The following is a 42886-nucleotide window of genomic DNA, read 5'->3' as shown; positions in this document are numbered from 1 at the left end:
CCCCCCCCCCCGAGGGGGTCGCCGGCCGCTCCGCCGCGGCCGTGCGAGGGCCTGCGTGGTGCCCCCCGCCGGGCGGGTACGCCCGTCGACCCCCCGAGGGGGTCGCAGGCCGCTTCGGGGCGGCCGTGCGCTGGGCTGCGTGGTGCCCCCCGCCGGGCGGGTACGCCCGTCGACCCCCCGAGGGGGTCGCAGGCCGCTTCGGGGCGGCCGTGCGCTGGCCTGCGGACGCGATCGGCATCACAGCGGGCGGTTCTTGTCGGGGTCGGGCGGGCGGCGCTGGGGGGCGAGCAGCAGCACGGAGGCCACGGGCCACAGTGCGGTCTCGATCAGCGGCGCGATGAACAGCGACCAGCCGGGGAAGCTGTCGCCCACCGCCAGGCGCACCAGCAGCGACGCCACATGGGCGGCCAGGAACAGCGGCAGCACCTGCAGCATCTGCTGCGGCAGGGCGAACCACAGCAGGCGGCGGTGGATCATGGTGGCCAGGTAGCTGAGCACCGTGTAGGCCAGGGCGTGCTGGCCCAGCAGCGAGCCGGCGTGCACGTCCAGCAGCAGGCCGAACACGAAGGACCAGCCGATGCCCACGCGCCGCGGCTGGTGCACGTTCCAGAACACCAGCGTCAGCGCCACCCAGTCGGGCATGGCCGGTTGCCGGCCCACGGGCAGCAGGTTGAGGGCGAACGCCGCCAGCAGCGTGAACCACAGGAAGAACGGGTTGACCGGCAGCAGCAGCTGGCCGGCCCCACGCGGCATGATCATGCGCTGGCCCCCTTGGCCGGCCGCGTGCCGGCGCGCGGCCGCGCGGGCTCGGAGGCGGCCGGCTCGGGGCGCGGCGGCAGCTGCAGCGACAGCGGCTCCAGCACCAGCACGTGGCGCACGCCGTCGGGCTGGGCGGCCGGTGCCAGGCTGATGCGGGCGAAGGCCGAATCGGCGCGGCGGTCCACGCTCAGCACCTTGGCCACCGGCAGGCCGGCGGGGTAGACGCCGTCACCGCCGCTGGTGACGAGCTCGTCGCCGGCACGCACGTCGTCGTTGCCCGCCACGAAGCGCAGCTCCAGCGTGCCGCCGTCCCCGCTGCCGAAGGCGGCGCTGCGGTGCTGGGTGCGCGTGTTCACCACCGGGATGGCCGCGTCCTTGTCCACCAGCAGGGTCACCTCGGCGGACCAGGGGTACACGCGGGTCACCTGGCCCAGCACGCCCGCCTCGTTCACCACGGGCGCGCCGGCGGCCACGCCCTGCTGGCTGCCGCGGTCGAGGAACAGCTTGTGCGAGAAGGGGTCGGGCGCCTCGTACAGCACCTCGGCGGCCAGCGACTTCACCTGCAGCGCCGGGCGCAGCTCCAGCAGGGCGCGCAGGCGCGCGTTTTCCGTGGCGAGCTGGTCGGACCGGGCCGCCCGCTCGGCCTGCGCCGCCAGGCGGGCGCGCGCGGCGTCCTCGGCCGTGCGCGCGGCCTGCAGGCCGCCGAGGTAGTCCCCCGCGGCGGAGGTGGCCGCAACCGGCAGGCTGAGCACCTGCACCACCGGACGCAGCGCCGTGGCGGCGGCGGCGCGCAGCGGCTGCACCAGCGCCAGGCGCGTGTCGGCCGCCATGAGGAACACCGACAGCGCCGAGAACAGCACGAGCTTCGTCCGTGCGGGCAGGCCCTGGCGGAAGAACGGCGGTGGCGATCGGTCGAGCGTGCCGAGGGGCATGGCTCAGGCGGGGGGATGGGCGGGACAACCCTCCCGGAGGGTGGGCGAGGTACCCCGAGACCGGGTGTCCAAGTTACTCCGAGGTGAAGATGGAGCCCAGGCGCTCCATGCGCTCCAGCGCCATGCCGCAGCCGCGCACCACGCAGGTCAGCGGGTCCTCGGCCACCAGCACCGGCAGGCCGGTTTCCTCCGCCAGCAGGCGGTCCAGGTCGCGCAGCAGCGCGCCGCCGCCGGTGAGCATCATGCCGCGCTCGGCGATGTCGGCGCCCAGCTCGGGCGGCGTCTGCTCCAGGGCGTTCTTCACCGAGCTGACGATCTGGTTCAGCGGGTCGGTGAGGGCCTCCAGGATCTCGTTGGAGCTGATGGTGAAGCTGCGCGGCACGCCCTCGGAGAGATTGCGGCCCTTGACTTCCATTTCCTTCACCTCGCTGCCGGGGAAGGCCGAGCCGATGCTCTTCTTGATCGCCTCGGCGGTGGGCTCGCCGATGAGCATGCCGTAGTTGCGGCGGATGTAGTTGATGATGGCTTCGTCGAACTTGTCGCCGCCGACGCGCACCGAGCCCTTGTAGACCATGCCGCCCAGCGAGATGACGCCCACCTCGGTGGTGCCGCCGCCGATGTCCACCACCATGGAGCCGGAGGCCTCGCTCACCGGCAGGCCGGCGCCGATCGCGGCGGCCATGGGCTCCTCGATCAGGTAGACCTCGGAGGCGCCGGCGCCGAGCGCCGACTCGCGGATGGCGCGGCGCTCCACCTGGGTGGAGCCGCAGGGCACGCAGATGATGATCCGGGGGCTGGGCTTGAGCAGCGAGGCCGGGTGGACCATCTTGATGAACTGCTTGAGCATCTGCTCGGTGACGGTGAAGTCGGCGATCACGCCGTCCTTCATCGGGCGGATCGCCTCGATGTTGCCGGGCACCTTGCCGAGCATGGCCTTGGCCTCGTGGCCCACGGCCTGGATGGTCTTCTTGCCGCTGGGGCCGCCTTCGTGGCGGATGGAGACCACCGAGGGCTCGTCCAGCACGATGCCCTTGCCGCGCACGTAGATGAGCGTGTTGGCGGTGCCGAGGTCGATGGCGAGGTCGGTCGAGAAGTAGCGACGCAGGGGAGCGAACATGTTGGGTCGGTCAGGTGCCGCGGCGCAGCGGCCCCGTGGCGCACGGCCGGTGGCCGGCGAACGACGCGGCGGGGGCTCGGTGGCGCAGGGGCGGCATGGTGAAAGGCGCGGCGCGTGGGTGGGCGGGCGGGCGGCGGCGGGCGGTGGATGACCCGGCGCAGTGTCGGGCCGGATCACCGCGAACGGGGATTCCAAGGGTGTCCCACGACACCGCCTGTTTCGCGCGGCGGTGCGATTCACGAAGAACCGCACCGGGGCGCCGAGGATTCACGTGCCGGCGACGCCTGCGACGCAGGCCGCGACACGGGGGCTCCGGCGGCTTGTGGATAACCGGGGATAATAACGCAAGCCCCTCTCATGACCGCAGGAGCGGCGCCCCTATTTTTCGCGTCCGGCCGCGTGGCGCCGGTCGCTCCCGACCTCCCACTGCACACCCATGGCACTCACCTCCGAGGACGTGAGCCGCATCGCCGACCTGGCCCGGCTGGAACTGCCGCCCGCCGAGGCCGACGCGATGCTGGCCCAGCTCAATGGCTTCTTCCGCATCGTCGAGCAGATGAGCGCGGTGGACACCCGCGGCGTCGAGCCGCTGTACACCCCGCTGTCGGCGGTGCACGAGGTGGCACTGCGTCTGCGCGACGACGCGGTCACCGAGACTGTCGACCGCACGGCCAACCAGGCCAGCGCCCCCGCCCTGGAGGACGGCCTGTTCCTCGTGCCCAAGGTGATCGAATGAGCGACCCCACCCAGCGCCCCCTGCACGACCTGGGCGTGGCCGACGTGCTGCGCGGCCTGCAGGCCAGGGCCTTCTCCAGCGCCGAGCTGGTGGACCACCTGCTGGCCCGCGTGGCCGATGCACGTGAGCTCGGCGCGTTCCTGCACGTGGACGCCGACGGCGCCCGCCAGGCGGCGCGTGCCGCCGACGCCGCCCGCGCCGCCGGCCGGGCCGGCGCGCTCGCCGGTGTGCCGCTGGCCCACAAGGACATCTTCGTCACCCGCGGCCATCCCTCCACCGCCGGCTCGAAGATGCTGGCCGGCTACGCCAGCCCCTTCGACGCCACGGTGGTGGCGCGCCTGGCCGAGGCCGGCGCCGTGAGCCTGGGCAAGCTCAACTGCGACGAGTTCGCCATGGGCTCGGCCAACGAGAACTCGGCCTTCGGGCCCGTGCGCAACCCGTGGGACACCGCCCGCGTGCCCGGCGGGTCCTCGGGTGGCTCGGCCGCCGCCGTGGCGGCCGGCCTGGTGCCCGCGGCCACCGGCACCGACACCGGCGGCTCCATCCGGCAGCCGGCCGGCTTCACCGGCATCACCGGCATCAAGCCCACGTACGGCGTGTGCTCGCGCTACGGGATGATCGCCTTCGCGTCCAGCCTGGACCAGGCCGGCCCCATGGCGCGCTCGGCCGAGGACTGCGCCCTGCTGCTGTCGGCGATGAGCGGCTTCGACGAGCGCGACGCCACCAGCGCCCAGCGCCCGCCCCAGGACTACGCCGCCGCCATGCGCCAGCCGCGCGACGGCGCCACCGCCGCCCAGCCGCTCAAGGGCCTGCGCATCGGGCTGCCGCGCGAGTTCTTCCCCGCCGCGCTGGCCGCCGACGTGGAAGGCCGCGTGCGCGAGGCGCTGGGGCAGATGGAAGCGCTCGGTGCGACGCTGGTCGACGTGAGCCTGCCGCGCACCGAGCTGTCGATTCCCGTGTACTACATCATCGCGCCGGCCGAGGCGAGCTCGAACCTGTCGCGCTTCGACGGCGTGCGCTACGGCCACCGCGCGGCGCAGCACGGCGACCTGCAGGACATGTACCGCCGGTCGCGCTCCGAGGGCTTCGGGCCGGAGGTGAAGCGCCGCATCATGATCGGCACCTATGTGCTGAGCCACGGCTACTACGACGCCTACTACCTGCAGGCGCAGAAGCTGCGCCGCATGATCGCCGACGACTTCCAGGCCTGCTTCCAGCAGTGCGACCTGATCGCCGGCCCGGTGGCGCCTTCGGTGGCGTGGAAGCTCGGCGAGCAGGGCGAGGACCCGATCCAGGCCTACCTGGCCGACATCTTCACCCTGCCCGCGAGCCTGGCCGGCCTGCCCGGCATGAGCGTGCCGGCCGGCTTCGGCGCGCAGGGCATGCCCGTGGGCCTGCAGCTCATCGGCAACTACTTCGCCGAAGGACAGCTGCTGCACGCTGCGCACGCCTTCCAGCAAGCGACCGACTTCCACACACGCCGCCCGCAATGAGCACCGCCCCCCAACTCGTGCGCGGCTACGAGGTCGTGATCGGCCTCGAGACGCACGCGCAGCTGTCCACCGCGTCCAAGATCTTCTCCGGCGCCTCCACGCGCTTCGGCGCCGAGCCCAACACCCAGGCCTGCCCGGTCGACCTGGCCCTGCCCGGCACGCTGCCGGTGCTCAACCGCGGGGCGGTGGAGCGGGCCATCCGCTTCGGCCTGGCGGTGGGTGCCAAGGTGGCGCCGCTGTCCATCTTCGCGCGCAAGAACTACTTCTACCCCGACCTGCCCAAGGGCTACCAGATCAGCCAGTACGAGATCCCGGTGGTGCAGGGCGGCAGCCTGGCCTGCTACGTGGGCGATGCGGTGAAGACCGTGCGGCTGACCCGCGCGCACCTCGAGGAGGACGCGGGCAAGTCCATGCACGAGGGGCTGCACACGCCGGGTTGCTCGGGCATCGACCTGAACCGTGCCGGCACCCCGCTGCTTGAGATCGTGACGGAGCCGGACATGCGCTCGGCCGCCGAGGCCGTGGCCTACGCCAAGGCGCTGCACGGCCTGGTGGTGTGGCTGGGCATCTGCGACGGCAACATGCAGGAAGGCAGCTTCCGCTGCGACGCCAACGTGTCGGTGCGCCGGCCGGGCGAGCCCTATGGCACGCGGCGCGAGATCAAGAACCTCAACAGCTTCCGCTTCCTGCAGCAGGCCATCGAGGCCGAGGTGAACTGGCAGATCGACGAGCTGGAGGATGGCCGCGCCATCCGCCAGGCCACGGTGCTGTTCGACCCGGGTGCCAACGGCGGCCGCGGCGCCACGCGCGCCATGCGCACCAAGGAAGACGCGCACGACTACCGCTACTTCCCCGACCCGGACCTGCCGCCGCTGGTGATCGCGCCGGACTGGGTGGACACGGTGCGGGCCGGGATGCCGGAGCTGCCCGGTGCGATGGCCGCTCGTTTCGTGGCCGCCGACGGCCTGCCGGCCTACGACGCGTCCATGATGACGCAGAGCCTGGCCTTCGCGCGCTACTACGAGGCGGCGCGCGACGCCTGCGGCCAGCCCAAGCTGGTGGCCAACTGGCTCATGGGCGAGATCAGCAAGCGCCTGAACGCCGAGGACCGCGAGATCGACGCCGCGCCGGTGGCGCCGGCCACCCTGGCCGCGCTGATCGGCCGCATCCAGGACGGCACCGTCTCCAACAACGCGGCCCGCCAGGTCTTCGATGCCCTGTGGACCGGCGAGACCTCGAGCGTCGACGCGGTCATCGAGGCCAAGGGCCTGAAGCAGATGAACGACACGGGCGCGCTGGAGAAGATCGTCGACGAGGTGATCGCCGCCAATGCCAAGTCGGTGGAGGAGTTCCGCGCCGGCAAGGACAAGGCCTTCAATGCGCTCGTCGGCCAGGTGATGAAGGCCAGCAAGGGCAAGGCGAACCCGGCCCAGGCCGGCGAGCTGCTGCGGGCCCGCCTGGGCGCCTGAGGCGCCGATGCCGGGGTGTCAGCGGGCCGGCCGCGGGCTGGCGCCGGCCTCCGGCGAGCGCAGCACCAGGCGGCAGGCCAGCGGCGGCGCGTCACGCCGCTGCAGCTCGGCGTCGCTGCGGCGCAGCACGATGGCCACGCCGTCGCGGCCCACGTAGCGCGCCTCGCGGCCGCTGCGCACGCGCTGCAGCGTCCAGGCCTGCGGGCCGAGGCGGGCCTGCGCGGTGCGGGGGGTGAAGTCCACCGTGAGCACCTGGCCGTCGGCGCAGCGGTAGTCGGCCGGTGCCGCCACGGCCACGCCGGCCGGGCCCAGGCACACGCCGGCCCGCAGCACCATGCGCGCCACGCGGGTGAGCAGGCCGCGGTGCCGACTCACGGCGTCGCTCCCGAGGCGGCGTCGCGCGCGGGGGCGGGGGTGGCCGGGCCGGTGAGCGGCCCCATCGCGCCCGGTGCGGCGCCCGCCCACAGGGCGCGCAGCCGCGTCATCTCCAGGTCGAACTGCCGGTTCAGGCGGTCGCGTTCGGCTTCCTGGCCGCGCAGGATGGTGAGCTGGGCCTCGATGGCGCCCTCGTTGGCCGCCAGCCGGTGGCGCAGCGCCTGCGACACCGGCCGGGCGCCCAGCGCCTCGCGTTCCTGCTGCAGCTGCTCGCCCTCGCGCTCCAGCTCCTTGAGGCGGCGCTGGGCGGTCTCGATCTGGCGGGTGACGGGCTCCTGGGCGCGGGCGCGGGCCGCGTCGTGGGTGGCGGCGTCGGGGTAGCGGGCCAGCAGGGCGCGGTCGCGCCGGGCTTCCGCCTCGCGGGCGGCGCGGGCCTGTTCGACGGCCCGGCGTGCCGCCTCCTTCTTCGCGGCCTCCTCCGGGCTCATCGCGGGCGGCACCACGGCGCGCACGCTGCCGTCGCGGTTGAGCAGCTGCTGGTCCTTGGCCATGCACTCGGGAATGGGCCGGTCCGAGCTGAGCCGCCGGCCCTGGCTGTCGGTGCAGGTGTAGATGGTGGAGGCGGCCGGCGCCTCGCCCGGCTTGGGCCGGGGCGGCGCAGGCGTCGCCGCCGCGGGGCCGGCGAGCACCACGGCCAGGATCCCGGCGCAGGCGGCGTGCATGGGGCGCGCGCTCAGACGCCGTAGCGGGCGCGGTAGGCCGTCACCCGCTCGGCGTTGGCCTGCAGGGCGGGGTCGTCGCTGGCGGCCAGGAACTGCATCAGGTCGGCCAGGGTGGCGATGGACACCACGCGCAGGCCGAGGTCCTGTTCCACGTACTGCACGCCGGAGCGTCGGTCGGCGCCCTCGTCCTTGGCGCGCTCCTGGCGGTCCATGGTGATGGCCACCCCCACGGGCGTGGCGCCGGCGGCGCGGATCATGTCGGCCGCCTCGCGCTTGGAGCCGCCGTCGGTGATCACGTCGTCGATGATGAGCACGCGGCCCGCCACCGGTGCGCCCACCAGCGTGCCGCCCTCGCCGTGGTCCTTGGCTTCCTTGCGGTTGTAGGCGAAGGGCACGTTGCGGCCCTCGCGCGCCAGGCCGATGGCCACGGCCGCGGCCAGGGTGATGCCCTTGTAGGCCGGGCCGAAGAGCATGTCGAACTCGATGCCCGAGGCGATGAGGCGCCGTGCATAGAATTCGCCGAGCTTCGCGAGCTTCGCGCCGTCGTCGAACAGGCCGGTGTTGAAGAAGTAGGGCGACTGGCGGCCGGCCTTGGTCTTGAAGTCGCCGAAGCGCAACACCCCGGCTTCCACCGAGAACTGCACAAAGGCCTGCGCCAACGGGTCGGTGGGGGTCATGCTCGAGTTCAAGGACATCTCACCCATGGGTTTTCGGCTGGTCACGCTCAATCTCAACGGCATCCGTTCGGCGGCCACCAAAGGCTTCGTCGAATGGGCCGAGCAGACCCGGGCCGATTGTATGGGGGTGCAGGAGGTCAAGGCCCAGGCGGCGGACGTGGTGGGTCGATTCGACCGTGTCGCCGGCATGGACGGCCACTTCCACTTCGCCGAGAAGAAGGGCTATTCGGGCGTCGGCATGTACACGCGCCACGCGCCCAGCGACGTCATCACCGGCCTGCGCTGCCCCGAGTTCGACGCCGAAGGGCGCTATGTCGAGCTGCGCTTCGACAAGCCGGGCCGCCGGCTCAGCCTGATCAGCTGCTACTTCCCCAGCGGCTCGTCCGGCGAGGAGCGCCAGGCGGCCAAGTACCGGTTCCTGGAGGTCATCTACCCCCACCTGATGGCCCTGAAGGGCGAGCGGGAGTTCATCCTGGTGGGCGACATCAACATCGCCCACAAGGAGATCGACCTGAAGAACTGGAAAGGCAACCAGAAGAACTCGGGCTTCCTGCCCGAGGAGCGCGCCTGGATGACACGGCTGCTGGAGGAGGCGGGCCTGTGCGACGTGTTCCGCCGCCTGAACGACCGGCCCGAGCAGTACACGTGGTGGAGCAACCGCGGCCAGGCCTGGGCCAAGAACGTCGGCTGGCGCCTCGACTACCACCTGGCCACGCCCGGCGTGGCGGCGCACGCCGTGAGCGAGCACATCTACCTGGAGCGCCGCTTCTCCGACCACGCCCCGCTGGTGGTGGACTACGACTTCACGCTCTGATCCCCTGATGCCCTGAGGGGGCTGCCGTGGCCGCTCAGGCCACCGCCGTGCGCCAGCGCCGCGCCAGCAGCGGCACCAGCTGGGAGGCCAGGATGCACGCCAGGATCAGGCCGCAACCCAGCCAGCCGCTGGGCGTGAGCCGGTCGCCCGCCAGCCAGGCGCCGAACAGCGCCGCGAACACCGTCTCGCTGGACAGCAGCAGGGCCGCATCCGCCTCGCGGGTGTGGCGCTGGGCCACCACCTGCGCGGTGTAGCCCACGCCCACGGAGATGAAGCCGGTGTAGGCCAGGGCCCAGCCGGCGTCGCGGATCGCCTGCCAGCTCAGCGTCTCCAGCGCCGCCGCCACGGTCAGGCTGAGCACCGCGCACACCACGAACTGGGTGAAGGCCACCGTGTACGGCGCGCCGAGCCGCCCGGCCGTCCAGCCCACCAGCACCACGTGCAGCGCCCACGGCAGGCTGCTGGCGATCACCCACCAGTCGCCGGCGGCCATCTGCACCGGGCCGGCGCCGGTGAGCAGCCAGGTGCCCGCCAGGCAGCCCAGCGCGGCCGGCCACACCACCGGGTGCGGGCGGCGCCGGAACACGCCCCACGCCAGCAGCGGCACCAGCGGCACGTACAGCGCGGTGAGGAAGCTGGCGTTGGTGACGCTGGTCGTGAGCAGGCCGATCTGCTGCAGCGCGGCGCCCAGGAAGATGAGCCCGCCCAGGCCGAGCAGGAGCAGCGCGCGCGGCGGCCCGCCGGCGGGCACCACGGGCACCGGCTGGGTGCGCTCGCGCCAGGCCAGCGGCAGCACCACCAGGGCGCCCAGCGCAAAGCGCACCCCGGTGAACCCCCAGGGTCCCATGTGGTCCATGCCCCAGGACTGCGGCACGAAGGCCAGGCCCCAGAGGGCGGCCACGGCGAGCAGCAAGGTATCGGCCTGCCAGCGTTTCATGCGGTGCGGACTCTCTGTCTATGCAAAAGCTGCCGAGCATAGCCCCGGCATTCACTTTGCCCCGCCCGGGTCGGGGTGGTTGTCTCTGTGGCGCAGACGGAGCACCATCGGTGAGAATTGACATCCGTCAATCCTGCCGAGGCAACGGCCGCGAACATGCCACCGCCTTCGCCGGGCGGCCACACGGGGCCGTCGGCTGGCCAACACTGGAGCCGCACCGATGGACGACCGAGCACGCGACGAGCCGCCCTCCACCCGCCAGGAAGAGCTGCGCACCTTCCTCTTCCTCACCGTCGTCACGGCGCCCGTGCTGGCCGTCATGGTGGTCGGGGGCTGGGGCTTCATCGTCTGGATGTACCAACTCATCACCGGGGACCTGCCGGGATGAGCGCCGAGCCCGAGCTGCACATCGCCGGCGTGCTGGTGCACGCCCGGCCCGAGGGGCTGGCGGCCACCTGCGACGCCATCGGCGCCCTGCCCCGCACCGACGTCGCCCAGTCATCCGCCGAAGGCCGCGTGGTGGTGGTGGTGGAGGCCGACAGCGGGCATGGCGTGATGCGCGTCATCGATGCCCTGCGCGCCCTGCCCGGCGTGGTCGACGTGGCACTGGTCTACCAGCACGCCGAGCCCGCCGCCGCCATGAACGAAACCATGCCACAGGAGACCCCATGACCACCCGCCGAGACTTCATTCGCGACACCGCCGTGGCCACCACCGCCGCGGCCGCCGGCCTGCCCGCGGGCGCCGCCAACGTGGTGACCGACGCGTCCCGGACCCAGCTCAAGTGGGACAAGGCGCCCTGCCGCTTCTGCGGCGTGGGCTGCGGCGTCAACGTGGCCGTCAAGGACGGCCGCGTGGTGGCCACGCACGGCGACATCAATGCCCAGGTCAACCGCGGCATCAACTGCGTCAAGGGCTACTTCCTGTCCAAGATCATGTACGGCGAGGACCGGCTGACCACGCCGCTGCTGCGCATGAAGGACGGCCGCTACGACAAGAACGGCGAGTTCCAGCCCGTGTCCTGGGACCGGGCGTTCGACGTCATGGCCGAGCAGTTCAAGAAGGCGCTGAAGGACAAGGGCCCGAGCGGCGTGGGCATGTTCGGCTCGGGCCAGTGGACGATCTGGGAGGGCTACGCCGCGGCCAAGCTGTTCAAGGCCGGGTTCCGCTCGAACAACATCGACCCGAACGCGCGCCACTGCATGGCCAGCGCGGTGGCCGGCTTCATGCGCACCTTCGGCATGGACGAGCCCATGGGCTGCTACGAGGACATCGAGGCCGCCGACGCGTTCGTGCTGTGGGGCTCGAACATGGCCGAGATGCACCCCATCCTGTGGACGCGCGTGACCGACCGGCGCCTGAGCGCGCCGCACGTGCAGGTGGTCACGCTGTCGGTGTACGAGCACCGCTGCTACGACCTGTCCGACCTGACGCTCACCTTCCGCCCGCAGACCGACCTGGCGATCCTCAACTACATCGCCAACTACATCATCAAGAACAACCGGGTGAACCGGGATTTCGTCAACAGGCACACCCGCTTCGTGATGGGCCAGACGGACATCGGCTACGGACTGCGCCCGGAGCACGCGCTGCAGCAGAAGGCGAAGAACACCAAGGACCCCGGCGCGATGCGTCCGGCCACCTTCGAGGAATACGCCAAGTTCGTCAGCGCCTACGACGTGGACAGCGTCGCCAAGCTGGCGCGCGTGCCCAAGGAGCGGCTGGAGAAGCTGGCGCAGCTGTACGCCGACCCCAAGACCAAGGTGACCTCGTTCTTCACCATGGGCTTCAACCAGCACACGCGCGGCACCTGGTGCAGCCAGCTGCTCTACAACATCCACCTGCTCACCGGCAAGATCAGCGAACCGGGCAACAGCCCGTTCTCGCTCACCGGCCAGCCCAGCGCCTGCGGCACCGCGCGCGAGGTCGGCACCTTCAGCCACCGGCTGCCGGCCGACATGTCGGTGCTCAACCCCAAGCACCGCGAGATGGCCGAGGGCATCTGGCAGCTGCCACCGGGCACCATCCCCGACAAGCCGGGCTACCACGCGGTGCTGCAGAACCGCATGCTCAAGGACGGCAAGCTCAACGCCTACTGGGTGCAGGTCAACAACAACATGCAGGCCGCGCCGAACATCCTGCAGGAGGCCTATCCCGGCTACCGCAACCCGGCGAACTTCATCGTCGTGTCCGACGCCTACCCCACGGTGACGACCATGGCGGCCGACCTCATCCTGCCCACCGCCATGTGGGTGGAGAAGGAAGGCGCCTACGGCAACGCCGAGCGCCGCACGCAGTTCTGGCGCCAGATGGTGAAGGCGCCGGGCGAGGCGCGGTCCGACCTCTGGCAGCTGATGGAGTTCTCCAAGCGCTTCCGGATGGAGGAGGTGTGGACGCCCGAGCTGCTGGCCAAGGCGCCGCAGTACCGTGGCAAGACCCTGTTCGACGTGCTCTTCGCCAACGGCAAGGTCAACGCCTTCCCCACCGCGCAGATCCCCGCCGGCTACGACAACGACGAGTCGCGCGCCTTCGGCTTCTACGTGCAGAAGGGCCTGTTCGAGGAATACGCGCAGTTCGGTCGCGACCATGGCCACGACCTGGCGCCCTTCGACACCTACCACGAGACCCGCGGCCTGCGTTGGCCGGTCGTCAACGGCAAGGAGACGCAGTGGCGCTACCGCGAGGGCTATGACCCGTACGTGAAAAAGGGCGAGGGCGTGCGCTTCTACGGCAACCCGGACGGCAAGGCGGTGATCATCGGCCTGCCCTACGAGGCCGCGGCGGAGGAGCCGGACAAGGACTTCCCGTACTGGCTGTGCACCGGCCGCGTGCTGGAGCACTGGCACTCGGGTTCCATGACGCGGCGCGTGCCCGAGCTGTACAAGGCCTTCCCGAACGCGGTGTGCTTCATGCACCCCGACGACGCGCAGAAGCTGGGCGTGCGCCGCGGCGACACCATCGAGCTGGCCACCCGGCGCGGCACCATGCGCACCCGCGTGGAGACGCGCGGCCGCAACAAGCCGCCGCAGGGCCTGGTGTACATGCCGTGGTTCGACGCCAGCCAGCTCATCAACAAGCTGACGCTGGACGCCACCTGCCCCATTTCGCTGCAGACCGACTTCAAGAAGTGCGCGGTCGCCATCCGCAAGGTGGCCTGACGGCTGCCGCCTGACGCACAAGGAGACACGACGTGAAGCGCTTCCTTCCTGCCTGGCTGCTGCTGGCGGCCGCCGTGATCGGCGGCACCGCCGGTGCCGTGGACGTGACCGACCGCATGCGCGGCGGCCCCATCACCGAGACCGTGGCCCCGCCGCCCATCGCCAACACCGACAACAGCGACATCCGGCGCCAGCGCGCCTATGCCATGCAGCCGCCGGTCATCCCGCACAAGATCGACGGCTACCAGCTCGACAAGAACGCCAACCGCTGCATGTTCTGCCATTCCCGCACCAAGACGCAGGAAAGCCAGGCGCCCATGATCAGCGTGACGCACTTCCAGGACCGCGAGGGCAACCACCTGGCGGAGCTGTCGCCGCGGCGCTACTTCTGCCTGCAGTGCCATGTGCCGCAGGCGCAGCTGAACCCGCTGGTGCAGAACAGGTTCGTCGACGTCGACGTGCTGCTGAGCAACCCGCCGCCGGCCGCCAGCCCGGCGAGGAAGTGACGCCATGCGCGGCCTGATCCAGCTTGCCCGCCGCTACTGGCTGGTGCTGTGGCGGCCCAGCCGCTACTTCAGCCTGGGCTTTCTCACCATCGCGGGCTTCGTGGCCGGCATCTTCTTCTGGGGCGGCTTCAACACCGCCATGGAGGCCACCAACACCGAGGCCTTCTGCACCGGCTGCCACGAGATGCGCGACAACGTCTACCAGGACCTGCGCAGCACCATCCACTTCAGCAACCGCAGCGGTGTGCGCGCCAAGTGCTCCGACTGCCACGTGCCGCACGAGTGGACGGCCAAGATGGCGCGCAAGATGGCGGCGAGCAAGGAGGTCTGGGGCAAGATCTTCGGCACCATCGACACGCCGGAGAAGTTCGAGGCCAAGCGGCTGATGCTGGCGCAGCACGAGTGGGAGCGCATGAAGTCCAACGACTCGCTCGAGTGCCGCAACTGCCACCAGTTCCAGTCCATGGACTTCACCCGCCAGAGCAAGCGCGCGGTGGACGCGCACTCCAGCTACCTGGCACGCGGCGAGAAGACCTGCATCGACTGCCACAAGGGCATCGCGCACCGCCTGCCCGACATGTCCCAGGCGGATCCGCAGGAGGTGCCGGTGCCGCGGCACTGAGGCGGCCGGGCGGCGCGCGCGGGCCTCAGGGGTGCGCGCGCAGCCGCGGATCCAGCGCGAATCGCTCGGACTGGACGCGGGTCATCAGCGGCAGCGCCGTCGTGACGTTGACGAGCAGGTTCCAGGAGTGCCGACTCACTGCGCTGGGCACCAGCACATACGGGTGTGCGTCGATCAGCTGGTCGCCGAACGCCTGCTGGTCCGGGTTTGGGGGCGTGGGGTGGAGCCAGTGCGGATTGGGCACGTCGCCCGGCTGGACGACGTGGACCTGGCGGGGATCGACGATCGTGAACGAGTGGAGGTCGTGGGCGACCGTGTTGAGCACCCTGAACCCCTTGTGCACCGCCACCTCCAGAATGGCGGTGGCCGGGTCCAGGGCCGCGTAGATCACGTGCCTGCCGATGGAGTTCCAGCGCCCACCGTACGTGGCCGAGCCGATGCCCGAGTTCCAGGTGGCGGTATGCCGCGCGTCCTGCAGCGTCCAACCGGCGAGGTCGCCGGTGCCGCCCAGGGACGCCGGCAGGGGAATCACGCGTAGACCCCGTGCTTCATGCGCTGCAGCAGGGTCTTGACGGCTTCGGCGCCCGGCGAGGTGCTCACCAGGTCGATCGGCTTCCTGAACTCCAGGCCCATCGCCTCGGCATTCAGCCACTCGCTGGCGGCCTCGGTGCTCCCCAGCACGTCTTCGGCCATGGCGCGCACGGACTCCAGGCGGTAGATCCCGTCCGTTGTGCGGGCATCCAACGGCCTGTCCGGATCCGTCTTGATGCGGTGCGCCGTGCGCGCGCTGATCCCGATGGCCCTGAGGATGGCATCCGGAGGCAGGCTGCCTCGGGTGCTTTCCCAGATGCGGGTCAAGGCCCGGCCGGGCACGCCCTTCATCACCGCATCGTGGGCCATGACGCCGGACCCCGGGAATGCGACCCATGCACCGGCTTGTCGCCCACGCTGTCCGGACGGCTTCATGTTGTTGCTCCTGCCACTTGGCAATCATCATACGCCAGTTGGCAGGCGCCTCGGCGTGGCGACGGAGACACAATCACCCCATGCTGCGCTACCAGACCCTGCCCGTCACGCCCTTCCAGCAGAACTGCTCGCTCGTCTGGTGCGACGAGACGAACGAGGCCGCGTTGATCGACCCGGGCGGCGAGGTGGAGCGGCTGAAGGCCGCGGTGGCCGAGCGGGGCCTCACGCTGAAGGCGCTGTGGCTGACCCATGCCCACATCGACCACGCCGGGGGCACCGGCACGCTGGCGCGGGAGCTGGGGCTGCCCATCATCGGCCCGCACCCGGGCGACCAGTTCTGGATCGACGGCCTGCCGCAGCAGGCGGCGATGTTCGGCTTTGCGCCGGCCGAGCCCTTCACGCCCACGCGCTGGCTGGACGATGGCGACACGGTGACACTGGGCCGCAGCACGCTGCAGGTGCGCCACTGCCCGGGCCACACGCCGGGCCATGTGGTCTTTTACAGCGCCGAGGCGAAGCGGTGCTTCGTCGGCGACGTGCTGTTCGCCGGCTCCATCGGCCGCACCGATTTCCCGGGCGGCGACCACGACACGCTGATCGCCAGCATCACGCAGCGCCTGTGGCCCATGGGCGACGACACGGTGTTCATCCCCGGCCACGGGCCGGAGAGCAGCTTCGGCCGCGAGCGTCGCAGCAACCCCTACGTGCGCGGCACCTGAGCCGCTCCGTGCCTCAGGGCGTGGTCGGCGGCGGCCCGTAGACGCGCGGCGGCTTGGGCGCGCCGGCGTACAGCGGCTGCACCTTGGGCAGCGTCTGCTGGATGTCGCGCACGCGGGTGGGACCCGCCGGGTGGGTGGACATGAACTCGGGCGGCGCGCCTTCGGCGGCCTTCATCATCTTCTGCCACAGCGTCACGCCCGCGGCCGGGTTGTAGCCGGCGCGGGCGGCCAGCTCCAGGCCCACCAGGTCGGCCTCGGATTCGTCCTCGCGGCTGAACTTCAGGGTCAGCAGTTGCGCGCCGATGTTCAGCGCCGCATCGCCCAGGTTGCCCAGGCCGAGCAGCGAGCTGAGCAGGCCCGCGCCCACGCGCGTGGCCACGGTCTTGCCCATGCGCTCGCGCGCGTGCTCGCGCAGCGCATGCGCCATCTCGTGGCCCATGATCACCGCCACCTCGTCGTCGCTCAGCTGCAGGCGCTGCAGGATGCCGTCGAAGTAGGCGATCTTGCCGCCGGGCATGCAGAAGGCGTTGAGGTCCTTCTTGCGGATGAGGATGACCTCCCAGCGCCAGCCCTTGGCGCGGCTGTTCCAGGGCGCGCAGAAGGGAATGATCCGCTCGGCCGTGGCGCGCAGGCGCTGCAGCTGCGGGTCGGTCTCGGGCGCGAGCAGGCGCTTGGACGCGGCCTCGCGCTTGAGCTGGCTGTACTGGTCGGCGGCGGCCTTCTCCACGTCCTCCGCGGACACCAGGCCGGAGAAGCGGGACTGCTCGCCGACGTCCTTGGCGACGCCCTGCGCCTGGCCGGCCCCGGGCCAGAGGCCGGCGCCCGCGCCGGCCAGCAGCCAGCCGCCGGCACGGCGGCGCGCGTGCAGCGCGCAGGTGCAGCCGCCGCGGTGGGCCAGCGGCGGCAGGGTGAGCTCGGGTTCGTCGTCGGGCCGGTCGGCCACAGCAGGCAGGGGGCGCAGGTCGGGCATGGCAGGCAGCACGCCGGCGCGGCACGGGCGCCGGGCAGCCGACATTGTGGCGGCTGGCCGGCCGCGGCGCAGGGCGCCGGTCTCCCGCGGCGGCGACCGCCGGGCACGCCGGTCAGTCGTCCGCCGGTGGCGGGCCGGCCGGCACCTCGAGCGCACGCACCGGCGCGCGCAGCCACCACAGCAGGCCCAGCGCCGGCAGCGCCACCACGGTGGAGACGATGAAGAACACCGGCCAGCCGATGGCGCCCGCCAGCACGCCCGCCAGCGGCCCCACCCACACCCGGCCCACGGACGCGAAGGCCGAGAGCATGGCGAACTGGGTGGCCGAGAACGCCTGGGTGGTCAGGCTCATCAGGAAGGCCAGGAAGGCCGCCGTGCCCATGCCGCCGGACAGGTTCTCCAGCGCGATGACGAGCAGCAGCCCGCCATCCACCGGCGTGGGCGTGGCCAGGTGCACGAAGCCCAGGTCGAAGGCCGGCACCACCAGCCCGGGCAGCGCGCCACGCCCGTGCACCGCCAGCCACCAGAAGCCCAGGTTGCTGGCCATCTGCAGCACGCCGAAGAGCATGAGCGCACGCCACAGGCCGATGCGCAGCATGAGCGCCCCGCCCAGCAGCGCGCCCAGGATGGTGAGCCACAGGCCCAGCACCTTGTTCACCAGCCCCACCTCGGCCGGCGGGAAGGCCATGCTCTGCAGCAGGAACGGCGTCATCAGCGCGCCCGCGAAGGCGTCGCCCAGCTTGTACAGCACGATGAACACCAGCATCGCCGCCGCGCCGGGCTGGCGGAAGTAGTCGCCCAGGCCGGACAGCAGCGTCTCGAAACGCGCCCGCCGCGCCGCCCAGGCCGCCAGCGGCAGGGTCAGGCCGATGCCGGCCAGCAGCACGCCCAGGTCCACCCAGCCCTTGAGCGCCGGCCGCTCGGCCAGCGGGGTGGCCAGCACGGCGTGCGCGGCATCGAAGCCCGCGCGCGTGGCCAGGTAGCCCACCGCCGCGGCGGCGGCCACCGCCAGGAAGCCGAGCAGGTCCCGCCGCACGGGGGTGTGGCGGGCAGGCGGGGCCGGCAACGCCGGCAGCGCGAGCGCGCTGAGCACCGCCGCGCCGGCCATCAGCCCGGCCATCAGGCGGTAGACGTCGGGCCAGCCCCAGCCGTTGCCCTGCGCCGGGTCGGTCCAGATCAGGGCCACGCCGCCCGACAGGATCATCGCCAGCCGGTAGCCCATGGTGTTGAGCGAGGCGCCCAGGCCCCGCTCGCGCGGCGGCAGCAGGTCGCTGCGGTAGGCGTCGTAGACGGCGTCCTGGGTGGCGGACAGGAAGGCCACCCCCACCGCCAGGCCGCCGAACAGGGCCAGCTCGTCGCGTGGCGACACGCCCGCCATCGCCCACAGGGCGCCCGCCAGCGCCAGCTGCGACAGCACCAGCCAGCCGCGCCGCCGCGACAGCCCGGGCAGGTCCACCCGGTCCAGCAGCGGCGCCCAGAGGAACTTGAAGGTGTACGGCAGTCCCACCAGGCTGAGGAAGCCGATGGTCTTGATGTCCAGGCCGTCCTGGCTCAGCCACGCCTGCATGGCCTGGCCGGTGAGCGCCAGGGGCAGGCCCGAGGCGAAGCCCAGCAGCGCCACCAGGACCAGCCGGTGCAGCGAAGCCAGCGCGTGCGGCCGGGGGGAGTCAGGCATGGGCGGCGATTCTAGGAGGCGGCGCCGCCCGCCTGGCGCGGGTGTCTCAGGGTGAACACCCGTCACTTTCTCGGCCGAAGGGCGCCCGACGCATCACAATGTCATCCTCGGCGCCAGGCCGCTCGGGTCGGGCCGCAGCGGCGCGGTGGGGGGATCAAGACGCATGAACGACTACATGGCATGGATGTGGCCCCTGCTGGCCGTGGCGGTGGGGCTCGCCCTGGGCATGATGCTGGGCGCGGCCCGGCGGCGGGGCCGTCGAGGCAACCCGCACACCGACGAGGCGGACGCGCTGCCGTCGCAACCGGGCGGCGACATGGCCGGCCGCGACGCCAGCCCGCAGCAGCGCCTGCTCGAGCGACTGCGCGCGGCCAACCTGCAGCTCAGCGCCCAGCTCAAGTCGCTGGCCGAGGCCCACTCGCGCCAGCAGCAGGAGCGCGAGCAGGAGCGCCAGGCCGAGCGCCTGCGCCAGGAGCAGGCCCTGGAAGAGCTGCGGCAGGCGCACACCGGCGAGCTGTCCCAGCTCATGAAGACCATGGTCGAGCAGGTGGACAGGCTCAACAAGGCGCACAGCGACCAGCTCAAGGCGCTGGAGACCGAGCTGGAGCGCTACCGGCAGGACAGCCGCCGCAGCTCCGGCCCGGGCGCCCTGGGCGGCGGCACCCGGCCGGTGCCGATCCACGCGCCGGCCACGCCCGTCCCCGGCCCGGCGTCCACGCGCGGCGGCGCCCTGCCGAGCGACTACTCGGTGACGCTGCCCATGGAGTCGTTCAAGGACGAGCCGCCGCGCCGATGAGGCCGGCGCCCCGCGCGCCTCAGCCGCCCTGCCGGGCGATGTCCTGCGCCAGCGCCAGCAGGCGCTCGCGGGGCAGCGCGCCCACCAGCGCGTAGCCCACCGGGCCGTCCACCCAGTAGAACAGCCCCAGGCCGTCCACCGCCTCGTAGCGGAACGCCGCGGGCGTGTCGCTGCCGTGCCGGCGCAGGTACACCGTCACCCGCACGCCGGCGGCGTCCTGGTACATGAGCTGGGCGCTGGGCCCGGTGGGCTCGGGCAGCAGCCGGCCGCCCACCAGCTCGAATCCCTGCGACTGCAGGTCGAACAGGGTCACCGGCACCGAGAGCCGGCGCGTCAGCCAGCCGGCGAGGTGCGCCTCCTGGGCGCGACGGGTGGCCGTGTCGCCGGCACCGGCCACCGCCACCTCCACGGGGTGGCGCTGCTCGGGCACGTAGACGGCGTGGGCGGCAGCCGCCAGCCGGGGCCATGGCGTGGGTGGCGTCGCGGCCGGTGCGCCGGGGCCGGCAGCCACGGTCGGCGTCGGCGCGGCCCACCACCAGGCGACACCCCCGCCCGCGGCGCCGCCCGCCAGGGCGCTGGCCAGCGCCAGGCCGGCGGCCAGCGGCCAGCCGGGCCCGCCGCGCGCCGCGGCGGCACGCCGGTCACCCGTGGCGTGCAGCGCCAGGGCGCGCCAGTGCGGGGGCAGCGGCTCCTGCAGCCCGTCGTCCAGCGCCTGTCGCAGCGCGGCTTCCGCGTCGCCCCATCGGCGCCAGCGGGCCGCCTCGTCCGGGTGCTGCTGCAGCCAGGCGTCCACCTGCTGCCGGGTGGGCGCGTCGAGCTCGCCGTCGAGCCAGGCGCCCAGCTGGTCGTCGGTGGGCCGGACGTCCGGGGAAGGTGGCGCCATCACACCACCCTGCGCAAGGCGGCGGGCCCGCCGCGGCCCCGCTGGCCACTGTCCAGCGCGGCGCGCAGCGCGGCGCGCGCCCGGGCCAGGCGCGACATCACCGTGCCGGCCGGCACGCCCAGCACCTCGGCGCACTCGGCGTAGCTGAGCTCCTCCACCGCCACCAGCAGCACGATCTCGCGGTGTGCCGGCGTCAGGCGCGCCAGCCCGGCCAGCAGGTCCAGCCGCAGGGCCACGCGTTCGGCGGTGCCCCCGGCCGCGTCGCCCCGGGCCTCCTGGGCAGCCTGCGCCGCCGCCGCCAGCTCGTCCGGCTCCAGCAGGTGCAGGCGCCGCTCCTGGCGCAGGCGATCGAGGTGGGCGTTGTGGGCGATGGACAGCAGCCACACCCGCATCTCGCGGTGCGGGTCGTACTGGTGCCAGTGGCTGAGCGCGCGCAGTGCCGTGGCCTGCACCAGGTCGTCCACGGACGCGGCGTCGAAGCACAGGGTGCGCGCGTAGCGGCGCACCCGGGGCAGGGCGTCGAGCAGTTGCTGGCGGAAGGACGCGGGCGCGTTCACCCCGGGCTTACGGGCGGGCACGCCCGCATATTCCCTCGGCGGCGCCGGGATGTCACCCGCCCGGGGCGGGCGCGGGCCTTCAGGCGATGCCGAGGGCGCGCTGCAGGCGCTGCAGCCAGTGCGCGTGGCCGTGCGCCTGGCCGCTCGCGGGCCGGGCCGCGCGGCGGGCCGGGCGCATCGCGTCGCGGCGTTCCAGCAGCCGCAGCGGCGGGCGCGCGCTCTCGCCCGGCCAGGCGTCCAGGCTGTGCAGCGGAGAGGCGGGAGAGGTCGGGATCATGGGGTTAACCCGGATCTTACGTCGTGGAAGCCATCGTAGACGCGGGCAGATTTGCCGGCAATGCATCGCGGCGCAGTTCAAGTTTGCAAATTTGCAGGGATGGCCCACACTGCCGCCATGCCGACCCTGGACTGGAACGACCTGCGCTACGCCCTGGCCATCGCCCACGGGGGCTCGCTCGCCTCGGCGGCGCGGCAGCTGGGGGTGAACCACACCACCGTGCTGCGCCGGCTGGACCTGCTGGAGGGCCAGCTCGGCGCCCGCCTGTTCGAACGCAGCCGCCAGGGCTACGAGCCCACCGAGGCCGGTGCCCTGCTGCTGGAGCAGGCGCGCCGCATGGCCGACCAGGCCGACGAGATCGAGCGCCGCATCCAGGGCCGCGACCGCGGGCTCACCGGCCAGCTGCGCGTCACGACGGCCTTCGTGGTGATGGAGCACCTGCTGCCGGGCCCGCTGGCGGCCTTCGCGCGCGACTACCCGGGCATCGAGGTGGAGGTGCTGGAGAACGCGTTCATGGTGGACCTGGCGCGACGCGGCCCCGAGGCCTCGGCCGGCTGGTCGCAGCGCCAGGCGGACGTGGCGCTGCGCCTGTCGTCGCAGGTGGCGGAGCACCTGGTGGGCAGGCGGCTGGGCGAGGCCCCGTGCCGGGTGTACGCGATGCGCGGTGCGCCCGGCCTGCCGCAGGCCGTGACGCCCCTGCCGCAGCTGCTGAAGGACGCCCCCTGGATCGCCTTCGAGCGCGACGGGCGCAGCCGCGTCTACGACCTGTGGATGCGCCAGCACCTGGCCAGCTCGCAGGTGCGTGTGCGGGTGGACATCTTCAACGCCGCGGCGGCCATGCTGCGCACCGGCATCGGCGTGGCGGTGCTGCCCTGCTTCATGGAGGCCAACCACCCCGAGCTGGTGGCGGTGTCCGAGCCCATTCCGGAGCTGAGCGTGCCGATCTGGATGCTCACTCACCCCGACCTGCGCGACACCGCCCGGGTGCGCGCCTTCATGCAGCACGTGGGCGACACGCTGGCCGAGCGCCTGCAGGCCGCCGCGCCTTGACGGCCGCCCCTTGAGCCTTGAAATACCGCGCCGGGTACGTATCTACCGGCCATGAGCAGCGCTGCCTCCCCCCTTGTCCGATGTGCCGGCTGCGGCGCCACCAACCGCGTGCCCGCCGAGCGCCTGCGCGACGACCCGCACTGCGGGCGCTGCGGGGCCGAGCTGCTGCCGGGCCACCCGGTGGCGCTGGGTGACGCCGATTTCGAGCGGGTGGTGGCCGCCAGCCCGGTGCCGGTGGTGGTGGATTTCTGGGCGCCGTGGTGCGGGCCCTGCCGGCAGATGGCGCCGCAGTTCGCGCAGGCCGCGGCCCAGCTCAAGGGGCGGGCCCTGTTCGTCAAGGTGAACAGCGACGACAACCCCCGCACGGCCAGCCGCTACGCCATCCGCAGCATCCCCACGCTGGTCAAGCTGCGCGGCGGCCAGGAGGTGGACCGCGTGAGCGGCGCCATGCCGGCGGCCCAGGTGGCGGCCTGGGCGACGCGGTAAACGGAGCGCCCGGTCGATACAGCTGCTTGCCATTCGCTGCGGCGCGTGGCTTGCACCGGGCCGGTGGCGGCGCGAAGCTGGCGGGCTGTCTCGCCGAGGTCTCCGCCATGCCGCTGCCCCCCATCGACACCCCCTTGCTGCTGCTGCGCGGCGCCACCGCGCTGGTCTGGGCCGGCCTGCATGCCGCCGTGCTGTGTGCCCCGGGACCCGCCCTGAGCGTGGATGCCACCGCCGACGGCCATGCCATCCCGCCGGAGGTCTACGGCATGAACTTCGCCGACGAGGCGCTGGCCCGCGAGCTGGCCCTGCCGGTGCGCCGCTGGGGCGGCAACCGCACCACGCGCTACAACTGGCGCATCGACGTCGACAACACCGGCAGCGACTGGTTCTTCGAGAACATCCCCAACCCGCTGCCCACCGACGGCCGCACGCTGCCCGATGGCTCGGCCGCCGACCGGTTCGTGGAGCAGGACCGCCGCACCGGCACGGCCACCTTGATGACCGTGCCCATGACGGGCTGGGTGGCCAAGCGGCGGCCGCCCGGCGACAACCACCCCTTCGACTGCGGCTTTTCCGTCAGCCGCTATGGCGCGCAGCAGCAGGTGGACCCGTGGGACACCAACTGCGGCAACGGCCTGCGGCCCGACGGCTCGCCCGTGACGGGCAACGCGCCCACCGACACCAGCGTGGCCGCGGGCAGCGGCTTCGTGCAGGACTGGGTGCGCCATCTCGTGGGTGCCTACGGGCCGGCGGCCAGCGGCGGGGTCAGGCTCTATGGCCTCGACAACGAGCCCGAGCTCTGGCGCCACACCCACCGCGACATCCGTCCGCAGCCGCTGGGCTACGACGAATTGCGCGACCGCGCCATCGAGTACGCCGCCGCCATCAAGGCCGTGGACCCTGGCGCCCAGGTGCTGGGCCCGTCCGGCTGGGGCTGGACGGCCTACTTCTATTCCGACCTGGACACCGCCCCGGGGGGCGACTGGTGGAACAACCCGAAGGACCGCAACGCGCACGGCGGCGTGCCACTGGCCGAGTGGTACCTGCAGCAGATGCGCGCGCATGAGCGCGCCACCGGCCAGCGCCTGCTGGACTACCTGGACGAGCACTACTACCCCCAGGCCCCGGGCGTGTTCTCCAGCGCCACCGACCCGGCCACCCAGGCCCTGCGCCTGCGCTCCACCCGCTCGCTGTGGGACCCCACCTATGTGGACGAAAGCTGGATCGGCGAGCCGGTGCGCCTGCTGCCGCGCATGCGCGAGTGGGTGGCCGCGAACTACCCCGGCACGCGGCTGGCGGTCACCGAGTACAACTGGGGCGCGCTGCACCACCTGAACGGCGCGCTGGCCCAGGCGGACGTGCTGGGCATCTTCGGCCGCGAGCGGCTGGACCTCGCCACGCTGTGGGCGCCGCCGGCCTCCGGCGAGCCGGGTGCCTTTGCCTTCCGCATGTTCCGCAACGTCGACGGCCGCGGCGGCCAGTTCGGGCGCTGGGGCGTGCGCGCCACCAGCGCGGACGCGTCGCGCGTGTCGGTGTTCGCCGCCCGGCGCGGCAAGACCGGTCCGCTCACGGTGATCGTCGTCAACAAGAGCAGCGAGCCGCAGGACAGCACGCTCACGCTGGCGCACTACAGCGCGGCCGGCCAGGCCAAGGGCTGGCGCTATTCGGGCGCCAACCTGTCGGCCATCCAGAAGCTGGCCGCCACGCCGGTGAGCGGCGGCACGATGGCGCTGAAGCTCCCCGCGGAGTCGATCAGCTTCTACCTGGTGCCGCTGGCGGCGGCGCGCTGACCCTCCCCGGGCCCGCCGCCCGCGGTCAGCGCCCGTCCCGGTCGGGCGCCCGTGGATCAGCGCCCGTCCCGGTCGGGTGCCCGTGGATCAGCGCCCGTCGCGGTCGCTGTCGCCAGGCGCCGCGCGCTCGACGGTGTCCGACACGCGCTGCCAGGCGTCCCGCGCGGCGGGGCGTGCGTCCTGCCACTCCAGCGTGGACGCGCCGCGCGAGGCGGCCCAGTTGCGCGAGAGATCGGGCTCCAGGTCGTCGAACGCCTGCCCGGGGTGGGACTCCCAGGCGCGCAGGCCGTAGGTGTAGGCCGGTCCGAAGTCGTCGAAGCTGCGATCGCCCACGTAGGGGCGCTCGCGGTAGTTGTCGCGCCAGTAGGCCTCCTCCACGGTGGGATCGACGGCCTCGGCCACGCGCTTGCCGGCCAGGCCGCCGACGATGGCGCCCACGGCCGCGCCCACCACGGTGCCCACCGGGCCGGCCACGGTGCCGGTGGCCGCGCCCGCGGCGGCGCCGCCCAGTGCGGCGCCCACGCCGGTGCCCACGGGGTGCGCGCCAGGCGCGCCGGTGATCGGGTCACGGTTCTCGGAACCGGGTTGCTGTTCGGGGCTCATGTCGTCTCCTGGAAAAGTGGCCTGGCCGCACGGCAGATCCCGTGCCCGTGGGGCCGGTGTCGCCGTCCGCTCACTTGGGCCGGGGCGCCGGCAGGTCGCGCCCGGGGTCGGCCAGCCGGCCGGCGCGCAGGGCGTGCACCGCCCGTGCCACGGCATGGCCCACCTGGCGCACCTCCTCCTGCACCGCCTGGTCCTCGTCCAGCGCCGCGTGGCTGGTGGCGTAGGGCGCGTAGTAGCCGATGAGCCGGTCCAGGCGGGCACGCGGGCCGGCGTCCACCAGACCCATCCAGTCCAGCCAGTCGCTGAGCGAGCGCCGCAGGCCCTCGGTGCCCGCCACGTCGCCGTGCACCACCAGGCCGTAGCAGCGGCCGGCCAGGTGCTTGGGGTAGGGCCAGCCCGCCAGCTCCACGGCCTTGGCGCGGGCGGCGTCCTTGCCGCCGGTGAGCGTGGGGTCGGGGTTGCCGCCGTCGGCGCACACCAGCCGGTCCATCATCAGCTTCAGCGGGCTGGGGGCCTGGTACCAGTACACCGGCGTGACGATCACCACCGCGTGGGCGGCCACCCAGCGCTCGTAGATCTCGGCCATCCAGTCGCCCACCTGGCCGGTGGCGTGGTTCGGGTAGCAGCTGCAGGGCCAGTGGCACAGCGGCATGGCCGTGGCGACGCAGCCCTTGCACGGGTGGATGTGCAGGCCCGGCTCCGAGGTGAGGCGGCTCAGGTCCAGCAGGTCCACCTCGATGCCCGCCGCCTCCAGCGGGCCCCGCACCAGGCCGGCCAGGCGGAAGGTCTTGGACATCTCGCCCGGGCAGGTGCCGTCGTTGCGCGCGGCGGCACACACCACCAGCGCCCGCGCCGGGGACGCGGGGTCGCGCCAGCGCTGCTGCGCGGCCCGCAGCCGCTCGTGCGTGGCACGCCACTCGTCGGACAGCGCGTAGCCGGGATCGTGGAAGCCCGGTCCGGCCGGGCGCGTGCGCGGTGCCTTGCGGCCACCGTCGTAGGCCTGCCAGGCGATCGTCTCCAGCCGTTCGATGGCCGGCTGTTCCGTGTCGAAGGCCGGGTCCTGGAAGGCGGCACGAAAGCGCGCGCCGAACTGTTCCCGGTCCAGCGCAGGGGCGGCCTGACCGCGGCGGACATCGTCGGACATGGGTGCTCCTGAAGGGCCTGGGCGGCGACGGGACGCCGCGCGGCAAGCCCCATGCCCTGGGGGGCGGGCACCCGCGTTGCTCGCCCAGGCCATGGTGGACAACAAGGCGACTGCCCGGTCGATGGAGCGCCGCAACCGCGCCTGGTACGCGCGGCCCGGCACGGTGCGTGGCATGGCCACCGGCCAGGGCTTCACCGACGAGGGCGAGCGCGCGGCCTACAGCCGCCTGGCCACCGAGATGTGCGGGCGCCCCATCCTGGACCTGGGCGTGGGACCGGGACGCACGGTGGCCCTGCTGCAGTCGATCAGCCACGACTACGTGGGCGTGGACTACGCCGCGCCCATGCTGGCCCGCGCGCGGGCCCGGTACCCCGCGGCCGACCTGCGCCTGGCGGACGCCCGGGACCTGCGCGCCTTCGGCGAGGAGACCAAGGCGCTGGTGGTGTTCAGCAACCACGGCATCGATTCCCTGGCGCACGCCGACCGGCACCGGGTGCTGCGCGAGGTGTGGCGCGTGCTCGAGCCGGGCGGCGTGTTCTGGTTCTCCACGCTCAACCTGCGCGGCCCCGCGGCGCACTACCGGCCCTGGCGGCCGGCGGCCTGGAGCGCCTCCGGCGACGCCGGGCGGGCGGCCTGGCCGGCGGGCAGCGCCTGGCTGCGGGCGTGGCTGCGGGTGCCGGCGCACAGCCTGCGCTACTGGCGGGCCCGTCGCCTGGCACGGGCGGACGTCGGCTGGGCGGAGGCGCCGTTCTTCGCGGGCGGCTGGCGCCTGGTGACGCACTATGTGGACCTGCCGGAGCTGCGGCGCGAACTCGCCCGGGCCGGTTTCCGGGACGGGGCCGAGGTGCTGGACGATGCCCATGGCCGGCCCGTGGCCGCCGACGGCCTGCCCGCACAGCCCTTCAGCTTCGCCGTCATCGCGCGCAAGCCCGGGCGCTGACCCGCCGGCCGTTCACTGCATGGGCGGCAGCGGGATGCTGGGCACCGGCGCGTGGGTCTTCTCGTATTCGGCCTGGCAATCGATGCAACGCGCCGCCGCGGGCTGGGCCTGCAGGCGCGGCAGCGGGATGTCCACGCCGCAGTCCACGCACAGCCCGTAGCTGCCGTTGTCCATGCGGGCCTGGGCGTCGGCGATGGCGCGCAGCTCGTCGATGTCGCGCTCCTGCTCGGCATGGCGCACCGCCTCGCGGATGCGCTCCTCGCCCTGCTCACCCAGGTCCTCCACATGGCTCATGGGGATGCTGCGCGGCGCATCCTCCTTCTCGTCGTCGATGGCGCGCACTTCCTCGCGCAGGGTGCGCTGGCGCTCGTCCAGCTGCTGGCGCAGCTGGGCGCGGGTGGCTTCGTCGAGGGCGGTGCCGGCCATGTCGTTCTCCTGGGGCAGTGCAGTGGCCGGCGTGCGGCAAGCTGCATGCCGCGCACGCGCCGTCACGGCACCGGCCTGGCCGCGGTGCGGGGCGTGGCTCAGGTGCCGGCGCCCGCCGCGCACTGTGCGCGCAATGCCGTCTTCAGCACCTTGCCGTAGGCGTTCTTGGGCAGCGCCGGCACGAACACGTAGCGCCGGGGCCGCTTGAAGCGCGCCAGCTGGGCCAGGCAGTGCGCGTCCAGCGCCGCCGCCGTGGGCGGCGTGCCGGGCGCGGCCACCACGAAGGCCACCACCACCTCGCCCCACTCGGCATCCGGCGCCCCCACCACCGCCACCTCGGCCACGCCGGGCGCCGTGAGCAGCACCTCCTCCACCTCGCGGGGGTAGACGTTGGAGCCGCCGCTGATGAGCAGGTCCTTGCTGCGGTCCTTGAGCGTGAGGAAACCGTCCTCGTCCAGCACGCCCACGTCGCCCGTGAAGAGCCAGCCGTCGCGCAGCGCCGCCGCGCTGGCCTCGGGCTGGCGCCAGTAGCCGGCCATGACGCTGTCGCCGCGCACCAGCACCTCACCCGGCTCGCCCGGCGGCAGCGGGCGGCCCGCGGGGTCGGCCACGCGCACCTGCACCGGCGCCTGCGCCACGCCCACCGAGGCCAGCCGCTGCAGGTGGCGCGGATGGCCGGCGTCGCACAGGTGCGGGCGCGCCAGCGCCGTGGCCACCATCGGCGTTTCACCCTGGCCGTAGATCTGCACGAAGCGCGGGCCCATCACGCGCAGCGCGCGCTGGATGTCCGCCACGTACATGGGCGCACCGCCATAGACGATGGTCTTGAAAGCGCGCGCGGCGTCCTCGGGCGTCAGCCCGGCGGCCTCGGCATGGTCGACCAGGCGCTTGACGATGGTGGGCGCCGCGAAGGTGGACAGCGGCCCCAGCGCCCTGCCCAGCCCGAACAGCTCGGCCGCGTCCACGCCGCCCGAGGCCGGCACCACGTGACGCGCGCCGGCCATCAGGTGCGGGATGCTGTAGAGGCCCGCGCCATGGGACTGCGGTGCCGCGTACGCCATGGTGTCGGCCGGCGTGACGGCGTCCACGTCGCTGAAGTAGGCCAGGCCCATGGTGAGCAGGTTGCGCACCGTGATCATCACGCCCTTGGGCCGGCCGGTGGTGCCGCTGGTGTAGAACAGCCAGGCCAGGTCGTCCGGGGTGCGCTCGGCCACCGGCACGCCGCGCCAGTCGGCGGCCGGCGCGAGCAGGGCGTCGGCCTCGTCGCCGTCCACCTCGGTCTGCCAGGGCAGGCCGGCCAGCGCGGTGTCCACGACGTCGGCCGACACCACGCCCCAGCGTGGCTGGGCGTCGCCGACGATCCACTCCACCTCGCGCGGATGCAGCTTCGCGTTCACCGGCACCACCGCCAGCCCGGCCCACCAGCAGCCCCACAGCAGCTCGAGGTAGCGCGGGTGGTTGCGCAGGCACAGCAGCACGCGGTCGCCGGGCTGCAGGCCGGCCGCGCGCAGGCGCTGCGCCAGGCCGGCCGCGCGGGCGGCCCAGTCGCCGTGGGTGGCATGGCGCGCGGTGCCGTGGAACAGCGCCGGCGCGTCGGGCGCCAGCCGTGCCTGGCGGATCAGCAGGTGGGCGAGGTGCATGCCGATGATGGTGGCACGCGCGGCCGGGCCGCGCGTCGCTACCATCCCGCACCGAGACTGCCCGCGGCCTGTCACCTGCGCGACACGCCGCCGCCCGCCATGCCGCCTGACATGCCCGCCGAGGGCTGGGACCACCCCGCCCCCTTCACGCTCGACGTGCGCCCCCGTGCCGAGGACATCGACGGCCTGGCCCACACCAACAACGCGGTGTACGTGCGCTGGTGCGAGCAGGCCGGCTGGGCGCACTCCGATTCGCTCGGGCTGACGCTGGCCGACTACCAGCGGCTCGACCGCGCCATGGCCATCCGCCGGGGGGAGTACGACTACCTCCAGCCCACCGGCGAGGGCGAGCCGCTGGTGCTGGGCACCTGGCTGTTCACGGGGGATGGCAAGCTGCACATGGAGCGCCGCTTCCAGCTGCGCCGGGTGGCCGATGGCGCCACCGTGATGCGCGGGCGCTGGCAGCTGGTGTGCATCGAGCTCGGCAGCGGCCGGCCGCGCCGCATGCCGCCGGCGTTCGCGCCGTACCTGCAGGTGGCGGTGGACGCGCCCCCGGCGCCTCAGGCGTAACGCCGCAGCAGGTGGTAGCCGCTGGCGGACTCGGCCAGCACATGGCCCTGGCGCACGGGCCAGGTCACCGGGGCCGGTGGCGCGCCTGCCAGCGCGGCGCCGGCGGCCCGGCGGGCCAGGGTGGCGTGCGGTCGCCAGGGCCGGGTGTCCACGGGCAGCTGCAGCGCCGCCAGGCGCTCGGCCAGGCGGCCATGCAGCTCGAGCAGGGCCGCGGGCACGGCGCGCGGGGCCAGCACCGCCACGCCGTGCGGCCACACCGTCCACTCGGACAGGGTGATGTCGGTGTGCACCGCGGGCACGCGCAGGCCGTCGGCCACCTCGGCCAGCCGCTCGCGCGGCACGGCGCCGATGAAGTGCAGGGTGAGGTGCAGGTTCGCCGCCGCGGTGGGCCGGGCCGAGGCGGGCCAGCGCAGCGCCGCCTGCCAGGCCCGCAGGCCCTGCAAGGTGGCGGGCTCGTCCGGCCACAGGGCCAGGAACAGCCGGGCGGTGGCGCCGGCGGGCGGCTCGGCAACGGGCGTCATCCCCCATTGGAGCGCGCCCGGCGGGCCGGCGCCAGCGGCCGCTGGTATGCCCCGAGCGGCCGGCTTGCGCGAGGCTGACACAATCCGGCCCGGCCGTGACCGCGGCCGCCTCTTGCATTCCTCACCATGGCCCTGCAACAACTCACCGACGAACAGATCCGCAGCTGGACCCGCCGCCAGAAAGACGAGTGGTGGCTGAAGCACGTCTACCGCGGCAACATGGCGCAGCTCACCCTGCGCTCGGCGCTCACCGGCTTCCTGCTGGGCGGCGTGCTGGCGGCCACCGGCCTGTACATCGCCGCCAAGACCGGCATCACCATCGGAGTCGGCCTGACCTCGGTGATCCTGGCCTTCGCGATCTACCGCATCCTCAACAGTGCGGGCGTGGCGCAGGACTTCACCATCCTGGAGAACAACTGCACCCAGTCCATCGCCACCGCGGCGGGCTACGTGGTGACGCCGCTCACCTCGAGCATGGCGGCCTACATGCTCGTCACCGGCGTGGTGGTGCCCTGGTGGCAGCTGATGATCTGGATGATCGTCATCTCCATCATCGGGGTGCTGATCGCCTTCCCGATGAAGCGCCGCTTCATCAACGAGGAGCAGATGCCCTTCCCCGAGGGCCGGGCCTGCGGCGTAGTGCTGGATTCGCTGTACCACGGGGCCGCGGGGGCCGGGCTGTTCAAGGCCAAGCTGCTGGGCATCGTGGCGGCGGGGGCGGCCACCTACCAGGCGCTCATCAGCGACGGCTGGATGAAGCTGCTGCAGTTCAAGCTGCTGCGCATGGACCAGTGGGCTGGCATGAAGGAGCCCTGGGTCTTCCATGAGCGGCTGGACACCTACTACTACCAGGCGGGCGGCGCGGCGCTGAAGATCCTGGGCACCGACTTCCGCGCGCTGGGCCTGCGGCTGACGCTGGACGCCGCCATGCTGGGCGTGGGCGGCCTCATGGGCATCGCCGTGGCGGCCAGCTGCCTGCTCGGGGCCTTCGTCAACTTCGCCGTGCTGGCGCCCATCATGATCGAGCGCGGCGACATCGTGCAGCGCGTGCTGGACAACGGCACCGTCGTGCCCATCTCGCGTGCCGAGATCGTCAACCAGTGGTCCATGTGGTGGGGCGTGACCATGATGGTGGCCGGCTCGCTGGTGAGCCTGGCGGCCAAGCCCGAGCTGTTCACCTCCGCGTTCAAGTCGCTGCGCGGTGGCCAGTCGCCGGCCGCCAAGGACCACGGCCCCGACCCGCTGAAGGACATCGAGCTGCCGCTGTGGATGAGCTGGGTGGGCGTGCCGGTGTTCAGCCTGCTGGGCGCCTGGATCACGCACCAGTTCTTCGGCGTCAGCATGGGCCTGGCGCTGGCGTCGCTGCCGCTGATCTTCGTGCTCACGGTGATCTGCACCAACTCCATGGCGCTCACCTCGTGGACGCCCACCGGCTCGCTGTCGAAGATCACCCAGTTCACCATGGGCGCGATCGACCGCACCAACCCCGCGAGCAACCTGCTGCCGGCCGGCATGACGGCGGAGATCTCCTCCAACGCCGCCAACCTGCTGTCGGACATCAAGCCGGGCTACATGCTGGGCGGCAAGCCGCGCCACCAGGCCATGGGCCACGTGATCGGCCTGTTCGCGGGCGTGATGGCCTGCGTGCCGCTGTACTTCCTGCTGTTCCTGCCGGCGGACGCGAACGGCGTGCGCTCGGCCGGCACGCTCATCTCCGAGCAGTTCGCCATGCCGGGCGCGGTGCAGTGGAAGGGCGTGGCGGAGATCATCGCCAAGGGCTTCGCCGGCCTGCCCACCAGCGCCATCGTGGCCATGGCGGTGGCGGCGGTCGCGGCGGTGCTCATCGAGCTGGCCCGCGTGTTCACCAAGGGCCGCTTCCCGCTGTCGTCGGTGTCCATCGGCCTGGGCGTGGTGCTGCCGCCCGAGGCGACCTTCGCCATGTTCGTGGGCGCGCTGATCTTCTGGCTGATGGGCCTGCGCCACAAGGCGCCGGGCACCCGCGGCCACGCCATCTGGGTGGACGGCGCCGAGCCCATCTGCGCCGGCCTCATCTCGGGCGCGGCCCTGATGGGCATCGGCAACGCGATCGTGAACGTGCTGCTGGGCTGACGGCCGCGTCGCGGCGGTTTGCTTACACTTTCGGACGCGCCATTCCGGCGCGTCCATTCAATCGACCAGGGAGATTCCTTCAATGACCCGTGCAGCACTTGCACTGACCCTCGTGGCCGCTGGCGCCCTGCTGGCCGGCTGCGAAACGCCGACCACGCAGCGCTACGCCATCTCGGCGGACAACAACCTCGCCATCAAGCAGCTGGCCGCCTCCGGCGTGGGCCTGGCCGCGTTCACCGCGCCGGCCACCTTCGACGCCAGCTGCCGGGCCCTGGGCCCGCTGCAGGTGGCCGATGGGTTGACCCACACCCAGTACATCCAGAAGGCCTTCGAGGACGAGCTGAAGATGGCCGGCGCCCTGGCCACGGCCGCCCCCCGCGTCACCCTGAGCGGCAAGGTCGACAAGCTGGAGTTCTCGACCACGCGCGGCCTGACCGGCGGCAGCTGGACCATCGAGCTGTCGCTGCGCTCCAGCAACGGCCAGTCGATGACCAGCTCGGAGTACTACGAGTTCAGCAGTGGCTTCGCGGCGCCCGAGGCCTGCCGCAACACCGCCGAGGCCTTCTCGCGCGCGGTGCAGAACCTGGTCGGCAAGACGGTTCGCAACCCGCAGTTCGCCACGCTCGTCAAGTGAACGAGGCGGCCGGCGCGACGGGAGTCACGCCGGTACCTGCAGCCCCCGCTGGACCGCGGGGCGCTGCACGAAGGCGTCGAGCACGCGCTGCACCTGGGCGAATTCGTCGAAGCCGACGAGCTCGCCCGCGCCGTAGAAGCCGATGAGGTTGCGCACCCAGGGGAACACGGCGATGTCGGCGATGCTGTACTCGTCGCCCAGCATCCACGGCTGCCCCGCCAGGTGCTTGTTCAGCACACCCAGCAGGCGGCGCGATTCGGCCACGTAGCGGTCGCGCGGGCGCTTGTCCTCATAGTCCTTGCCGGCGAACTTGTGGAAGAAGCCGAGCTGGCCGAACATGGGGCCCACGCCGCCCATCTGGAACATCACCCACTGCAGCGCGTGGTAGCGCGCGGCGGGGTCGGTGGGCAGGAAGCGGCCGGTCTTCTCCGCCAGGTACCAGAGGATGGCGCCCGACTCGAACAGCGCCAGCGGCTTGCCGCCCGGCCCGTCGGGGTCGATGATGGCCGGGATCTTGTTGTTCGGGTTCAGCGAGACGAACTCGGCGCTGAGCTGGTCGTTCGTGTCGAAGCTGACCTTGTGCGCCTCGTAGGGCAGGCCCAGCTCCTCCAGGAGGATGGACACCTTCACGCCGTTGGGCGTGGGCAGCGAGTACAGCTGCAGGCGCTCCGGGTGGCGCGCCGGCCACTTGGCGGTGATGGGGAAATCGGCGAGCGTGGTGGTCATGTCGGGGCAGCGGTGGCCGAGGGAGCGGCGATTGTGGTCGCGCCTGGGGCCCGCTGCGCCGCGAAGGCGAGAAACCAGTCCACGGATGCGGCATTGGCCATGGCGTCGCGGTTCATCACCTGGGCCGGGTTGGCGCCCAGGAGCAGCTTCTTGACCGGCAGCTCCATCTTCTTGCCGCTGAGCGTGCGCGGGATGGCCGGCACGGCGTAGATGTCGTTGGGCACGTGGCGCGGCGACAGCGCCTCGCGGATCTCGGCGACCAGGCGGCGCTTCAGGGCGTCGTCCAGCACCGCGCCCTCGCGCAGCACCACGAACAGCGCCATCCAGCTCTCGCGGCCCAGGTACTCCAGGTCCACCACCAGGCTGTCCAGCACCTCGGGCAGGGCCTCCACCGCGCGGTAGAGCTCGGCCGTGCCCATGCGCACGCCCTGGCGGTTGATGGTGGCGTCGCTGCGGCCGTAGATGATGGCGCCGGTGGCCTGTTCGCGCGGCACCAGGCGGATCCAGTCGCCGTGGCGCCAGACGCCGGGGTAAGTGTCGAAGTAGCTGCCCAGCAGTCGCTGCCCGTCGTCGTCGCCCCACAGGCGCAGCGGCATGGACGGCATGGGCACCGTGCACACCAGCTCGCCCACCTCGTCCATCAGCGGCCGGCCGCGGCCCTCGGCGTCGGGCTCGCTCCAGGCCTCCACGGCCGCGCCCAGGCAGCGGCACTGCATCTCGCCGGCCACCACCGGCAGCGTGGGCAGGCCGGCCACGAAGGCGCCGGCGAAGTCGGTGCCGCCCGAGATGCAGGCGATCCAGATGTCGCGCCCGTCCACCTTGGGCAGCTCGCGCCAGATCCAGCGGTAGGCGTCTTCCGCCAGCGGCGAGCCGGTGGACCCCACCGCGCGCAGCGCGGAGAGCCCGCCCTGCTGCAGCGGCCGCACCCCGGCCTTCAGGCAGCTGGCGTAGAAGGCCGCGCCGGCACCGAAGAAGGTGCAGCGCGACAGCGCGGCGAAGCGCCACAGCGGCGTCCAGTCGGCCGGCGCGTCGGCCTGGCGCACGCTCTGTGCCGGCGAGCCGTCGTACAGGCAGATCGTGGTGCCGCCCAGCAGGCCGCTGACCTGGCAGTTCCACATGATCCAGCCGGTGCTGCTGTACCAGAAGAAGCGGTCGCCGGTCTCGACCGTGGCGCCCAGGTTGTTGTGCAGCGTGCCGCCCTTCAGGCCTTCGAGCACCACGCCGCCATGGCCGTGCACGATGGGCTTGGGCAGGCCGGTGGTGCCGCTGGAGTAGACGATCCACAGCGGGGCGTCGAAGGGCAGCGGGCGCGGGGTCACCGAGTCCTCACCCGCGACCAGGTCGGCCCAGGCGTGGCGTGCGGGGCCGCCGCTGGCAGGCTGCCCGTCGCCCGGCACCGCCAGGCCCAGCACCGGCACGTCGACCACGTGGCGCAGCGTGGGCAGGCCGGCCACCAGCTCGGCGCCCAGCGCACGCCGGTCGTGCGCCTGGCCGCCGAAGCGGTAGCCGTCGGCCCGCAGCAGCACCGCGGGCTCGATCTGGCGGAAGCGGTCGAGCACGGCCACCGGGCCCATGTCGGGCGAGCACACCGACCAGATCGCGCCCAGGCTGGCCACGGCCAGGAAGGCCACCACCGTCTCCGGCCGGTTGCCCAGCACGGCCACCACGCGGTCGCCCGGCGCCACGCCCAGCGCCTGCAGGCGGGCGGCCAGCACGCCCACCTGGCGGCGCAGCTCGGGCCAGCCCAGCTCGCCCAGGCGGCCGGCTTCCAGCGCCGGCTCGTCGGCCCATACGATGGCCGGGTGGCCGGCGGCGTGCGCGGCGTCGGCATGGCGCAGCACCTGCTGCGCGTAGTTCAGCTGCACGCCGGGAAACCAGCGCGCCCCGGGCATGCGCGCGTCGGCCAGCGCCAGCGTGGGCGGCACGGGCGAACGCAGATCGAAGAAGTCCCACACCGAGCGCCAGAAGGCGTCTGGCTCACGCACCGACCAGCGCCACAGGTCCTCGTAGCAGGCGAAGCGCAGGCCCCGTGCCTGCGCCAGCCAGCGTTCGTAGACGGTGATCCGGGGCTCGGGCAGCGCGGGCGTCGGCATTCGGGGCTCTCCAGGGGGCGGTCAGTCGGCGCGGGCGGTGGGTTCGATGTCCACGTACTGCCACCAGTCCTGCCAGAACAGCGGGCGGCGGTAGCCGATCACGTCGCGGTGGGCCATGTCGGTGATGTAGGAGTGCCAGCGGATGCGGTAGGGCATCCAGGCCACGGCGATGCGCTTGGCCTCGGTGAACACCGCCTCGCGCTCGGGTCCGTCGGGCAGCTCGGAGAGCTTCTTGTACAGCGCGTCGAACTCGGGCCGCTTGAAGCGCGCCAGGTTCTGGCCGCCGATCTGCGTGCCGTCGTAGCGCTGCAGCGCGCCCTGGCTGTCGGGCGAGGCGCTCATGCCGCCCACGTGCCAGACCTGGTAGCTGCCGGCGCGCGCGGCCTTCAGCAGCTCGGGCCACTTGCCGGGCTTGAACTGCACCTGGATGCCCAGCGCCTTGAGGCTGTGGTGGTACTGCTCGCTCATCTGCCGGCCGCGGTTGTCCGATTCGATGGACCACTGCAGCTTCAGCGGCGAGCCATCGGGCTGCTCGCGCCAGCCGTCGCCGTCGCGGTCGGTGTAGCCGTACAGGTCGAGCAGCGCCTTCGCCCGCGCGGGGTCGTAATCGCTCATCTCGCTCTTGAAGCGCGGGTCGTAGCTGGTGGTGTGCGGTGCGATGGGCGCCTGGGCCGGGAAGGCCTGGCTCTTGTGCACCAGGCGGATCTCGCGTTCCACGTCCAGCCCCAGCGAGAGGGCGCGGCGCAGGGCGACTTTCTCGGGCGTGTAGCCGCCCACCACCGGGTCGTCCATGTTGAAGATGGTGGCGGTGAGGTCGGCGCGCACCTGGCGCCAGCCCTGCACGCCCTGCTTGGCCAGGTTGGGGGCCACCTTGCCGTTGGGCATGCCCTGGCTCACGTAGTCGGCCGGCACCTGCTCGATCAGGTTGTGCTGGCCGTTCAGGAAGGCCAGCCAGCGTGGCTGGTTCTCCTCGACGATGGACACCTCCACCCGGTCGATCATGGGGATGCGGCGGCCCTTGAAGCGCGCCAGCAGGGCCTGGCCCTCCTTGTCGTCGGCGGCGGGCTCGGCGTCGTAGAAGCGCTCGCGGTAGCCGGGATTGCGCTCCAGAGCGATGAAGCTCGCGCGCCGCCACTGGGCGAGCTGGAACGGGCCGGTACCCACCGGGTGCTCGACGATCTTGTCGCCGTAGTGCTCCACCACCTCGCGCGCGACGGCGCCGAACAGGTCGCTGGCAGCCAGGAACTCGATGAAGCGCGGGCGTGGCTCGGCCAGGCGGATCTGCACCGTGTAGCGGTCCAGCGCGCGCAGGCCCTCGACGCGGGCGTCGTAGTCGAAGGGGCGCTTGCCCTTGAGCGCCTTGTCGCGCTGCTCGGCCAGGCCGAGGAAGTGGAAGCCGTCGATGTAGCTCCAGACGGGGCTCTTGTTGGCGGGGTCGGCGAAGCGCTTGATGGCGTAGACGTAGTCCTCCGCCACCAGCTCGCGCTTCTTGCCGCCGAAGGCGGGGTCGTCGGCGAAGTGGATGCCGGGGCGCACCTTCATGGTCCAGGTGCGGTAGTTGTCGGTGGCCTCGGGCAGCGCCTCGGCCGTGAGCGGCTTGAACTTGGACGGCCGCGCCAGGTGGTCGTAGGTGTAGAGCGCCTCGAAGATGTGCGCCGTGAGCGTGCGCGAATAGATGTCGCTGGCCTGGGCCGGGTCCAGCGTGGTCTCGGCGACGCGGAAGGCATAACGCAGCACCTTCTGCGGCGCGGCCGCGGCCGGCGGCGCGGACGACGTGGCGGACGACGCGGCGGGCTGCGCCAGGCTGGCGAGGGGCAGGGCGGTGGCCAGCAGCGCGGCGGCCAGGGTGGCGAGCAAGGGGTGGCGTGTCATGGCGTGGCGGTGGCCCCGGTGGGGCGCAGGGCGGGGTCGATGTCGACGTACTGCCACCACCCGCGCAGGAAGGGGTGGCGGCGGTAGCCGACCACCCACGGGTGGAGCAGGTCGTTGAGGATGCGGTGGCCAGTCACCTTCTGCGGCATGTAGGCCACCGACAGGCGCTTGGCCTCGTGGATGAGCGCATCGCGCTCGGGGCCGTCGGGCAGCACGGCCTGCTTCGCGTACAGGGCGTTGAATGCCGGCAGGTCGAAGCGGGCATGGTTGCTCTGGCCCTTGTTCGGCCCGTACATCAGGCCGAGCATGTCGCTGGGGTCGGGCTGGGTGGCGCTCCAGGCCAGGCCCCACATCATCAGCTTGCCGCTGCGCGACGCCTTGAGCTGCTCGGGCCACTTGGCGATCTTGAACTCCACCCTCACGCGGATGGAGGCCAGCGCCTTGCGCCAGAGCTCCTGCAGCGCGCGCGAGGCCTGGTCGGGCTGCGAGGCGTACTCGATCCGCAGCGGCTGGCCGTCGGGCTGGTCGCGCCAGCCGTCGCCGTCGGCGTCGACATAGCCGTACAGGTCGAGCAGGGCGTTGGCCTTGGCCGGGTCGTGCTCGCTCATCTCGGTCTTGAAGCGCGGGTCGTGCCCGGCCATCTGCGGCGGCACCACCGACTGCGCGGGCACCGCCTGCCCCTTGCGCGCCTGCACGATCTCGGCCTGCACGTCGTAGGCCAGCGCGATGGCACGCCGCAGGGCCACCTTGTCCGCCGTGTAGCCACCCACCACCGGGTGCTCCATGGCGAAGTAGCTGTAGCCGATGTCGGTGGCCGTCACGCGCTCGAGCTGGATGCCCTTCTTCGCCAGATGGGGCGCCAGTGCGCCGTGGGGGATGTACGGGGGGGACAGCTCCGGCGGCAGGCGCTCGATCCAGTCGTGCTCGGCGTTCAGGAAGGCCAGCAGGCGCGGCTGGGATTCCTCGACGATCTGGATCTCCACCTGGTCCAGCAGGGGCAGGCGGCGGCCGCGCAGGCGCTGGGCGATGGCCTGCGACAGCGCGTCGTCGGCGGGCGGCTCGGCCTCGTAGCGCACCTCGCGGTAGCCAGGATTGCGCTCCAGCAGCAGGCGCGACGAGCGGCGCCACTCGGCCAGCCGGAAGGGCCCGGTGCCCACCGGGCGCTCCATGGCGTGGTCGGGGTCCGCCTCGATCACCTCGCGCGCCACGGCGCCGGCCACGGCGGCGTCGGCAAAGGCCAGCGGCAGTCGCGGGGACGGCTCGGCCACCTTCACCACGAAGGTGTAGCGGTCCAGCGCGCGCAGGCCCTCCACCGGGGTGTCGTAGTCGAAGGGCTTGCCGCCCTTGAGCGCCCTGGCGCGCAGCTCGGACAGGCCCAGGATCTTCGCGTTCTCGAAGTTGTAGAGGTTGGGGCTCTTCCAGCGCGGGTCGTAGTGGCGCTTGATGGAATAGACGTAGTCCTCGGCCACCAGCTCGCGCCGCTTGCCGCCGAAGGCGGGGTCGTCGGCGAAGTAGGTGCCTGGCTTCAGTCGGAAGGTGAAGCTGCGCAGGTCGTCCGAGACCTCGGGCAGCGCCGCCGCCGTGGCGGGCACCAGCTTCGCGGGGCGCGCCAGGAAGTCGTAGCTGAGCGGCGCCTCAAAGATGTTGGCCGCGATCACGCGCGAGTACAGGTCGGAGATCTGCGCCGGGTCGAACCCGGTCTCGGCGATGGGGAAGGCATAGCGCAGCACCTTGGGCGGCTGCGTGGCGGGGCCCGCCGCCGCCGACGGGCCCGCCCCCTGGGCGCGGACGGCGCCCAGCGCCAGGGCGGTTGTACAGACAAGCAGGGGGACGAGCCGACGCAGCATGGGCGCGACGATAGTGCATCCCGCTGGCCGGGGCATCCGGGGATGCGATCAACCCGGGCGCCAAAGCCCCCGGCACACCGGGGCAAACGCCATGCAATCCGTGCGTCCACGCCCCTACACTCGCGCATCCTCACATCCGCCCGGGTGCGCCCGGGCCGCTCGCCATGGCCGCCTATCTGGTCCGGCGCCTGCTGCAGATGATCCCGACGCTGCTGGGCGTCGTGCTCTTCGTGTTCGCGCTGTTCAAGTTCGTCGGGGGGGACCCGGCAGAGATCCTGGCGGGGCTCAACGCCACGCCCGAGCAGGTGGATGCCATCCGCCAGCAGCTGGGGCTGAACGAGCCCTGGTACGTGCAGCTGGGCATCTTCCTGCAGCAGATTGGTACCTTCGAATGGGGCAAGAGCTGGGCCACCCAGGAGCAGGTGAGCCAGATCTTCGCCACCCGCCTGCCCGCCACGCTGACGGTGATGGCGCCCATCCTCATCCTGGACACGCTGCTGGCGATCCCCATCGCGCTGGGCGTGGCCTACGTGCGCGGCTCGCTCACCGACCGCACGCTGATGGTGGTGACGACGGTCGCGCTGTCCATCTCGTTCCTCGTCTACGTGATCGTCGGCCAGTACGTGTTCGGCTTCCAGCTCGGCTGGTTCCCGGTGCAGGGCTGGAGCGACTCCACCTGGACCAACCTCACCACCTATGCGCCCCTGCCCGTGCTGCTGGCGGTGATGGTGGGCGTGGCGCCGCAGACGCGGCTGTACCGCAGCTTCTTCCTCGACGAGCTCGGGCAGGACTACGTGCGCACCGCGCGCGCCAAGGGCCTGGCGGAGCGCCCGGTGCTGTTCAAGCACGTGCTGCGCAACGCGATGATCCCCATCCTCACCAACGTGGGCCTGGCCCTGCCGGGCATCTTCGTGGGCTCCTTCCTGATCGAGGTGTTCTTCTCCATTCCCGGCCTGGGCCGTGAGGTGCTGCTGGCGGTGAACCGCAGCGACTACCCCGTCATCCAGGCCGCCACCGTGTACCTGGCGATGCTGACCATGCTGATCAACCTGGCCACCGACCTGCTCTACAAGGTCGTCGACCCGCGAGTCGTCCTGAAATGAGCGCGGTGCTTTCCTCCAAGGCAGAGGCCACGCTGCCGGCAGAACGCTCCGAGGGCGTGTGGCATGCCGCGTGGCGTCGCTTCAAGCGCGACCGCGTGGGCGTGGTGTCCATGGGCGTGGTGCTGGCCTTCATCGTGCTCATCGTGTTGTCCGGCCTGGGTGTGGTGGCGGCGCACTGGCAGGACGAGGTGGGCGTCGCCAACGCGCCGCCCACGGTGGTGGGCCCGAAGCCGCCCGAGGCCACCGGCGCCATCGAGCAGCCCAAGGGCCCGAACGTGGACATCAGCGACATCGACCCGCTGGCCCCGCGCTACGGCGAGTGGGCCGAGCGCGCCAAGCAGTACGCGACCACGGCCGCGCACAAGGCCGAGACCCTCCCCTTCGGCGGCGACCGGCTCGGTCGCGACGTGCTCGACAAGGTGATCAAGGGCACCCAGGTGTCGGTGGCCGTGGGCGTGATGGCGGCGCTGCTGGCCACGCTGATGGGCACGCTGCTGGGCGCGCTGTCGGGCTTCTTCGGCGGCAAGGTGGGCGACTTCCTCGAGTGGCTCTACACGGTGTTCACCGCCATTCCCGACATCCTGCTCATCTTCGCCCTGGCCGCGGTGCTCAACCGGGCCGATGCGGTGCTGCCGCGCGGCATCTGGACGGTGGTGGTCATCCTCGGCCTGGTGGGCTGGACGGGCCTGTACCGCCAGGTGCGCGCCGAGTTCATGAAGCACCGCTCGCGCGAGTACGTGCGGGCGGCGGACGCCATCGGCGCGTCCACCGGGGCGCGCATGTTCCGCCACATCCTGCCCAACGTGAGCCACGTGATCCTCGTGCGCATGAGCCTGCTGGTGGTGGGCTTCATCAAGAGCGAGGTGATCCTGTCGTACCTGGGCCTGGGCGTGCCGGTGGACCAGGTGAGCTGGGGCACCATGCTGGCCGAGGCGCAGAGCGAGCTCATCCTCGGCTACTGGTGGCAGCTGGCCGCGGCCACGCTGTTCATGGCGGTGTTCGTCACCGCGTTCTCGTTGATGGCCGACGCCTGGCGCGACGCGCTCGATCCGAAGCTGCGGGGGGCCGAGTGATGGCCGGGAATCTGTTGTCCATCCAGGACCTGAAGGTCGCCTTCCGCATGGGGCGGCAGGGTGGCGTCGTGCAGCGTGCCGAGGCCGTGGGCCGCGGTGCGCAGGGCGTGAACTTCGATGTCGCGCAGAACCAGACCGTGGCGCTGGTGGGCGAATCGGGCTCGGGCAAGAGCGTCACGGCCATGAGCATCGTGAACCTGCTGCCCGAGAACGCCGAGCGCACCGGGCGCATCCTGTGGAAGGGCCAGGACCTGCTGCAGGCCGACCGCGCCCGCCTGCGGGCACTGCGCGGCCGCGAGATCGCCTGCGTCTTCCAGGACCCGATGTCCTCGCTCAACCCGGTGTACAGCATCGGCGACCAGCTCATCGAGCCGCTGGTCACCCACCTGGGCCTGGGGCGCCGGGCGGCGCTGGCGCGCGCCGAGGAGCTGCTCAACGAGGTGGGCATCCCCGACCCCAAGCGCCGCCTGTCGGCCTACCCGCACGAGCTCTCGGGCGGCCAGCAGCAGCGCGTGATGATCGCCATGGCGCTGGCCTGCGAGCCGCAGCTGCTCATCGCCGACGAGCCCACCACCGCGCTGGACGTCACCATCCAGCGCCAGATCCTGGAGCTGCTGGCCAAGCTCAAGGCCCGCCACGGCCTGTCGGTGCTGTTCATCAGCCACGACCTGGCACTGGTGGGCGAGATCGCCGACCGCGTGGTGGTGATGCGCCACGGCACCGTGCGCGAGCAGGGCGCGGTGGCCGGCATCTTCAGTGCGCCGCAGGACGCCTACACCAAGGCGCTGCTGGCCTGCCGGCCCACGCTGGAGGAGCAGCTGCCCGCGCGCCTGATGGTGATCGACGACCACATCGCCGGCCGCGGGGCCCGCACTGAAGCCAAGCCCAAGGACCCGGCCGCCCCGGTGGTGCTGGAGGTGAAGTCGCTCACCAAGAGCTTCTGGCTGCGCCAGGGCGTGTTCGGCCGCAAGGAGTTCCCCGCCGTCAAGGGCGTGAGCTTCCAGCTGCGGCGTGGCCACACGCTGGGCGTGGTGGGCGAATCCGGCTCGGGCAAGACGACGATGGGCCTCACGCTGCTGCGCCTGCACGAGCCGCACTC

General features: G+C 72.5%; 44 protein-coding genes (1 of these 44 only partly in view). 21 read left to right on the top strand and 23 right to left on the bottom strand.

All coding sequences use genetic code 11. The features are described from left to right. Positions 1-237 precede the first annotated feature (237 nt). The 3 genes from mreD to ACE3UN_RS15125 all read right to left on the bottom strand — a co-directional run bounded on the left by mreD (position 238) and on the right by ACE3UN_RS15125 (position 2808). Positions 238-759 carry a rod shape-determining protein MreD gene (mreD, locus tag ACE3UN_RS15135; RefSeq protein WP_374675804.1) on the bottom strand — a complete coding sequence of 174 codons (522 nt, stop codon included), beginning with the start codon at positions 757-759 and terminating at the stop codon, positions 238-240. Continuing rightward, positions 756-1691, bottom strand: a complete 936-nt coding sequence (gene mreC / locus ACE3UN_RS15130; RefSeq protein ID WP_374675803.1) for a rod shape-determining protein MreC — start codon at positions 1689-1691, stop codon at positions 756-758. Before mreC ends, mreD begins: the two co-directional genes overlap by 4 nt. A 73-nt stretch (positions 1692-1764) precedes the next feature. Continuing rightward, complete coding sequence (locus tag ACE3UN_RS15125) at positions 1765-2808, bottom strand: rod shape-determining protein (protein ID WP_374675802.1); 1044 nt, start codon at positions 2806-2808, stop codon at positions 1765-1767. Between the two features lie 436 nt (positions 2809-3244). Between ACE3UN_RS15125 and gatC the strand changes: the two genes are divergently transcribed. From gatC to gatB, 3 genes are read left to right on the top strand one after another with little or no spacing between them, the layout of a single operon-like run. After that, on the top strand, positions 3245-3544 hold the full coding sequence (gatC, locus tag ACE3UN_RS15120) for an Asp-tRNA(Asn)/Glu-tRNA(Gln) amidotransferase subunit GatC (RefSeq protein ID WP_374675801.1): 300 nt from the start codon (positions 3245-3247) through the stop codon (positions 3542-3544). Continuing rightward, entirely contained in the window at positions 3541-5037 is a 1497-nt protein-coding gene (gene gatA / locus ACE3UN_RS15115) for an Asp-tRNA(Asn)/Glu-tRNA(Gln) amidotransferase subunit GatA (RefSeq protein ID WP_374675800.1), read from the top strand. The genes gatC and gatA overlap by 4 nt, the downstream gene beginning before the upstream one ends. Continuing rightward, on the top strand, positions 5034-6506 hold the full coding sequence (gene gatB / locus ACE3UN_RS15110) for an Asp-tRNA(Asn)/Glu-tRNA(Gln) amidotransferase subunit GatB (protein ID WP_374675799.1): 1473 nt from the start codon (positions 5034-5036) through the stop codon (positions 6504-6506). The genes gatA and gatB overlap by 4 nt, the downstream gene beginning before the upstream one ends. 18 nt (positions 6507-6524) lie before the next feature. Here gatB and ACE3UN_RS15105 read toward each other — a convergent pair whose 3' ends face one another. Genes ACE3UN_RS15105 through pyrE form a run of 3 tightly spaced genes read right to left on the bottom strand, consistent with a single transcriptional unit; the run spans position 6525 to position 8280 of the window. Beyond that, a complete protein-coding gene (locus ACE3UN_RS15105; protein ID WP_374675798.1) occupies positions 6525-6881 on the bottom strand; it encodes an MliC family protein in 357 nt (118 codons plus the stop codon). Then, positions 6878-7603, bottom strand: a complete 726-nt coding sequence (locus ACE3UN_RS15100; protein ID WP_374675797.1) for a DUF4124 domain-containing protein — start codon at positions 7601-7603, stop codon at positions 6878-6880. Before ACE3UN_RS15100 ends, ACE3UN_RS15105 begins: the two co-directional genes overlap by 4 nt. 11 nt (positions 7604-7614) lie before the next feature. Beyond that, positions 7615-8280: an orotate phosphoribosyltransferase gene (pyrE, locus tag ACE3UN_RS15095; RefSeq protein WP_374675796.1), complete on the bottom strand. Its 666-nt coding sequence runs from the start codon at positions 8278-8280 to the stop codon at positions 7615-7617. A 25-nt stretch (positions 8281-8305) separates the two neighbouring features. On the opposite strand from pyrE, the gene ACE3UN_RS15090 reads away from it, so the two are divergent. Further along, positions 8306-9094 (top strand): exodeoxyribonuclease III, encoded by a 789-nt coding sequence (locus ACE3UN_RS15090; RefSeq protein WP_374675795.1) that lies wholly within the window; start codon positions 8306-8308, stop codon positions 9092-9094. Positions 9095-9128: 34 nt separating this feature from the next. Here ACE3UN_RS15090 and ACE3UN_RS15085 read toward each other — a convergent pair whose 3' ends face one another. Continuing rightward, a complete protein-coding gene (locus ACE3UN_RS15085) occupies positions 9129-10031 on the bottom strand; it encodes a DMT family transporter (protein ID WP_374675794.1) in 903 nt (300 codons plus the stop codon). Between the two features lie 220 nt (positions 10032-10251). Between ACE3UN_RS15085 and ACE3UN_RS15080 the strand changes: the two genes are divergently transcribed. The 5 genes from ACE3UN_RS15080 to ACE3UN_RS15060 all read left to right on the top strand — a co-directional run bounded on the left by ACE3UN_RS15080 (position 10252) and on the right by ACE3UN_RS15060 (position 14317). Continuing rightward, positions 10252-10419 (top strand): periplasmic nitrate reductase, NapE protein, encoded by a 168-nt coding sequence (locus ACE3UN_RS15080; RefSeq protein WP_374675793.1) that lies wholly within the window; start codon positions 10252-10254, stop codon positions 10417-10419. Then, a complete protein-coding gene (locus tag ACE3UN_RS15075) occupies positions 10416-10703 on the top strand; it encodes a chaperone NapD (protein ID WP_374675792.1) in 288 nt (95 codons plus the stop codon). Before ACE3UN_RS15080 ends, ACE3UN_RS15075 begins: the two co-directional genes overlap by 4 nt. Next, entirely contained in the window at positions 10700-13189 is a 2490-nt protein-coding gene (gene napA, locus ACE3UN_RS15070; RefSeq protein ID WP_374675791.1) for a periplasmic nitrate reductase subunit alpha, read from the top strand. Before ACE3UN_RS15075 ends, napA begins: the two co-directional genes overlap by 4 nt. A 116-nt stretch (positions 13190-13305) precedes the next feature. Beyond that, positions 13306-13695, top strand: coding sequence for a nitrate reductase cytochrome c-type subunit (locus tag ACE3UN_RS15065; protein ID WP_374675808.1), 390 nt, complete (start codon positions 13306-13308; stop codon positions 13693-13695). A 4-nt stretch (positions 13696-13699) separates the two neighbouring features. Then, positions 13700-14317 carry a NapC/NirT family cytochrome c gene (locus tag ACE3UN_RS15060; protein WP_374675790.1) on the top strand — a complete coding sequence of 206 codons (618 nt, stop codon included), beginning with the start codon at positions 13700-13702 and terminating at the stop codon, positions 14315-14317. A 25-nt stretch (positions 14318-14342) separates the two neighbouring features. Here the strand turns inward: ACE3UN_RS15060 and ACE3UN_RS15055 are convergent, their stop codons facing one another. Both ACE3UN_RS15055 and ACE3UN_RS15050 read right to left on the bottom strand, forming a co-directional pair. After that, positions 14343-14849, bottom strand: a complete 507-nt coding sequence (locus ACE3UN_RS15055; protein ID WP_374675789.1) for an RES family NAD+ phosphorylase — start codon at positions 14847-14849, stop codon at positions 14343-14345. Further along, a complete protein-coding gene (locus tag ACE3UN_RS15050; RefSeq protein ID WP_374675788.1) occupies positions 14846-15283 on the bottom strand; it encodes an antitoxin Xre/MbcA/ParS toxin-binding domain-containing protein in 438 nt (145 codons plus the stop codon). The genes ACE3UN_RS15055 and ACE3UN_RS15050 overlap by 4 nt, the downstream gene beginning before the upstream one ends. Before the next feature lie 80 nt (positions 15284-15363). Between ACE3UN_RS15050 and ACE3UN_RS15045 the strand changes: the two genes are divergently transcribed. Further along, a complete protein-coding gene (locus ACE3UN_RS15045; RefSeq protein ID WP_374675787.1) occupies positions 15364-16002 on the top strand; it encodes an MBL fold metallo-hydrolase in 639 nt (212 codons plus the stop codon). 13 nt (positions 16003-16015) lie between these two features. Here ACE3UN_RS15045 and ACE3UN_RS15040 read toward each other — a convergent pair whose 3' ends face one another. Continuing rightward, positions 16016-16972: a M48 family metallopeptidase gene (locus tag ACE3UN_RS15040; protein WP_374675786.1), complete on the bottom strand. Its 957-nt coding sequence runs from the start codon at positions 16970-16972 to the stop codon at positions 16016-16018. 112 nt (positions 16973-17084) lie between these two features. Then, on the bottom strand, positions 17085-18647 hold the full coding sequence (locus ACE3UN_RS15035; protein ID WP_374675785.1) for an MFS transporter: 1563 nt from the start codon (positions 18645-18647) through the stop codon (positions 17085-17087). A gap of 163 nt (positions 18648-18810) precedes the next feature. On the opposite strand from ACE3UN_RS15035, the gene ACE3UN_RS15030 reads away from it, so the two are divergent. Next, on the top strand, positions 18811-19443 hold the full coding sequence (locus ACE3UN_RS15030; protein ID WP_374675784.1) for a hypothetical protein: 633 nt from the start codon (positions 18811-18813) through the stop codon (positions 19441-19443). A 19-nt stretch (positions 19444-19462) separates the two neighbouring features. Here the strand turns inward: ACE3UN_RS15030 and ACE3UN_RS15025 are convergent, their stop codons facing one another. From ACE3UN_RS15025 to ACE3UN_RS15015, 3 genes are read right to left on the bottom strand one after another with little or no spacing between them, the layout of a single operon-like run. Then, positions 19463-20326, bottom strand: a complete 864-nt coding sequence (locus ACE3UN_RS15025) for an anti-sigma factor (RefSeq protein WP_374675783.1) — start codon at positions 20324-20326, stop codon at positions 19463-19465. After that, complete coding sequence (locus ACE3UN_RS15020; protein WP_374675782.1) at positions 20326-20904, bottom strand: RNA polymerase sigma factor; 579 nt, start codon at positions 20902-20904, stop codon at positions 20326-20328. The genes ACE3UN_RS15025 and ACE3UN_RS15020 overlap by 1 nt, the downstream gene beginning before the upstream one ends. Before the next feature lie 58 nt (positions 20905-20962). Further along, on the bottom strand, positions 20963-21160 hold the full coding sequence (locus tag ACE3UN_RS15015) for a hypothetical protein (RefSeq protein WP_374675781.1): 198 nt from the start codon (positions 21158-21160) through the stop codon (positions 20963-20965). A gap of 117 nt (positions 21161-21277) precedes the next feature. On the opposite strand from ACE3UN_RS15015, the gene ACE3UN_RS15010 reads away from it, so the two are divergent. From ACE3UN_RS15010 to ACE3UN_RS15000, 3 genes are all read left to right on the top strand, one after another. Beyond that, a complete protein-coding gene (locus ACE3UN_RS15010) occupies positions 21278-22210 on the top strand; it encodes a LysR family transcriptional regulator (RefSeq protein ID WP_374675780.1) in 933 nt (310 codons plus the stop codon). Between the two features lie 51 nt (positions 22211-22261). Beyond that, a complete protein-coding gene (trxC, locus tag ACE3UN_RS15005; RefSeq protein ID WP_374675779.1) occupies positions 22262-22696 on the top strand; it encodes a thioredoxin TrxC in 435 nt (144 codons plus the stop codon). Positions 22697-22803: 107 nt separating this feature from the next. After that, on the top strand, positions 22804-24486 hold the full coding sequence (locus ACE3UN_RS15000; protein ID WP_374675778.1) for a glycoside hydrolase family 44 protein: 1683 nt from the start codon (positions 22804-22806) through the stop codon (positions 24484-24486). A gap of 87 nt (positions 24487-24573) precedes the next feature. On the opposite strand, the gene ACE3UN_RS14995 is transcribed toward ACE3UN_RS15000, so the two are convergent. Both ACE3UN_RS14995 and ACE3UN_RS14990 read right to left on the bottom strand, forming a co-directional pair. Continuing rightward, positions 24574-25089 carry a hypothetical protein gene (locus tag ACE3UN_RS14995; protein ID WP_374675777.1) on the bottom strand — a complete coding sequence of 172 codons (516 nt, stop codon included), beginning with the start codon at positions 25087-25089 and terminating at the stop codon, positions 24574-24576. Positions 25090-25159: 70 nt separating this feature from the next. Continuing rightward, positions 25160-26233 (bottom strand): flavodoxin family protein, encoded by a 1074-nt coding sequence (locus ACE3UN_RS14990; RefSeq protein ID WP_374675776.1) that lies wholly within the window; start codon positions 26231-26233, stop codon positions 25160-25162. A gap of 91 nt (positions 26234-26324) precedes the next feature. On the opposite strand from ACE3UN_RS14990, the gene ACE3UN_RS14985 reads away from it, so the two are divergent. Beyond that, on the top strand, positions 26325-27173 hold the full coding sequence (locus ACE3UN_RS14985) for a class I SAM-dependent methyltransferase (protein WP_374675775.1): 849 nt from the start codon (positions 26325-26327) through the stop codon (positions 27171-27173). A 12-nt stretch (positions 27174-27185) separates the two neighbouring features. Here ACE3UN_RS14985 and ACE3UN_RS14980 read toward each other — a convergent pair whose 3' ends face one another. Further along, complete coding sequence (locus tag ACE3UN_RS14980; protein ID WP_374675774.1) at positions 27186-27599, bottom strand: TraR/DksA family transcriptional regulator; 414 nt, start codon at positions 27597-27599, stop codon at positions 27186-27188. Between the two features lie 98 nt (positions 27600-27697). Next, positions 27698-29239, bottom strand: a complete 1542-nt coding sequence (locus ACE3UN_RS14975; protein ID WP_374675773.1) for a class I adenylate-forming enzyme family protein — start codon at positions 29237-29239, stop codon at positions 27698-27700. Positions 29240-29338: 99 nt separating this feature from the next. On the opposite strand from ACE3UN_RS14975, the gene ACE3UN_RS14970 reads away from it, so the two are divergent. Then, positions 29339-29809, top strand: a complete 471-nt coding sequence (locus ACE3UN_RS14970; RefSeq protein WP_374675772.1) for an acyl-CoA thioesterase — start codon at positions 29339-29341, stop codon at positions 29807-29809. Here ACE3UN_RS14970 and thpR read toward each other — a convergent pair. Then, positions 29800-30330 (bottom strand): RNA 2',3'-cyclic phosphodiesterase, encoded by a 531-nt coding sequence (gene thpR, locus ACE3UN_RS14965; protein WP_374675771.1) that lies wholly within the window; start codon positions 30328-30330, stop codon positions 29800-29802. The two genes, ACE3UN_RS14970 and thpR, sit on opposite strands and share 10 nt — an antisense overlap. Before the next feature lie 126 nt (positions 30331-30456). Between thpR and ACE3UN_RS14960 the strand changes: the two genes are divergently transcribed. Both ACE3UN_RS14960 and ACE3UN_RS14955 read left to right on the top strand, forming a co-directional pair. Further along, entirely contained in the window at positions 30457-32439 is a 1983-nt protein-coding gene (locus tag ACE3UN_RS14960) for an OPT family oligopeptide transporter (protein WP_374675770.1), read from the top strand. Positions 32440-32551: 112 nt separating this feature from the next. Further along, positions 32552-33073 carry a hypothetical protein gene (locus ACE3UN_RS14955; protein WP_374675769.1) on the top strand — a complete coding sequence of 174 codons (522 nt, stop codon included), beginning with the start codon at positions 32552-32554 and terminating at the stop codon, positions 33071-33073. Between the two features lie 24 nt (positions 33074-33097). On the opposite strand, the gene ACE3UN_RS14950 is transcribed toward ACE3UN_RS14955, so the two are convergent. The 4 genes from ACE3UN_RS14950 to ACE3UN_RS14935 are packed head-to-tail and all read right to left on the bottom strand — an operon-like array spanning position 33098 to position 39611. Next, positions 33098-33799 carry a glutathione S-transferase N-terminal domain-containing protein gene (locus ACE3UN_RS14950; RefSeq protein WP_374675768.1) on the bottom strand — a complete coding sequence of 234 codons (702 nt, stop codon included), beginning with the start codon at positions 33797-33799 and terminating at the stop codon, positions 33098-33100. Further along, a complete protein-coding gene (locus tag ACE3UN_RS14945; protein WP_374675767.1) occupies positions 33796-35892 on the bottom strand; it encodes an acetoacetate--CoA ligase in 2097 nt (698 codons plus the stop codon). Before ACE3UN_RS14945 ends, ACE3UN_RS14950 begins: the two co-directional genes overlap by 4 nt. Positions 35893-35913: 21 nt before the next feature. After that, entirely contained in the window at positions 35914-37764 is a 1851-nt protein-coding gene (locus tag ACE3UN_RS14940) for an ABC transporter substrate-binding protein (RefSeq protein ID WP_374675766.1), read from the bottom strand. Beyond that, complete coding sequence (locus ACE3UN_RS14935; RefSeq protein ID WP_374675765.1) at positions 37761-39611, bottom strand: ABC transporter substrate-binding protein; 1851 nt, start codon at positions 39609-39611, stop codon at positions 37761-37763. The genes ACE3UN_RS14940 and ACE3UN_RS14935 overlap by 4 nt, the downstream gene beginning before the upstream one ends. A gap of 164 nt (positions 39612-39775) precedes the next feature. Between ACE3UN_RS14935 and ACE3UN_RS14930 the strand changes: the two genes are divergently transcribed. The 3 genes in view from ACE3UN_RS14930 to ACE3UN_RS14920 are tightly spaced (each overlapping or abutting the next) and all read left to right on the top strand, a layout consistent with a single transcriptional unit that may run on beyond the window. After that, positions 39776-40714, top strand: coding sequence for an ABC transporter permease (locus ACE3UN_RS14930; RefSeq protein ID WP_374675764.1), 939 nt, complete (start codon positions 39776-39778; stop codon positions 40712-40714). Beyond that, positions 40711-41787, top strand: coding sequence for an ABC transporter permease (locus ACE3UN_RS14925; protein ID WP_374675763.1), 1077 nt, complete (start codon positions 40711-40713; stop codon positions 41785-41787). The genes ACE3UN_RS14930 and ACE3UN_RS14925 overlap by 4 nt, the downstream gene beginning before the upstream one ends. After that, positions 41787-42886 carry the 5' portion of an ABC transporter ATP-binding protein gene (locus ACE3UN_RS14920; RefSeq protein WP_374675762.1) on the top strand. It continues 625 nt past the right edge of the window, so the window shows 1100 of its 1725 coding nt (coding positions 1-1100); its start codon is at positions 41787-41789; the stop codon falls past the right edge of the window. Before ACE3UN_RS14925 ends, ACE3UN_RS14920 begins: the two co-directional genes overlap by 1 nt.

Source organism: Ideonella sp. (genome assembly GCF_041918995.1).
GTDB lineage: Bacteria > Pseudomonadota > Gammaproteobacteria > Burkholderiales > Burkholderiaceae_C > Ideonella.
This window is presented reverse-complemented; position numbering and strand designations above follow the sequence as displayed.

Excerpts from the sequence above, each read along its gene's own strand:
- mreD (WP_374675804.1), bottom strand. The coding sequence starts at position 759 with ATGATCATGCCGCGTGGGGCCGGCCAGCTGCTGCTGCCGGTCAACCCG.
- mreC (WP_374675803.1), bottom strand. The coding sequence starts at position 1,691 with ATGCCCCTCGGCACGCTCGACCGATCGCCACCGCCGTTCTTCCGCCAG.
- ACE3UN_RS15125 (WP_374675802.1), bottom strand. The coding sequence starts at position 2,808 with ATGTTCGCTCCCCTGCGTCGCTACTTCTCGACCGACCTCGCCATCGAC.
- gatC (WP_374675801.1), top strand. The coding sequence starts at position 3,245 with ATGGCACTCACCTCCGAGGACGTGAGCCGCATCGCCGACCTGGCCCGG.
- gatA (WP_374675800.1), top strand. The coding sequence starts at position 3,541 with ATGAGCGACCCCACCCAGCGCCCCCTGCACGACCTGGGCGTGGCCGAC.
- gatB (WP_374675799.1), top strand. The coding sequence starts at position 5,034 with ATGAGCACCGCCCCCCAACTCGTGCGCGGCTACGAGGTCGTGATCGGC.
- ACE3UN_RS15100 (WP_374675797.1), bottom strand. The coding sequence starts at position 7,603 with ATGCACGCCGCCTGCGCCGGGATCCTGGCCGTGGTGCTCGCCGGCCCC.
- pyrE (WP_374675796.1), bottom strand. The coding sequence starts at position 8,280 with ATGACCCCCACCGACCCGTTGGCGCAGGCCTTTGTGCAGTTCTCGGTG.
- ACE3UN_RS15090 (WP_374675795.1), top strand. The coding sequence starts at position 8,306 with ATGGGTTTTCGGCTGGTCACGCTCAATCTCAACGGCATCCGTTCGGCG.
- ACE3UN_RS15085 (WP_374675794.1), bottom strand. The coding sequence starts at position 10,031 with ATGAAACGCTGGCAGGCCGATACCTTGCTGCTCGCCGTGGCCGCCCTC.
- ACE3UN_RS15080 (WP_374675793.1), top strand. The coding sequence starts at position 10,252 with ATGGACGACCGAGCACGCGACGAGCCGCCCTCCACCCGCCAGGAAGAG.
- ACE3UN_RS15075 (WP_374675792.1), top strand. The coding sequence starts at position 10,416 with ATGAGCGCCGAGCCCGAGCTGCACATCGCCGGCGTGCTGGTGCACGCC.
- napA (WP_374675791.1), top strand. The coding sequence starts at position 10,700 with ATGACCACCCGCCGAGACTTCATTCGCGACACCGCCGTGGCCACCACC.
- ACE3UN_RS15065 (WP_374675808.1), top strand. The coding sequence starts at position 13,306 with ATGCGCGGCGGCCCCATCACCGAGACCGTGGCCCCGCCGCCCATCGCC.
- ACE3UN_RS15060 (WP_374675790.1), top strand. The coding sequence starts at position 13,700 with ATGCGCGGCCTGATCCAGCTTGCCCGCCGCTACTGGCTGGTGCTGTGG.
- ACE3UN_RS15050 (WP_374675788.1), bottom strand. The coding sequence starts at position 15,283 with ATGAAGCCGTCCGGACAGCGTGGGCGACAAGCCGGTGCATGGGTCGCA.
- ACE3UN_RS15045 (WP_374675787.1), top strand. The coding sequence starts at position 15,364 with ATGCTGCGCTACCAGACCCTGCCCGTCACGCCCTTCCAGCAGAACTGC.
- ACE3UN_RS15040 (WP_374675786.1), bottom strand. The coding sequence starts at position 16,972 with ATGCCCGACCTGCGCCCCCTGCCTGCTGTGGCCGACCGGCCCGACGAC.
- ACE3UN_RS15035 (WP_374675785.1), bottom strand. The coding sequence starts at position 18,647 with ATGCCTGACTCCCCCCGGCCGCACGCGCTGGCTTCGCTGCACCGGCTG.
- ACE3UN_RS15030 (WP_374675784.1), top strand. The coding sequence starts at position 18,811 with ATGAACGACTACATGGCATGGATGTGGCCCCTGCTGGCCGTGGCGGTG.
- ACE3UN_RS15025 (WP_374675783.1), bottom strand. The coding sequence starts at position 20,326 with ATGGCGCCACCTTCCCCGGACGTCCGGCCCACCGACGACCAGCTGGGC.
- ACE3UN_RS15015 (WP_374675781.1), bottom strand. The coding sequence starts at position 21,160 with ATGATCCCGACCTCTCCCGCCTCTCCGCTGCACAGCCTGGACGCCTGG.
- ACE3UN_RS15010 (WP_374675780.1), top strand. The coding sequence starts at position 21,278 with ATGCCGACCCTGGACTGGAACGACCTGCGCTACGCCCTGGCCATCGCC.
- trxC (WP_374675779.1), top strand. The coding sequence starts at position 22,262 with ATGAGCAGCGCTGCCTCCCCCCTTGTCCGATGTGCCGGCTGCGGCGCC.
- ACE3UN_RS15000 (WP_374675778.1), top strand. The coding sequence starts at position 22,804 with ATGCCGCTGCCCCCCATCGACACCCCCTTGCTGCTGCTGCGCGGCGCC.
- ACE3UN_RS14995 (WP_374675777.1), bottom strand. The coding sequence starts at position 25,089 with ATGAGCCCCGAACAGCAACCCGGTTCCGAGAACCGTGACCCGATCACC.
- ACE3UN_RS14990 (WP_374675776.1), bottom strand. The coding sequence starts at position 26,233 with ATGTCCGACGATGTCCGCCGCGGTCAGGCCGCCCCTGCGCTGGACCGG.
- ACE3UN_RS14985 (WP_374675775.1), top strand. The coding sequence starts at position 26,325 with ATGGTGGACAACAAGGCGACTGCCCGGTCGATGGAGCGCCGCAACCGC.
- ACE3UN_RS14980 (WP_374675774.1), bottom strand. The coding sequence starts at position 27,599 with ATGGCCGGCACCGCCCTCGACGAAGCCACCCGCGCCCAGCTGCGCCAG.
- ACE3UN_RS14975 (WP_374675773.1), bottom strand. The coding sequence starts at position 29,239 with ATGCACCTCGCCCACCTGCTGATCCGCCAGGCACGGCTGGCGCCCGAC.
- ACE3UN_RS14970 (WP_374675772.1), top strand. The coding sequence starts at position 29,339 with ATGCCGCCTGACATGCCCGCCGAGGGCTGGGACCACCCCGCCCCCTTC.
- thpR (WP_374675771.1), bottom strand. The coding sequence starts at position 30,330 with ATGACGCCCGTTGCCGAGCCGCCCGCCGGCGCCACCGCCCGGCTGTTC.
- ACE3UN_RS14960 (WP_374675770.1), top strand. The coding sequence starts at position 30,457 with ATGGCCCTGCAACAACTCACCGACGAACAGATCCGCAGCTGGACCCGC.
- ACE3UN_RS14950 (WP_374675768.1), bottom strand. The coding sequence starts at position 33,799 with ATGACCACCACGCTCGCCGATTTCCCCATCACCGCCAAGTGGCCGGCG.
- ACE3UN_RS14945 (WP_374675767.1), bottom strand. The coding sequence starts at position 35,892 with ATGCCGACGCCCGCGCTGCCCGAGCCCCGGATCACCGTCTACGAACGC.
- ACE3UN_RS14940 (WP_374675766.1), bottom strand. The coding sequence starts at position 37,764 with ATGACACGCCACCCCTTGCTCGCCACCCTGGCCGCCGCGCTGCTGGCC.
- ACE3UN_RS14935 (WP_374675765.1), bottom strand. The coding sequence starts at position 39,611 with ATGCTGCGTCGGCTCGTCCCCCTGCTTGTCTGTACAACCGCCCTGGCG.
- ACE3UN_RS14930 (WP_374675764.1), top strand. The coding sequence starts at position 39,776 with ATGGCCGCCTATCTGGTCCGGCGCCTGCTGCAGATGATCCCGACGCTG.
- ACE3UN_RS14925 (WP_374675763.1), top strand. The coding sequence starts at position 40,711 with ATGAGCGCGGTGCTTTCCTCCAAGGCAGAGGCCACGCTGCCGGCAGAA.